Raw genomic sequence first — 56,673 nt, 5'->3', positions numbered from 1 at the left:
CCCTCTCCGCCCGCCGCAAGGCTCTGGAACTGTCCGTGGCCGAGGTCGCCGACCGCGTCGGCGTCCACGTCGCCACCGTCTACGCCTGGGAGGCCGAGGACAAGACCCCGACCCCCGCGCACTACCTCACGTGGTGCAACGCACTCGGCCTGACCTACCGCGACGTGGTCAACCACGAAGCGTGGGAGGACAACCCGGACGCCGAGTTCATGTACCTGTCCGCACTGCTCACCCTGCAACGGACGACGGGCGCGCACTTCATGGGCGGTGACGCGAAGCTGTTCCGGACCCCCGACGGCTACCGCCCGCCGACCGCCGCCGACCTGTTCAACGGCACTCCCGCGGCTTCCGCCGGCTGACCCCCGAACACCCCAACTCCCCATCCCCTGGCCGTAGATGGCCGGGGGTTTCGCGTTCCCGCCACCGTGGCGGAACCCCGAGGAAAGGCGCTACCCCCAATGACCGGCAACACCTTCGAGATAGACGACGTCGTGGCCGTGGGCCTGGCCCTGATGCGCTCGAACTCCGTGCTCGGCGAGTGCGTGATGCGCGACGCCGAAGCGGGATTCACCGGCGGCCGGGGCGACTCGGTGCGGGTGCGCACCCCCAAGCGCCGCACCGCCCAGAACTTCAACGGCACCACCGTCTACACCAAGGTGGAGGAAGGCCACGCGCAGGTGAAGCTGACCGACGAGCCGACCGACGCCGCCGCCTTCACCACCAAGGACATGACGCTCAACATCGAGAGCTTCGGCGAGCAGGTTCTGAAGCCGCAGATGGACGCGGTGTCGACCTACGTCGAGAAGTCCGCCGCCTCCCTGCTCAACGCCGCGAGCAAGGCCGCCACCGCGCGGGTGATCAAGGCAGCCGCGCAGCCCGGCGAGGCCGGTCACGTCGTCAAGATGCTGACCGCCGCAGCCGCCGACTTCACCCGCCGCGAGATCCCCGCCACCGACCGGTTCCTGGCCATCGGCCCGGACGTGCAGAACATCCTCCTGGATGTCGAAGGACTCCAGAAGGTCAACGAGGCCGGAGACTCCCAGGCACTGCGCCACGCGACCATGGGCGAGCTGTTCGGCTTCCGCGCGGTCGTCTCCCCGCACCTGGACGGCGCGGTGGCCTTCCACAAGACCGCCTACGCCCTCGCGGTGCGCGCCCCCAGCGAGGTGCAGGGCGGAGCCCGCTCCATCTCCTCCGCCGACAACGGCTACGCGCTGCGCATAACCCTGGACTTCGACCCGTCCGTGAAGTCCGAGGTGTCCATCGTGGACACCCTGTGCGGCGTGGCCACCATCGACCCGGCCCGCGCCATCGCCTTCAAGGTCACCCCGCCCGCCGCAGCGTGACCCACCGGGCGGGGCCCCTCCGCCGAACGACGGGACTCCCGCCCGGCCGCTCGCCGCCCCCACTCGAAGACCGGAGAGACCCGTGCCCGCCGACCACCCCACCCCCGCCGAGGCCATCCCCGGGGGTGTCGCCCACCCCGACACCCCCACGCCCGCCGACGCCGCGCCGCCCGCCGTGACCGAGGCTGAGCCCGAACGCCGGCCGGAGCCCGAGCCCGACCCGCGAGACGCCCAAATCGCCGAACTGGAGGCCGAGTTGGCCCACGTCCGCGCGGAGCACAGCGGCGCATCCGTCGAGGCGGACGAGCTGCGCGCCCAGGCCGCCGAGGACGCCCGCCGGGCCGAGACTGAGCAGACCATCACCGCCTACTCGCTCCCGCCGTTCGCCGCCGACGCAGCCCGCGCCGCCGCCCCCTTCGTGGACTTGGACGCGCTGTGCGAGAAGCTGGCCAAGGCGACAATCCCGCGCCCGTTGTTCGGCCGTGGCGGACTCGACCCGACCGCCCCCACCAAGCCCGACCACCAGGCCATTGCCGAACGGCTGCTCCGCCGGGCATGGTGACCACGAGGCCACCCTGGGCCCCGTGCGCCTGCCTCACAGCCCCGCAGCACCCGACAGGGGCATGGGACCCCGGGTGCTCCTGCCGGGCCGCGAGGCGGACGCACAGCGCTTTCGTGAGCCCATCAAGGCGAGCGCCGAGGTTCGCACGCCCTCGTAGCCGCGCAGTTCTGTGCGGTTTCCTTGCGAGCAGCCAACGAGTCGGAGTCGAACGGCTTCGCGCTTGCCTGACATGCTCCAAAGTCTCCAACTTCCTTGCATTGCAGCATGGTTGACAAGCGTCGACCACTGGGGCAGTGCACGTCGGCGCATGACGCCGGTCATGGCACCCCGGGGGGTGACTCCCTCGCTCCCCCTCTTCCTCTCCGGGGCGTCATAGCAGCCCAGATCCGATGCGCATAGGCATGAACCAACCCTCATGTGCACAGCGTGACAATCAACCACCATGAGTAGTGAAAGGGGCGCCCACCTGCACAAGATCATCACCGACCTACGGGCCCGACTCGCCGCCCTGGAGATCGAGTTGGACCCCCAGGAAGACGCCGCGCTCCGCCTCGCCGAACACCACCTACGCGACGCCGCGCACTGCGACGAACAAGTCCAGGCAGACGGCCGCCTGATCGCCGGAGGCACCCGCCACGGCGTCATGGTCGCCCATCCCCTGATCGCCGAGGCCCGCCAACTCCGCGCCGAAGCGGGCCGCCTGATCGCCCGCGTACGCCTCCCCGCCGACGAGCCACCGGCGGGCCGCTCCAGCGCCGCCCGCAGCCTCGCCGCCCACCGTTGGGGCAACCGCATCTGACCACCCGAGTGAACCGGCCCCGACTGTCCACCGAGCTTGGGCAGTTGGGGCCTATCGTCGTTTTTGGGCCGGTTACGCTGCGCTCAGCCGGCGGTAGACGCTGCGTGACTCTGGCGACGAGTCAGGTTAGAACGGTCTCGCCGAAGGGCGAGTGTCCCTGGGCACCCTTGACGCGCATCACTCCGAAGGGTGAGGGTCGTGCATACCAGTGCAACTGACTCGACAGGGGCGGGGACCGTGAAGCTAACGTTCATCGGAATTGATCCCAACACGGACACGGACCAGAGCCCTACCGTGTGGGTGGATGAGGAAGCCGAAGACCTGGTGTTTCAGTCGTACGTGGCCGACGAAGAGACCGTGGCCACCTGCGCTGAGACCCACATCCCAGGCCACTCGTCGGGGTGCCCCGAAGGTGAGGGTATCTTCCGTGTCCCGTTCCGCATGGTGCCGATGATCCGAGAGGCTTGTGATGTCGCAGAGCGTGCCCACCGTCGCCGACTTGATGAGGACGGCAAAGACGTCCGCAGTGCATCTTGAGCTGCACGACAGCTACGGGATCGCGCGAGAGACGGAGGCTCTGCGGAGGTGGCGGGAGACAGGCACGCGCAACGTTGACCCAACATCGGACCACTGGCGGACGTGGGTCGAGCTGATCCGCGAGACGACCGGCCGAGGGGTTGCCGTGCGCCGGGCCCGGATCGTCTCGGAGCCCGTCTCCGATTACATCCGCTACGAGCACGCCGGAACGGCCGTCGTAGTAGGCGCAGGAGAGGAAGTCCGTTGGCTGCCGCGCCGGTTGGCATCGCCGCTGGCGCTACCGGGCAATGACTTCTGGCTGTTCGACAACCAGATCGTGCGGTTCAATCACTTCACGGGCGACGGGGCCAGCGCTGCCCCGGAGTACACCGAGGACCCTGCCGTTGCTGCGCTGTGCACGTCGGCGTTCGCGGCAGTCTGGGACCTAGCTACGCCTCACGCTGACTTCAAGGTCTGAGGGGCCCGGACAGCTCGACCATGCCCGCCTCGCCGCTCTCCAGTGCCCAAGAGGCTCGGAAGGCTATCGCCGACGCCTTGGGGGCCATCCGCAAAGACGCTGAGTTGTCCGGCCTTGAGCTGGCCCGGCGCTGCGGGTGGCACCCGTCCAAGTCCTCTCGAATCGAGAACGCACGCACCACGCCCGCCGACGCTGACATCCGGGCGTGGTGCGAGGTGTGCGGTGTGCCGGATCGAGCGCCCGACCTCATCGCCGCGTCCCGGTCGGCTGACTCGATGTACACCGAGTGGAAGCGGCTCCACGGCACCGGCATGCGCCGTACACAGGAAGAGGTAGTGCCGCTCTACGAGCGGACGCGCCTCATGCGGGTCTACTGCTCCACGGTGGTGCCTGGGCTGCTTCAAACCCCCGCCTACGCCACGGGGTTGCTGGAGGCGATCACTGAGTTTCGGGGCATCCCAAACGACGTGCCAGAAGCCGTAGCGGCCCGCATCGCGCGGTCTCACGTCCTCCGTGAGGGCAATCACCGATTCGCTCTGCTGATCGAACAGGGCGTGCTGCACCACCAGATGGCCGACTCGGAGGGGATGGCCGGGCAACTCGGTCATCTGTTGGCCGTGATCGCCCTGCCGAACGTGTCGCTCGGGGTGGTGCCGCATGCTGGCCGCCGGAAGCTGTGGCCCATGGAGACGTTCTCGATCTTCGACGACGCCCGCGTGCAGGTGGAGCTGCTGTCCGCGCGCGTGGTCATCACGACGCCCAGCGAGGTCGCCACCTACGCACGGGCGTTCCAAGAACTGTCCCGGATGGCTGTCTACGGGGCGCAGGCGCGGACGCTCCTCACCGAGGCCATCGCCGCTCTGGGGTGACGTTCTGCAATGCCGTGCAACTTGCTCGCGGCCCGGCCTGCTCGGTCCCTACCGTCCTGCTGACGGGATTGCAGATGCATCCGCAGCAGCGGAAGTAGGGAGCGTGCAAGCGATGACGAACGGTACTCGGCAGCGACGATTCCCCCGGGACGACCGGCGAGCCACCCCGGACGCGATGGCCGCCGTTCTGGAGGAGTACCGGGCGGCGAACGCGACGGGTCGTGCGGTGATCTATCCGCGGGACCCGGAGTGCCCGTGCCCGAAGTGCACGGAGCTGAGGTTGGCCCGCGATGCCGCCGCTTGAGCTGGTGGCGGCGCCCGGGGAGCCGAAGCCGGGCATGGTGATGCGCTATGAGGTGGTGGAGGCTGCGGGGTCTCACGTCCTGCGGGATGTGGTCCTGGCCGAGTTCTGCACCCTGCCGGACGCGTCGGGCCAGCCGTCGTTGCTGGCGTTCCCCGACGCCTACCACGCGCGCCTGTGGCTGATGATGGCCGACACCCGCAAGCAGTACGCGGTGAGTGCGAGCCGCGTCCGCGCGGAGCAGGGCAAGAAGCCGTTGCCGGAGCACGCGGCGTGGCTGCGGTTCGATCTCTACGCCCCCACGCCGGCTGACCCGTTCATCGCCCCGGAAAGGCCCGATCCGGTAGCCGTTGAGGTGGCCCGGCAGGCGGCCCTGCACTCGGAACGCCTGCGACACCGGCACCAGCACTAGCGCACCCCAACTCGTCTGATCATCACCGGATTTGGTGCTGTTGGGGTGGGGTGCGGGATCGTGGGCCGACCGCGCGAGCGGCGCGCGGGAGCGGCCACCAATGAAGGGGCGAGACCCATGAAGAAGATCGCTGCGAAGCTCTGGCGGATCATCCGGGGCCCGATGCAGTGGCGCGTTCTGTGGCTGTGGCACTCGAAGTTCATGGTCGGGGTCACGGGCATCGTCCGCGACGACGAAGGCCGGGTGTTGCTCCTCAAGCACCGGATGTGGCCGGAGGGTCGGCAGTGGGGTCTGCCGACCGGCTACGCGAACGCCAAGGAGGCGTTCGAAGACACGATCGTGCGTGAGGTCCAAGAGGAGACCGGACTCACGGTGAAGGTGCGCGAGCTGGCGCACCTGAAGAGCGGATACAAGCTGCGCGTCGAAGTCGCCTACGAGGCGCTGTACGTCAGTGGACGGATCAAGGTCGCTTCGTTCGAGATCTTGGAGGCCCGATGGTTCTCACCGGACAATCTCCCCGAGGGAGTGCAGGACTCGCACCGGCAGCTGATCAGTCGTCAGCGCTCCTGACGCTGGGTCGCTCGCTCACCCCGTCGTGCCTGGGGCCGAACGAACATCTGGCCGGAGACCCGGCCGAGCGCGCCGAACTGGCGCACCTGCTGGCCGCGCGCCGGGCGACGGCCGCGCTCGACCAGGCGCACCCGCACGTGACGTTCTCCCTGCTGCACTGGGTGCTGGACACCTGGGCGGACGAGTCGGCGCGGGAGGTGTTCCGTCAGGGATCGGCCCTCCTGGCCGACCGCTACCGGGAGCTGGGATTGAACCAGCTCCTGCCGATCGATCGGGTGTGGGTCGGGGTGCGCTCGACTCAACCCGATGCGTTCGGCGGGTTCCACCACCCGAACCAGGGCTACCGACACGTGCAGATGGCGTCCGTGATCACGCGGTACGGGCGGCTGAGTGACCCCCGACTGACCTCGCCCGAACTGGTGGCTCTGGACCTGCTCAGGTCCTACGCGCACGACTGCCTGCACTGGGGATCGTTCCGGGAGTACCGACTCCAGGGCGGGCACGTGGTCCGGAGTCGGTACGGGATCAACCGGCGCGACCCGCAGGGGCACACCTACTCGGCGCGGGACCAGGAGGACGCCGTCTCGACCCGAAATCTCGGGATCGTGATGGAGGGCGCGACCGATTGGGAGGCCCGGACGATCGCCGCCACGGTGGCCGACCGGCTCGACCTGGCCGAGCGGATCGCACTCCCCGATCGGCTGGCCTTCCGCGACACCACGGGCCGTCTGAAGCCCTCCGACTTCGATCACGCCGAGCCCGGGGTTGCCACGCGCTTCCACTTGGCGATGGCCGGATACGAACACGCTGTCGGGGTGCGGTATCAGCGCTTCCTGACCGAGATGGGCGGAGCTGACTCGGGCACGCTGCACGGGCTGATCGTGGCCGCGATGATCGGCGGGGACCTGTCCGGCCTGACCGGGTGGCTCGATCAGCGGCACGGTTCCCGGGCGTTCCCGCGCCTCTTCCGCTCATCGGCCTACACCGGGCCGGACCCCGGCCAGTAGCCGCCCCTGGGCTGCCCGTCCGTGCGCCGTTCCCCCGTGGCGCACGGGCGGGCGTAGGGTTGGGTGCGGCCCGAAAGCTCGGCCGGGCTGAGGCGGTATCCTTCCAGGCGATAAACGAATCTGGCCCCGGCCGGCTTCACCCTGGAGGAGCGGATCACCGCCCTGCGCACCGGCGTCGAGGCTCTGGAGCGCGCCGGACTCGCCTGACCCGGCCCGGGGTCCCGCACCGAGTCCGCCGAGTCCGCCGAGTCCGCCGAGCCCGGTGGCTCCGGCGGGCTTGGCGGATCAGGTGGCTCCGGCGCTGCTACAGCCAGCCGCTGCGCTTGAAGACCCGGTGCAGGACCAGACAGATCGTCACCATCACCCCGACCGCCGCCGGGTAGCCCCAGGGCTGGCGCAGCTCGGGCATGTCCTCGAAGTTCATCCCGTACACGCCCGCGATCATCGTCGGCACGGCGGCCAGCGCCGCCCAGGCCGAGATCTTCCGCATGTCGTTGTTCTGCTGCACGCTGACCTGCGCGAGGTTGGCGTTCAGGATGTCGGAGAGCAACCGGTCGAGCGCGTCCACCTGCTCGTTGACCCGGGTCAGGTGGTCGGCCACGTCGCGGAAGTACGGCCGCAGCTTGGCGGGGACGGACTCCACGGTGCCCGAGGCCAGGCGCAGCAGCGGTTCCTGGAGCGGGACGGTGGCCTTCCGCACGCCGGTCACCTGCCGTTTGAAGGCGTAGATCCGCTCGGCCAGCCCGCGGACCGGGCGGCCGGGCGCGAACACCTCGGCCTCCAGGTCGTCCAGGTCGCCCTGGAGCGCGGTGGTGATCTCCAGGTACTGGTCCACCACCATGTCGGCGACGGCGTAGAGCACGGCGGCCGGGCCCTGTGCGAGCAGCTCGGGCTCCTTCTCCAGCGTGGAGCGCAGGCCGGCGAGCGGGCTGTCCGTGCCGTGCCGGACCGTCATCACGTAGCAGTCGCCGAGGAAGAGCATCACCTCGCCGGTGGAGACGGTGTGCCCGTCCGGGTGGTAGCCGAGGGTCTTGAGCACCATGAAGGCCGAGCCGGGGAACCGCTCCAGCTTGGGGCGCTGATGGGCCGTCACGGCGTCCTCGACGGCGAGCGGGTGGAGGCCGAACTCCTCGCTGACCAGGTCCAGCTCGCCGGTCGTGGGCTCCACCAGGCCGAGCCAGACGAAAGCGTCTCCGGCCTTCCGGGCGGCCGCCAGGGCGTCCGAGAGGTCCTCGGGGCCCGGGGTGCGACGGCCTGCGCGGTATATGGCGCTGTCGACGATCATGCGGTCCATTCTGGTGCCTGCCGCCCCGTTGCGGCCCGAAAAGTGCACCATACCGAGCCTGTGGGCCGCCGGAAGGCCGTACGCTGACGCCATGCCGACCCTGTTGCTCGTCCGCCACGGCCGTTCCACCGCCAACACGGCGGGGGTGCTCGCCGGTTGGACGCCCGACGTGCACCTCGACGAGACCGGCCGGGCCCAGGCCGCCGAGCTGGCCGCGCGGCTGGACGGGATCCCCTTGGTCAAGGCCGTCTCCAGCCCGTTGGAGCGCTGCGCCGAGACCCTCGCCCCGCTGCTCGGGGGCCGCCCCGAGCTCGGCCCGGCCGCCGTGGACGAGCGACTCGGCGAGTGCCACTACGGGGACTGGACCGGGCGGCCGCTGGCCGAGCTGGCCAAGGAGCCGCTCTGGCGCACCGTCCAGGACCACGCGGCGGCGGCGGTGTTCCCCGGCGGCGAGTCGCTGCGGGAGCTGAGCCACCGGACGGTGGACGCCGTGCGGGAGTGGAACGAGAAGATCGAGGCCGAGCACGGGCCGGACGCGGTCTGGGTCGCCTGCTCGCACGGCGACGTGATCAAGGCGGTGGTGGCGGACGCGCTCGGCCTGCACCTGGACCACTTCCAGCGGATCTCGGTCGAACCTTGCTCGGTCACCGCGATCCGCTACACCCCGCAGCGGCCGTTCGTGCTGCGGGTCGGGGACACCGGGAGTCTGGCCTCGCTCGCGCCGCGACCCCCGGCCGAGGGCGGAGGCGGCGGCAACGGGGACGCCGTGGTCGGCGGGGACACCGGAGTCCGCTAGGCGTCGTGACGGCCGGGGGCGGGAACGGCGCGGCGGGAGGCGCGTGGCGGGTGACGGCGGCGGTGGCCCGTCGACGTGACGGCGCACGCCCCTCCATCTGACGCAGCGGCACCCGGCCTGCCCCAACTGGGCTGCGCAGGCCGTAGGGTGGCCGGTGAGACCACGATCCACAGCGCGACACCCGCCACGTCCCAGATGGCCAGTCCCAGATCGCCACGGCGCCACGGCGCCAGATTCCAGAACCCGGAGCGAGCACGTGCCCCGTCAGGTCCACTTCTATGACCAGCCCGAGAGGTTCGTCGCGGGCACCGTCGGCCAGCCCGGGGCCCGGGCCTTCTTCCTCCAGGCCAGCGCGCGGGGTCGGATCACCTCCGTACTGCTGGAGAAGGCCCAGGTGGCCGCGCTCGCGGAACGGGTCGAGCAGGTGCTCGACGAGGCCCTGAGGCGCAGCGGGGGCGACGCGGACATCCCGCAGTCCGCACCGGCCGAGCTGATCGACACGGCGCCGCTCGACCTCCCGCTGGAGCAGGAGTTCCGGGTCGGCACCATGGCGCTGGCCTGGGACAGCGTCGAGGAGTGCCTGGTGGTCGAGGCCCAGGCGGTGGTCGAGACCGAGGAGGACGCCGCCGAGGCGGAGGCCGAGTACTACGACGACGAGGACGACGAGAACGGCCCCGACATGCTCCGGGTCCGGCTCAGCGGTGCGATGGCCCGCGTCTTCGCCAAGCGCGCACTCGACCTGGTCGCGGCCGGCCGCAAGCCCTGCCCGTTCTGCAACCTGCCGCTCGACCCCGAGGGCCACCTCTGCCCCCGGGCGAACGGGTACCGGCGCTGACCGTGGAGCGCACGGGCGGGGCGGGACCGCAGGCGGATCGGACGGCGACGGAGCCGGAGTCGGAGTCGGCGTCGGTCGCGGCTGCCGAGTCGATGGCGGAGTCGGCTGCGGCGGAGGGCCGGGCCGAGGGGCAGATCGAGGAGCAGATCGAGGTACCGGTGGCGGACCCGGCCGTCAGCGCCGCGCTGGCCGCCGACCCGGAGGCCGCACTGGAACTGCTCCGCTCGGGCGAACTGGAGGTGCACGGCCGGGTCACCAGCGCCTCCAACGCCGTGCTCTACTGCACCGTCACCCTGGATGGCCTGACCGTGCCCTGCGCCTACAAGCCGGTCGCGGGGGAGCAGCCGCTGTGGGACTTCCCCGACGGCACGCTGGCCGGGCGGGAAGAGGCCTCCTTCCTGGTCTCGGCCGCCACCGGGTGGGGCCTGGTGCCGCCCACGGTGATGCGGGACGGCCAGGCCGGGCCCGGCACGGTGCAGCTCTGGATCGAACCGGACGACGAGGCCGAGGAACTGATCGACCTTCAGGACCCGGCCGGCCCCGAACCCGGCTGGCTCCCGATCGTCCGCGCGGACGTGGGTGGCGGGCGGACGGCCCTGCTGGTGCACCGCGACGACGAGCGGCTGCGCCGTCTGGCGGTACTCGACGCGGTGCTGAACAACTCCGACCGGAAGGGCGGCCACTGGATCACCGCTCCGGACGGCCGGCTGTACGGCATCGACCACGGCGTGACCTTCGCGGAACCGGCCAAGCTGCGCACCCTGCTCTGGGGCTGGGCCGGCGAGCCGCTGCCGGACGAGGCGTCAGAGGTGCTCGGCCGGTTGGCCGGTGCCCTGGACGGCGCACTCGGGGAGAGCCTGCGCCCGCTGATCACGCCCGTCGAACTGGACGCGACCCGGGCCCGGGTCACCGTGCTGGTGCGTGGCGGACGTCACCCGGAGCCGTCGCCCGACTGGCCGTCCATCCCCTGGCCGCCGGTCTGAGACCGGGGCGAGTCCGGGATACACCCGGTATTTGGTTGGTGTGCCCAGCGCGCCTCCGGTGCGCGCCCGGTGCGTATGCGGCGAGTGTGAGGCCTGCGCTCGGGTCGGCCCGGGGCGCCGGCACGGGGAATGGTACGAGGCTCCCAGGTGGGCGCGGGGCGAACCGGTAGCGAACGCAATCCGGCCGATCTCGCGTACTGGTTAGCCTTTCAAATGATCGCGAGGTTAGAGTCGAGCCATGCATTCCTGGCCCGCCTCCGAGGTTCCCGCCCTGCCTGGTCAGGGGCTTCCCCTCCACATCCACGACACCGCCACGAACAGCGTCCGGGAGGTGGTCCCGCAGGGGCCGACCGCCCGGCTGTACGTCTGCGGCATCACCCCCTACGACGCCACCCACCTCGGCCACGCCGCCACCTACAACACCTTCGACCTGGTGCAGCGGGTCTGGAAGGACGCCGGCCACGACGTCCTGTACGTCCAGAACGTCACCGACGTGGACGACCCGCTGCTGGAGCGGGCGGTGGCGACCGGTCAGGACTGGACGGTGCTGGCCGAGCGTGAGACCGCCCTGTTCCGTGAGGACATGACGGCGCTGCGGATGCTCCCCCCGGCCCACTACATCGGCGCCGTCGAGTCGATCCCGTGGATCGTCCCGCTGGTGAAGAAGCTGCTCGCCTCCGGTGCGGCCTACGAGCTGGACGGCGACATCTACTTCTCGGTCGAGTCCGACCCGCACTTCGGCGAGGTCTCCGGCCTCGACCGGGAGGAGATGGTCCCGGTCTTCGCCGAGCGCGGCGGTGACCCGGAGCGCCCGGGCAAGAAGCACCCGCTGGACGCCCTGCTCTGGCTCTCGGCCCGCCCGAACGAGCCCGCCTGGGACACCGAGCTCGGCCACGGCCGGCCCGGTTGGCACATCGAGTGCGTGGCCATCGCGCTGCAGTACCTGGACATGGGCTTCGACATCCAGGGTGGCGGCAGCGACCTCTCCTTCCCGCACCACGAGATGGGCGCCTCCCACGCCCAGGTCGCCAGCGGTGCGCACCCCTACGCCCGGGCGTACGTGCACGCCGGGATGGTCGGGCTCGACGGGCACAAGATGTCCAAGTCGCGCGGGAACCTGGTCTTCGTCTCGGCCCTGCGCCGGGAGGGTGTCGACCCGGCAGCGATCCGGCTCGCGCTGCTGGCCCACCACTACCGCAGCGACTGGGAGTGGACCCAGGACGACCTGGACCAGGCGCAGGAGCGGCTCGCCCGCTGGCGCGCCGCGGTCTCCCGGCCTGACGGCCCGTCGGCCGAGGAACTGCTGGCCGAGGTCCGCGCCGCGCTCGCCGACGACCTGAACGCTCCGGCGGCACTGGCCGCCGTGGACCGCTGGGCCGACCGGCAGGCCGAGACCGGTGGCACCGACATCGGCGCCCCGGGCCTGGTCTCCCGGACGGTGGACGCCCTGCTGGGCGTGGCGCTCTAGGGATCGGACGGGACAGGGTCCGCACCGCTTCGAGATTCTCGTCGTGGTGCGGACCCTGTCGTTTCGTCAGATGCTCGTCCCGTCAACGCCCGTGCTCGGCGTCGGCGCTCCTACGGGCGTCGGTGCTCCTGCGGTCGCTGTCGGTCGCTGGGCGTCGGCCGGTTGACGACGGCCGGTCGACGACGGCTCACTGGTCCTCGTCCTGCGGGTTCTTCGGCTCGGTGGCGTGGCCGGAGACGGGCTTCTCGCCGGTCGGGCCGAGGTTGTCCCGACGCCTGAGGTACCGCTCGAACTCGCGGGCGATGGCGTCTCCCGACGCCTCCGGCAGTTCGGCGGTGTCCTGAGCCTCCTCCAGCTGCTGGACGTACTCCGCCACCTCGCTGTCCTCCGCGGCCAGCTGGTCCACTCCGAGCTGCCAGGCCCGGGAGTCCTCGGTCAGCTCGCCCGGCGGGATCCGCAGGTCGAGCAGGTCCTCCAGCTTGTTGATGAGGGCCAGGGTGGCCTTCGGGTTCGGCGGCTGCGCCACGTAGTGCGGCACTGCGGCCCAGAGCGTCACGGCCGGGACACCGGCGTGGGCGCAGGCCTCCTGGAGCACGCCGACGATGCCGGTCGGCCCCTCGTAGCGGCTCTCCTCCAGGTCGAGCGAGCGGGCCAGTGCGGCGTCCGAGGTGACCCCGCTCACCGGGACCGGCCGGCTGTGCGGGGCGTCGCCCAGCAGGGCGCCCAGGATCACCACCAGCTCGACGCCCAACTCATGGGCGAAGCCGAGCAGTTCGTTGCAGTACGAGCGCCAGCGCATGCTGGGCTCGATGCCGCGGACCAGCACGAGGTCGCGCGGGCGCGGCTCCGTCACCCGGACCACCGAGAGCCGGGTGGTCGGCCAGGTGATCCGACGCACCCCGCCGTCCAGCCAGATGGTCGGTCGGTTGACCTGGAAGTCGTAGTAGTCCTCGGCGTCCAGTGCCGCGAAGACCTTGCCGCCCCAGGTCGAGTCGAGGTGCCCTACGGCGGCGGAGGCCGCGTCACCTGCGTCGTTCCAGCCTTCGAAGGCGCAGACCATCACCGGGTCGATCAACTCGGGAACATCTTCCAGCTCGATCACCCAGCGTCTCCCTCCGGACGTTCCATGGTCCCTACCTGCCCAGCCTACGAGCTTTGAAGCGTGGGCCAGGAGCGGTCGAGCCTATCCCGGGGAACCCTTGGCGACCCAGTCGGTTTTGGACACTCATGGACAGCTGTCTATAATTGCTGGACAGTCGTCCATGAAAGGGAGCCTGACGTGAACCTCCTCGCGAACGTCCTGGTCGGTCTGGTGGCCGCGTTGCACATGTGGATCCTGGTGCTGGAGATGTTCCTCTGGGAGCGGGCGCCGGGCCGCGGGCTCTCGGGCTTCGACGCCGCGATGGCCAAGGCCACTGCGCCGCTGGCGGCCAATCAGGGGTTGTACAACGGCTTCCTCGCCGCCGGTCTGGTCTGGGGTCTGGTGGCGGCGGACCCGACCGGCTTCCGGGTCCAGGTCTTCTTCCTCAGCTGCGTGGTCGTGGCCGGTCTGTACGGTGCCGCCACCGCCAACCGCCGCATCCTGGTCGCCCAGGCGCTGCCCGGCGCGCTCGCCCTCACTGCGGTGCTGGTCGCGGGATGACCGACCCTCGTCCGCGGTCCGGTGCCCAGCCCGGCCGTCAGCCCGCTCGGCAAGCCGGTCATCAGGCCGGCTCTCGGCCCGATGCCCAGCCCGGGGCGCGGTCCGGCCCTCGCCCGGATCCGCATGCGGAGGGCCGGACCGCGACCGGCGCTGTGGTCGGCCCGGGCGTCGGACCCAGTGGTCGTCCCGACCCCAGGGCCGAGCGGACCAGGGCAAAGCTCCGGGCCGCCCTGCTCGCCGAGTGCGCCGAGCGTCCGCTGGAGGAGCTGGGGGTGGCGGCCCTCGCCCGGCGGGCCGGGGTCGGGCGGGCCACCTTCTACGTGCACTACCCCGACCTGCAGTCGCTGGCGGTGGACTCCTGCGCCGACGTCGTCCGGGACGGCGTGGAAGCGCTGCACGCCTGGCGCGGCGTGCCCGACCCGGCCTCGCCCCCGCCGCCCCTGGCGGACTTCCTGGCCGTGCTGGCCGGGCACGGCCCGCTCTACCGCACCCTGCTCACCCCCGGCGGCGGAGGCCCGCTCGGTGAGCTGATGCACCGTGAGCTGCGTGCCTACAGCCGCCGGGAGCGCGAGCTGGCGGGCGCCCCGCACGCCGCCCTGGTCGCCACCGCCGTCGCGGCGACCTTCACCGGACTGCTCGCCGACTGGGTGCACGGCGAGCTCCCGGGCACCCCCGCCCAACTGGCCGCCCACTGCTGGCGTCTGCTGATCGCGCTCCATCGCACCCCCCTCGATCCGGCCGATCCGGCTGACCCGGCCGATCCGGCCGATCCGGTCTGAAGGGCGGAGGACCCTTCTGACGATCCATCATGGGCCTGCTCGTCGCGTCTGTGACCCTGACGAATGTCAGGTACCGGTGGATTCGTCCCGGTGATTCTCTGATCTCGGCGCGGGAGACCCCGAGCCGAGAGAGCAGAGCAAGGAGAATCCTCATGTTCGGTGCACTCGGAGTACGCAGGCTGGTCATGGCCGGCGCGGCGCTGGCGCTGGGCGCCGCCACCCTCGGGGCGACGACCGTCAGCGCCGAGGCCGCCAGCGGCTGCTACGGCATCGGCGGCGGCAAGTACAACTGCAACGTCTGGAAGACCGCCCCGACGTACTGGGAGAACAACGTCCGCGCCGGCACCCTGAACGCCGGGACGAACTACTTCTACTGCCAGGCCGTCGGCACCCGGATGTCGGACGGGCCGTACTACAACAAGTGGTACGCCAAGACCGACGACGACAGCGGCAACAAGGGCGTCTGGGTCAACGTCATCTACCTCTCCGGCGGCGGCAACGACGAGCCCGTCCCGGGCCTGCCCTACTGCTGACGGCTCGGCCGACGGGCTGACGGCACGTCAACCCCCGTACTGCGCGAGGTAGCGCAGGACGAGGTCGACGTGGGGGCGCACCCGTTCAGGGACGCCCCCGGTGTCGGCCACGGTCTTGTCGCTGGTGCGGTAGCCCGCGGTGACCAGGGCGGGCAGGTCACCGCGGACTCCGCGCCGCTTCAACTGCTGGTCCAGCCAGCACACGTAGTTGCCCATCGTGATGATCGCGTCCGGAGCCGACATGTAGTCCTTCCGGCCGTCACCGTCACCGTCCTGGGCCCAGGCGTTGAAGACCGACGGGGTCCACATCGCGATCCCGTACTCCTCGGTCCGAGGGCGTGAAGCCTGCGCGTCGAAGCCGCTCTCCGCCTTGAGCATGGCGGCGATGAGCGCGGGTGTGATCTCGGGCTCCGGGCAGCGCCGGGCTGCCCGGTCGATGGGCTCGCGCAGGGCGGCGGGCACGTCGGCATCGGAGGGGAGGGCGCCGGCCCTGGCGGACGGGCCGGAAGGGGCGGACGCGGCGGAGGCAGCGGTTCCGCCGGGGGAGGGCCGCGCCGACGGGTCCGAAACCGCACCGGCGGCCGGAGGTGGGGGAGCGGGGCCGGCGGCCCGGTCCGGCAGACCGGCCCAGTGGACAGCCGGCACGGCCGCGATCAGCGCTGCGGCCAGGGGCAGACCGATCCGACGCCACCGTCGGGGAGGAGGGGGAGAATGCAGCAGTCTCAGCCGTGTCACCAGGCGAGCGGCGGTAGGGCGGAGCGCCTGATCGACGGTCAGACAGTCGGCGATCAGTGCCTGCCAGCCGTCGGGCAGCCGCTCGTCGAGCCGCAGTGGTGCACTGCCCCGGGCGTAGGCCTGGGCGGTCAGGGCCCTGGCCCGTGCGGTCGCGCCGAGGAAGGGGTGCAGCCCGCCCGTGAGCACCTGGTGCGCCAGGACGCCGAAGGCCCAGACGTCCGCACTGGGCCGGAGCTGGACGCCGCGTGGTCCGGATCGCTGGGACCACCACTCCGGGGGCACGTGGTCCAGCGAGCCCAGCGGCGGGGCGTAGGCGTGGGTCCCCTCCAGCTCGGTGGTCAGGCCGAAGTCGGCGAGCTTGATGTCGCCGGTGGGCATCAGCAGCACGTTCCCCGGCTTCAGGTCGCCGTGCACCCATCCCCGGCCGTGCATGTGGGCCAGCCCGGCGGCGAGCTCGCCGAGCATCTTCCCGACGCCCGGGAGGGAGCGTCCGGGCACGGCCGCCTGGAGGAGCTGCTGGAGGCTCAGCTCGGCCCGCTCCATCACCAGGGCGACGGCGCCGTCCAGCGCGGGGCAGGTCGGGTCACGCACGGTGGTGACGGCCAGGGTGCGGATCAGATGGGGGTGGTCGGCCCGTCGGCTGAAGCGGACCTCGCGCCGGGTGAGTTCCGCCATCGTCCGCCGCTGACCCGGGGTCAGCCGCCCGGGTGGGAGGAGCTTCACCGCAACGGGCATGCCGTCCGCCTCACAGGTGCCGGCGTACACCCGGCCCCAGGCCCCGGTACCGATCAGGGGCCCGATCCGGCAGCCGGCCACCAGATAGCCCGTCGGCACCTCGAGTTGGCCGGGTTCGGTCGGCATCGGCACTCCGCCCGCTCAGCCGAGCCGGAGGGCCGGTGCGGCGGGAGAGCCGGCCCGAGGCCGGGCCACCGGTGGGTTGAGCAGCACGAGGTGCTCCTCGCGGACCAGATCGAAGCGGAGCGCGAGCGAGACCAGCTCCTCCCGCTTGCGGCCGGTCCGCCCGCCGTCCTCGCAGTCGCGCAGCCGCAGCTTGGTCTCCGCCAGGTAGTCGATGTGGTAGTTGACGGCGGACCGGGTCAGCCCGCGTCCGGCCGGGAGGGCGCGGAGCCGGGCCAGCACGTCGCCCACCCCCGGCACGGCGGCGGCCGAGGGGTCCCGCAGGCGCGGTTCACAGAGGGCCAGCAGTACCAGGAAGTACTTCGCCGTCGGGTCCAGGGCGAAGGGGCTGACGGTGTGCTCGCCGCCTTGGTGGTCGGGTGGCCCGTCCAGGTAGGCGTGCTGCGGGGCGAAGACCTTGAACTCGGTGGAGCCGCCGACGGAGGGCAGCACCACCCGGGCGAACTCGAACGGCACGGGCGCCCCGAGCCGCCCCGGGGCGACCTTCAGGTGCTCGCCGGCGCCCTCCATGTTCTCCACCACGTAGGTCGCCGTGGGGCTGAAGTTGGAGAGCCGCCAGTAGTCCTCCGCCGCGATGATCTCCCCGGCCCGCCGGGAGACCCCCTGGTCGGACAGCTCGATCACGACCGGGCAGTCGGGCGCACCACGACCGAAGTCCGCCTGTTCGCCCGGCCCCATCCGGAGCAGCGGGGGCCGCTCCGAGGGCGCCGCCCCCGGGCGGCCGGGCAGTTGGACGATCACCGTGTCCATCGGGACTCCTCCCCGGGCCGACGGTCGTGCGCGAATCATGCTAGACGCTCCGCTGTTACGCGGTCACCATCCGTTCGGGTGGGTCTGGTTGACCCGATGTCAGCACACCGGCCCCGCCCGCCGCTCGCCGCCCCGGTCCTGGCTGGTCCTCGGTCCTCAGCACCACCCCGACCGGTAGGCCGCCCAGTGCTCCGGCGTGGCGGTGAAGTCCACGTACAGCGCCAGCCCGAAGGCCTGCCGTCCCGGTGCTTCCCGGCCCAGTGCCAAGCGGGCGCCCCGCACGGCGGCCGCCACCGTCTCCGCCGAGCCCCGGTGGCCGAAGGTGTCGTCCCAGTAGGCGGGCAGCCCCATCAGCAGGTCGACCTGAGGGGGCGTCACCTCCAGTGCGAGCTCGGTCTGCTGCGCCACGTAGCCGCCGTACAGCGACTCCGTCGGCATCGCGGTGTCGTAGGACATCACCGCGATCTGGTCCACCCGCCCGGCGACGTCCGCGAAGTACGCCTGGGACCACCACTTGCCGTGGTCGAAGGCGGCCGTGCTCAGCCGGTGCAGCCCGGGCAGCGGGTCGATCTGCGGGGAGGCCACCGAGAGGGGCACACCCCGGGCGGAGGTCAGCGCCCGGGTCCGGTCCAGCAGGTCCAGGAAGCCGGCCGAGTCGGAGCGCACCGGCTCCAGGTCGTAGTGCACCCCGTCGAAGCCGAGGTCCAGCACCTGCCCGGCCGCCCCGGCGATCCGGCCGCGCACCGTCGGATCGTCCAGATCGAGCCCCTCCTTCTCCGGCCGCACGACATCGCCCAGCCAGGACTGGACGCGCAGCCGGGGTAGCAAGCGGTGCACCTCGTCGACGAACTGACGCGCCCTCGGATACCGCTCGGCCGGGAGCGAGCCGTCGTGCTCCAGCGGCCCGGTGTGCACGTACAGGTCGCGCACTCCTGTCCCGGCGAGCAGCCGCGTCAACTCGGTGACGTCGGCTTCCCCCTTGCGCCCGTCCACCCAGGCGTGCCCGAGCCAGACCGCGTCCCGTCCCCTGGTCAGGGCCTGCGCCGAGGGCTCGCCGGTGTACTCCAACCGCAGCGCGGCGGCCGCCGTCGCGAGCGGAAGCAGCGTCAGGACCGAGCCCAGCAGCAGTGCCAGCAGGGCGCAGTACGCGGCCCTCCGCCACCGCGTCGAACCTGACCACGTCCGCCGGAATTTCTTGATCATCCGTCCTCCTCGTGGAAGGCGGACGCTCAGGATGCGGAACGGGTTCCCGACCTTGGCCGTGGTCCGGCTACCCTGACCGCGTGCCTCCCGTACACGGACGGGTCGCATAGCCGACAGCCGTCGCACCCAGGGAGTAGCCCCATGGCCACCGCCGTCCCCTTTTCCGCCCCGCAGGACCGCGCGAAGGAGCAGGACCGCGCGAACGAACTGCGCGAAGCCCTCGCCACCCGCGTGGTGGTGGCCGACGGTGCGATGGGCACCATGCTCCAGGCCCAGGAGCCGAGCCTCGAGGACTTCCAGCAGCTCGAGGGCTGCAACGAGATCCTCAACGTGACCCGCCCCGACATCGTGCGCTCGGTCCACGACGCCTACTTCGAGGTCGGTGTCGACTGCGTCGAGACCAACACCTTCGGCACCAACTACTCGGCGCTGGGCGAGTACGAGATCTCCGACCGGATCTTCGAGCTCTCCGAGGCCGGTGCCCGGATCGCCCGCGAGGCGGCGGACGACTTCACCGCCCGGGACGGCCGCACCCGTTGGGTGCTCGGTTCGATCGGCCCCGGCACCAAGCTGCCGACCCTGGGCCACGCCCCGTACGAGACGCTCCGGGACGGCTTCCAGCAGAACGCGGCGGGCCTGATCGCCGGCGGCGCCGACGCGCTGCTGGTGGAGACCAGCCAGGACCTGCTGCAGACCAAGGCGGCCATCCTCGGCTGCAAGGCCGCGCTGGCCGAGGCCGGCCTCGACCTGCCGATCCTGGCCCAGGTCACCGTCGAGACCACCGGCACCATGCTGCTGGGCTCCGAGATCGGCGCCGCGCTCACCGCGCTGGAGCCGCTCGGCATCGACTACATCGGGATGAACTGCGCCACCGGCCCGGCCGAGATGAGCGAGCACCTGCGCTACCTGGCGAAGAACGCCAGGGTCGGCCTCTCCTGCATGCCGAACGCGGGGCTCCCGGTGCTCGGCAAGGACGGCGCCCACTACCCGCTGAGCCCGGTCGAGCTGGCCGACGCGCACGACACCTTCACCACCGAGTACGGCCTCTCGCTGGTCGGCGGCTGCTGCGGCACCACCCCCGAGCACCTGCGCGCCGTGGTGGAGCGGGTCCAGGGCCGCCCGGTGGTGGCCCGCGACCCGCAGCCCGAGCCCTCCGCCTCCTCGCTCTACCAGCCGGTGCCGTTCCGTCAGGACATCTCCTACCTGGCGATCGGCGAGCGCACCAACGCCAACGGGTCCAAGAAGTTCCGCGACGCGATGCTCGCCCAGGACTGGCAGGCCTGCGTCGAGATCGCCCGCGAGCAGATCCGGGACGGCTCGCACATGCTCGACCTCTGCGTCGACTACGTCGGCCGGGACGGCGTGGCCGACATGAAGGAGATCGCCGGCCGCCTGGCCACCGCCTCCACCCTGCCGATCGTCCTGGACTCCACCGAGCCGCAGGTGCTGCGGGCCGGCCTGGAGGCGCTCGGCGGCCGCGCGGTGCTCAACTCGGTGAACTACGAGGACGGCGACGGCCCGGAGACCCGGTTCGGCCGGATCGCCTCGCTGGCCCGGGAGCACGGGGCCGGCCTGATCGCGCTGACCATCGACGAGGAGGGCCAGGCCCGCACCGCCGAGACCAAGGTGGCCATCGCCGAGCGCCTGATCACCCAGCTCACCACCGAGTACGGCATCGACGAGGGCTCGATCCTGGTCGACTGCCTGGCCTTCACCCTGGGCACCGGCCAGGAGGAGTCCCGCCGCGACGGCATCGAGACCATCGAGGCGATCCGCGAGCTGAAGCGCCGTCACCCGGCTGTCCAGACCACCCTCGGCCTCTCCAACATCTCCTTCGGCCTCAGCCCGGCCGCCCGCCAGGTGGTCAACTCGGTCTTCCTCAACGAGTGCGTCGAGGCGGGCCTCGACTCGGCGATCGTGCATGCCTCCAAGATCCTGCCGATGGCCCGGATCCCCGAGGACCGGCGCGAGGTCGCGCTCGACCTGGTCTACGACCGCCGGGCCGAGGGCTACGACCCGCTGCAGAAGCTGCTGGAGCTCTTCGAGGGCGTCAGCGCCGCCTCCAACGCGGCCTCCAAGGCCGAGGAGCTGGCCGCCCTCCCGCTGGACGAGCGCCTCCAGCGCCGGATCATCGACGGTGAGCGCAAGGGCCTGGAGGCCGACCTGGACGAGGCCCTGACGGAGCGTCCGGCCCTCGACATCGTCAACACCACCCTGCTCGCGGGCATGAAGGTGGTCGGCGAGCTGTTCGGCTCCGGCCAGATGCAGCTGCCCTTCGTGCTCCAGTCCGCCGAGGTGATGAAGACCGCGGTGGCCTACCTGGAGCCGCACATGGAGAAGTCCGACGACGAGGGCAAGGGCACCATCGTGCTCGCCACCGTCAAGGGCGACGTCCACGACATCGGCAAGAACCTGGTCGACATCATCCTGTCCAACAACGGCTACACCGTGGTCAACCTGGGCATCAAGCAGCCCGTCTCGGCGATCCTGGACGCCGCCCAGGAGCACCGCGCCGACGTGATCGGGATGTCCGGCCTGCTGGTGAAGTCCACCGTCATCATGAAGGAGAACCTGGAGGAGCTGAACCAGCGTCAGCTGGCCGCCCAGTTCCCGGTGATCCTCGGCGGTGCCGCGCTCACCCGCGCCTACGTCGAGCAGGACCTGCACGAGATCTACGAGGGCGAGGTCCGCTACGCCCGGGACGCCTTCGAGGGCCTGCGCCTGATGGACGCGCTGATCGCGGTCAAGCGCGGCGTCCCCGGTGCCGCGCTGCCGGAGCTGCGCCAGCGCCGGCACGCCCGGGTCGAGGTCCAGGAGCCGGAGGAGGTGAACCTCGGTCAGATCCGCTCGGACGTGGCGGTGGACAACCGCATCCCCGCCCCGCCGTTCTGGGGCGACCGGATCGTCAAGGGCGTCCCGTTCGCGGACTACTCCTCCTGGCTGGACGAGGACGCGCTCTTCAAGGGTCAGTGGGGCCTCAAGGCCGCCCGGGCCGGCGAGGGCCCGTCCTACGAGGAGCTGGTGGAGACCGAGGGCCGCCCCCGCCTGCGGATGTGGCTGGACCGGCTGCAGACCGAGGGCTGGCTGGAGGCCGCCGTGGTCTACGGCTACTTCCCGGCCGCCTCCAAGGGCGACGACCTGCTGGTCTACAACGCGGACGGCACCGAGCGCACCCGCTTCACCTTCCCGCGTCAGCGCCGCGGTCGCCGCCTCTGCCTGGCCGACTTCTTCCGCCCGGAGGAGAGCGGCGAGAAGGACGTGCTCGGCCTCCAGGTGGTCACCATGGGGAACCGGATCTCCGAGGCGGCCAACGAGCTCTTCGCCGCCAACGCCTACCGGGACTACCTGGAGCTGCACGGCCTCTCGGTCCAACTGGCCGAGGCCCTGGCCGAGTTCTGGCACGCTCGGGTCCGCTTCGAGCTGGGCTTCGGCGACGAGGACCCGCAGGACGTCAAGGACATGTTCCAGCTCAAGTACCGCGGCGCGCGGTTCTCGCTCGGCTACGGGGCCTGCCCCGAGCTGGAGGACCGGGCCAAGATCGCCGACCTGCTGAAGCCGGAGCGGATCGGGGTCGTGCTCTCCGAGGAGTTCCAGCTCCACCCGGAGCAGTCGACGGACGCGATCGTGATCCACCACCCCGAGGCGAAGTACTTCAACGCGCGCTAGCTGTATTGACCCGCGGGGAACGTCTGGAGGGGCAGCGCGCGCCGGCCGTGTCGACCCGCGGGGAACGGCGAGCGCTTCAACGGGAGGTAACGAGGTAGCCGCGTTCCGTTCGTGTCGTTCCGGCGCACGGGGCGTATCCTGGATCACCCTGAACGGGCCGGTCCGCTCACCGCGGACCGGCCTGCGTCATCTCCGGGGACGCCCGCCGACGGGAAGGACGCCCACCATGACCACGATCTCCACCGCCACCCAGCTGCCGGGCCGGGGCGACGGGCTCGACCCGCAGGCCGTCCTGTTGGACATGGACGGCACCCTGGTCGACACCGAGCACTTCTGGTGGCAGGCGGAGGCCACGCTCTTCGCCGAGCTCGGCCACGAGCTGAACGAGGCGGACCGCGAGCACGTGGTCGGAGGTCCGATGAGCCGCGTCCTCGACTACCTGATCTCGACCACCGGGGTGACGCTGTCCCCGGCCGAGCTCACGGTACTGGTCAACCAGCGCTTCGTGGACCTGCTGGCCGGCGGCGTCCCGCTGATGCCGGGGGCCGAGCGGCTGCTCAACACCCTGGCCGCGCACGGCATCCCGGCCGCCCTGGTCTCCGCCTCGCACCGGCACGTGATCGACATCGTGCTGGAGAGCCTGGGCCGCCACCACTTCGCCTTCACGCTGGCCGGCGACGAGGTGGCCCGCACCAAGCCCCACCCCGACCCGTACCTGGCCGCAGTGGCCCGTCTGGGTGCGGACCCGGCCCGCTGCGTGGTGGTGGAGGACGCCCCGACCGGGGTCCGCTCCGCCGAGGCGGCCGGCTGCCCGGTGATCGCGGTGCCCTCGGTGGCGCCGATCGAGCCGGCCCCGGGCCGGACGGTGATCGGTTCGCTGGAGCAGCTCGACCTCGATCTGCTGCGCTCGGTGGTGGCCGCCCGGGTGTGACCTCGGGCGTGAGCTCGGTGTGGGCCCTGGCATGAGCTGGGCGTAAGGGGCATGGCGACCGATGTGACTTTGCCCACCCTCAGCGATGGCGAGGTCCCGCCAGTGCGGGACGAATCGGGCATTGTCTGACAAGACGTCAAGGTTTCGGCTCGGACGGGCCGTTTAGTGATCACTGCCGGTGATATTCGTACAAGTTCGATGTGGCACGCTTCATCGGGTTCAGTGACCCACGCCCGACCGCCGTGCGCCCTCACCCGGGCGGCGGCATTCGGCAGCCACCGGCTCACCGTCGGTCCGTCCGAGAAGGAACGTTCCCGCATGACTTCTGCCAACCGTCTGGCCGTACTGGCGTGTGCCACCCTGGTCGTCACTTCGGCCGCGGGCTGCGCCTCGGCCAAGAAGGTGGTCTCCGGCGGCGGCGACGACAAGGGCGCCATCACGATGGGGACGACCAACGTCACCAAGGTGCTCGACCCGGCCGGTGCCTACGACAACGGGGCCTGGCTGGTGCTCAACAACACCTTCCAGTCGCTGCTGAAGTTCCCGGCGGGCGCCTCCGTCCCGCAGCCCGACGCGGCGCAGTCCTGCGGCTTCGTCGGCAGCGGTGCCACCACCTACAAGTGCACCCTGCAGAGCGGTCTGAAGTTCTCCAACGGGCACCCGCTGACCGCCCAGGACGTGGTCTTCTCCGTCGAGCGGATGAAGAAGATCGCGGACGAGAACGGCCCGTCCAGCCTGCTCGCCACCGTCGAGAAGGTGACCGCCAAGGGCGACCTCGAGGTGGAGTTCCAGCTGAACACCCCGGACGCGGTGCTCCCGGCCAAGCTGGCCACGGCGGCCGGTTCGATCGTCGACCACCAGGTCTTCCCGGCCGACAAGCTGCTCCCCAACGACAAGCTGGTCGGTTCCGGTCCCTACAAGATCGACTCGATCGAGACCGGTGAGGGCGGCGGCCCGGCGAAGGTCACGCTGACCGCCAACGGCGACTACCGGGGCGAGGCCAAGCTCCAGAACAACAAGTTCGTCGTCCGCTACGTCGCCGAGGCCGAGCAGCTGAAGAGCGCCCTGGACTCCGGCGAGATCGACCTGGCCGACAACAGCCTCGACCCGGCCACCTCCGCCAAGCTGAAGGACGAGCAGCTGACCGGCGCGGGCAAGCTCAAGGTGGCCGAGGGCGACAGCGGCGAGACCCGCTTCATGGCCTTCAACACCAAGGACGCCGTCACCGGCAACGTGGCCGTCCGCCAGGCCGTCGCCCAGCTGCTGGACCGCAAGGTGCTGGCCCGCGACGTGTACGCGCGCACCGTTCAGCCGCTCTACTCGGTGGTCCCGGCCGGCATCACCGGCCACAACACCGCCTTCTTCGAGCGCTACGGCGAGCCGGACGTGAACAAGGCCAAGAAGCTGCTCGCCAACGCCAAGGTGCAGACCCCGGTGAAGTTCACCCTCACCTGGTCCCGCTCCCGCGCGGGCGACGCCGAGGCCAAGGAGATCAAGAAGCAGCTGGACGCCAGTGGCCTGTTCCAGGTGAACGTCCAGCAGGAGGCGGACTGGACGGCCTTCCAGAAGGGCTGGACGGACGGCACCTACCAGGCCTACACCGTCGGCTGGACCCCGGACTACGCGGACGCCGACAACTTCGTCGGCCCGCTGCTGGTCGACGGCGGCTCCTTCCACACCGGGTGGGACGACCCGAAGATCAGCCAGAAGCTGCTGCCGGAGAGCATCAAGCAGACCGACCGCAGCGCCGGCGGCGCCTACGGCCAGGTCCAGAACCTGGTGGCCGAGTCCGTCCCGATGCTCCCGATCTTCCAGAACAAGGCCTTCTACGCCTCGCGGACCGACATCACCGGGGTGGACAGCACGGTGGACACCACCGGCGTGTTCCGCTTCTGGGAGATCGGCCGCACCAAGAAGTGACGCCGCGGAGGTGACGGTCCGTCACCCCTGACACGACGAAGCCCGCCCGCTCCCGACGAGGAGCGGGCGGGCTTCGCCGTGTCGCGAGAGGCCGCTACTTCGAGAGGCCTCTGCTTCGAGAGGCCGCTACTGGGCGCCAGGCCGGACCAGGCCGCTCTCGTAGGCGTAGACCGCGGCCTGCACCCGGTCCCGGAGTTGGAGCTTGGTCAGCACGTGGCCGACGTGGGTCTTCACGGTGGTCTCGCTGACGTACAGCTCGCCGGCGATCTCCGCGTTGGAGAGGCCGCGGGCGACGAGCTTGAGCACCTCCAGCTCACGCTCCGTCAGGGCGGTGAGCGCCTGCGGCGGGGCCTCGTCGCCGGACGGCAGCCGGGTGGCGTACATGTCCAGCAGCCGCCGGGTGATCGAGGGCGCCAGCATGGCCGCGCCGTCGGCCACCACCCGGATCGCCTGCACCAGTTCCTCGGCCGGCACGTCCTTGAGCAGGAAGCCGCTGGCCCCCGCCCGGAGCGCCTCGACCACGTACTCGTCCAGGTCGAAGGTGGTCAGCACCAGCACCTTGGCCGGACCGTCCCGGCCGGGGCCGGCGATCCGGCGGGTGGCCTCGACCCCGTCCATCCGGGGCATCCGGATGTCCATCAGCACCACGTCCGGCTGGAGCGCGCGCACCTGGTCGAGCGCCTGCTGCCCGTCCCCGGCCTCGCCCACCACCACCAGGTCGGACTCGGCCTCCAGGATCATCCGGAAACCGGTTCGCAGCAGCGGCTGGTCGTCGACCAGCAGCACTCGGATCGTCACTCGGACTCCTTGCTCGTCTCTTCGCTCGTCCGCCCCGCGGTCGGAGGCAGCTCCGGCCCGGGGCCCTCGTCGGTCCGCCCCGCGGTCGGAAGCACGTCCGCCGCGGGGGTCTCGTCCTCGTTCGGCCGCCGCTGGAGCGGCAGCGGGTAGGGCGGGGGAGTGCCGCCGAACTCCGGGCAGCTGGCCTTGTGGTCGCACCAGTCGCAGAGCCGGTTCCGGGTGGCCGGGAAGTCCCCCGTGGCCACCGCCCGGTTGATGGTCTCCCAGAGCGCGGTGAGCTTGCGCTCCACCGCCAGCAGGTCGCCCTCGTCGGGGTCGTAGGTGACCACGTCGCCCCCGCCGCCCAGGTAGACCAGCTGGAGGCGCTTGGGCAGGACGCCCTTCCACCGCCAGACCACCAGGGCGTAGAACTTCATCTGGAACATCGCCTTGCCCTCGAAGTCCCGCGAGGGTGCGCGGCCGGTCTTGTAGTCCACCAGCCGGACCTCGCCGGTCGGGGCCACGTCCACCCGGTCGATGTAGCCGCGCAGCAGCAGGCCGGAGCCCAGCACCGTCTCCACGTAGAGCTCGCGCTCCACCGGGTGCAGCCGGGTCGGGTCCTCCAGCCGGAACCAACGGTCGATCAGCTTCTCGGCGTCGCCCAGCCAGCGGGTCAGCGCCGCGCCGTCCGGGTCGTCCGGGAACAGCCCGGCCAGCTCCGGCCGCTCGCCGAGCAGCCGCTCCCACTGCGGCCGGAGCAGACCGAGGGCCCGCTCCGGGGTCCGGTCGGCCGCCGGGCTGTCGAACAGCCGCTCCAGCACCGCGTGCACCACCGTGCCCCGGGTGGCCGCCGAGCTGGGCGGTTCCGGGAGCTTGTCGATCACCCGCAGCCGGTAGAGCAGCGGGCAGGTCATGAAGTCCCCGGCCCGGGAGGGCGAGAGCCCGGTCGGCGCCAGGGCCGGCCGGGGTACGGCGGTCGCTGCGGGCGCCTCGGCGGGGCGGTCGGTCTCGTGCTGCATACCCATGACCCTATTGCCCCCGGCTGCCATCCCGCCGTCACCCCACTGTCACGGCCGCTCCCGGACGTCCCGACCCGCCGGGGCCCGTCCACCGGGCGACGGTACGGACACGGGTCGGCAACGACGGGGGCACTCCGTGCGTTGACCGGGTACAGGACCGGCACGGCGCGCCACGGCGCAGCGCAACACAGCACGGCACCGCACAGCACGGCACGGCGCCGCACGGGCCGGACGGCCGGAACCGGCCGGAGATCACGTAGCGTGGCGCGATGGGGCCCGGACGGCGGGCACCGCAGGACGACGAGGACGAAGGGACCGCGGTGAGCGAGAGCAGGGGTCAGCAGGAGCGGCCGAGCGGCATCCTGATGGGCCGTCCGTTCGGCGTGCCGGTCTACGTCACCCCCTCCTGGTTCGTGATCGCCGGACTGATCACCTGGATCTTCGGCGGCCAGCTGACCGAGGTGCTCCCGGAGCTGGGCGGTACCCGCTACCTGGTCTCCTTCTCCTTCGCGGTGGCCTTCTACGCCTCCGTCCTGGTGCACGAGCTGGCGCACACCGTGGTCGCGCTGCGGCAGAAGCTCAACCCGCGCCGGATCCAGCTCCAGTTCTTCGGCGGGGTCTCGGAGATCGAGAAGGAGGCCCCCACCCCGGCCCGGGAGTTCTGGCTGGCCTTCGTCGGCCCGCTGCTCTCGCTGGTCCTCGGCGGCCTGTTCTACCTGGCCTTCCTGGCGGTGCGCCCGGCCAGCGTGCCCGGCGTGCTGCTGGCCGGACTGTTCGTCAGCAACCTGGTGGTGGCAGCCTTCAACCTGCTGCCCGGCCTGCCGCTGGACGGCGGCCGCATCCTGCGGGCGCTGGTCTGGGGCCTGACGGGCCGTCCGATGACCGGCACGGTGGCCGCCGTGTGGGCCGGCCGGGTGCTGGCCCTGGTGGTGCTGATCGGGCTGCCGGTGCTGGCCGGGGCCCGCGGCGGCGTCGAGCGTTCGACCGCCGACAGCCTGATCGACAGCGTGCTGGCCGCGATCCTCGCGGTGATCATCTGGAACGGCGCCGGCGGCGCCCTGCGCAACGCCCGCCTCAAGCAGGCCCTGCCCGGCCTGCGGCCCGTCGGGCTGGCCCGCCGGGCGGTGCAGGTCACCGCCGACACCCCGCTCGGCGAGGCCATCCGGCGGGCCCGGGAGGCCGAGGCCGGGGCGATGGTGGTGGTGGACGGCCGGGGCGAGCCGACCGGCCTGGTCAAGGAGGCGGCGGTGAACGCCGTCCCGGAGCACCGCCGCCCGTGGGTCCAGGTCGGCGCGCTGGCCCGCGACCTCGAACCGGGCCTGCGGCTGGGCACCGACCTGTCGGGGGAGGAGCTGCTGGCCGCGCTGCGGAGCACCCCCGCCACCGAGTACCTGGTGGTCCGCCCGGACGGCGCCGTCTACGGGGTGCTCACCCTGACCGACCTGGAGCGCTACCTCAGCACCGCGATGAACCGTCGCTGAGCCGTCGCCGATCCACTGCCGAGCCGTCGCTGAACCGCCGCTGATCCACTGCCGAGCCGCTGCCGAGCCGCCCCCGCAGGCCCGCTGGTCGGAGGCGCTCCCCGGGTCCCTTAGGATTGCCGTCATGTCCGAACCGACCGGTGCCACCCGCCGACGCGGGCCCTTCCAGGTCGGGGACCAGGTCCAGCTGACCGACCCCAAGGGCCGCCACTACACGTTCACGCTCCAGGCCGGGAACCAGTTCCACACCCACAAGGGTGCGTTCCCCCACGACGAGCTGATCGGCGCCCCCGAGGGCACTGTCGTGCGCACCACGGGGAACGTCCCGTACCTCGCGCTGCGCCCCCTGCTCCCCGACTACGTCCTCTCCATGCCCCGCGGCGCCGCCGTGATCTACCCCAAGGACGCGGGGCAGATCCTGGCCATGGCCGACATCTTCGCGGGCGCCCGCGTGGTCGAGGCGGGCGTCGGCTCCGGCGCGCTCTCCACGTACCTGCTGCGCGCCGTCGGCGACACCGGCATGCTCGCCTCGTACGAGCGCCGCCAGGACTTCGCCGACATCGCGCAGAGCAACGTCGAGCGCTACTTCGGCGGATCGCACCCGGCCTGGAAGCTGACGGTGGGTGACCTCCAGGACAACCTGGTGGAGACCGACGTCGACCGCGTCATCCTCGACATGCTCGCCCCGTGGGAGTGCCTGGACGTCGCGTCCAAGGCGCTCGTCCCCGGCGGCCTGATCTGCTGCTACGTGGCCACCACCACGCAGATGTCGAAGACCGTCGAGGCGCTCCGGGAGCACGGCACCTTCACCGAGCCGCAGGCCTGGGAGACCATGGTCCGCACCTGGCACCTGGAGGGCCTCGCGGTCCGCCCGGACCACCGGATGATCGGCCACACCGGCTTCCTGCTCACCGCCCGCCGCCTGGCCGACGGGGTCGAGCCGCCGCTGCGCCGCCGCCGCCCCGCCAAGGGCGCGTACGGCGAGGACTACGACAACGGCACTCCGGAGCCGAGCCTCGCCGAGCGCGCGGCCGCCCGTGCCGCCGCGAAGGCCGAGACCGAGTAACCGCCGACCGAACGACCGGAGGGCGTACCCCGCACGCGGGGTACGCCCTCCGTCGGTTCCGGGACGGGGAGTGCCGGGTCCTGACACCCGCCCGGGCGTGGGATGATGCTGCCTCACATGCCACCCCGCCCTGGAGGGGACTGCCTGGTGGAACGCGCGGCCGAGACGGTGCAGATGACGACGGTTCAGACGGATCCGAGCGGGACGGAATCCGAACGGAAGTCCGGCCGGAGCCGGATACGCCACTGGGTGCTGGTCGCGGCGGCCACCGCCGCCCTGGTCGCCGCAGGCCTGGCCGCGGCCCCGGCCGGCGGCGTGGTGCGGCCCGCCGCACGCCCCGGCGCGGCACCGACCGCCGCCAAGGCCCCGGCCGCGCTGCCGAAGGAGGCCGCGCCGGACCCGGCCAAAGCGGTCCTGCCGCTCGACTGCGGCCCGTTCCCGGTGAAGGTCTCGCTCAGCTTCGCGGCCCTGCTGGACGGCCGCCCCAGCACCGTCCTGGCCGCCCACTGCGACGCCGGCAACGGCACCCCGCCGGACGGGGTCTACCTGCTGACCAACGGTCAGGACGGCCGCCCGCAGGTCGCCGCGACCCTCCTGGAGGAATCGGCGGGCCGCACCGTCACCGAGCTCAAGCTGCGCAGCGACGGCACCCTGACCGCCCGCGCCAAGGGCTACTCCAGCGACGAGGTGCCGCGCTACGCGCCGGACCTGCTGGTCTCGCTCTCCTGGCGGCAGAAGGCCGGCGGCGGCTGGCTCCGCACCGAGAACTCGGAACCCGCCGCCACCGCCTGAGCCGACGTCAGGCCACTGCCTGAGCCGACCTCAGGCCACTGCCCGGGCCGGCGTCTCCGACGTCAGTCCGCGTCCGGCCCGTACACCTCGACCCGGTCGCTCACCCGGCGCACGTGGATGCAGTCGCCGGGGCACTCCTTGGCCGAGTCCACGACGTCCTGAAGCAGCGTCAGCGGCACGGGCGCGGTCTCGCCCGGCTGCTGGCGCAGCTCGTCGTCGTAGCCCTTCACGTAGGCCAGGCCGTCGATGTCCAACTCGAAGACCTCCGGGGCGTACTGGACGCAGATGCCGTCCCCGGTGCAGAGATCCTGATCGATCCAGACTTCCAGTGCTTCCTGGGTCTCCGACATGTCCCCTACCGCTCCTTCTGGCGAACTCCACGTACCGCGCCGGACACCGCCCGGTCACGATCGGACACCGAGCCTACCCGTCGGCCGCATTAGCGGGCCGACGGTGGGTATCCACTCAGCACGGGGGGCAGCATCCGAGCGCGAAGATCGGACACGCCCGGCCTTCTTTCTGATCTACGGGTTTACCCGGCAGGAATGAAGGTAGGTTTGGGTCGTCCAGCTCCCCCAGGAGGAGGTGAGGACCGTGGCATCCCACGATGACGACTACAACCGCAGCGCCGGCCGGCCCGCACGGGGTTCCGACGACCCGGCGGCTCAGGTCTCGTACCTCGAGCAGGAGATCGCCGTCCTGCGCCGCAAGCTCGCCGACTCACCGCGCAATTCGAGGATCCTCGAAGACCGCATCGTCGAGCTCCAGAGCAACCTGGCCGGTGTGACCGCCCAGAACGAACGGCTCGTCTCCACGCTCCGGGAGGCCCGCGACCAGATCGTGGCCCTCAAGGAGGAGGTCGACCGGCTGGCCCAGCCGCCCGCCGGGTTCGGCACCTTCCTCAGCCGGAACGAGGACGGCACGGCCGACATCTTCACCGGCGGCCGCAAGCTGCGGGTGAACGTCAGCCCCAGCGTCGACCTCGACGAGCTCCGCCGCGGCCAGGAGGTGATGCTCAACGAGGCGCTGAACGTCGTGGACGCGCTCGCCTTCGAGAGCATCGGCGACATCGTCACCCTCAAGGAGGTGCTGGAGGACGGCGAGCGAGCGCTGGTCACCGGGCACACCGACGAGGAGCGGGTGGTCCGGCTCGCCGAGCCGCTGCGCGAGCTGACGCTGCGTCCGGGCGACGCGCTCCTGCTGGAGCCGCGTTCCGGCTACGTGTACGAGGTGGTCCCGAAGGCCGAGGTCGAGGAGCTGGTCCTCGAGGAGGTCCCGGACATCGACTACCGCCAGATCGGCGGTCTGGGCAACCAGATCGAGCAGATCCGGGACGCGGTCGAGCTGCCGTACCTGCACGCGGACCTGTTCAAGGAGTACGAGCTCCGGCCGCCGAAGGGCGTCCTGCTCTACGGCCCGCCCGGCTGCGGCAAGACGCTGATCGCCAAGGCGGTGGCCAACTCGCTGGCCAAGAAGGTCGCCGAGGTGACCGGCCGGCCGCAGGGCAAGAGCTACTTCCTGAACATCAAGGGCCCCGAGCTGCTCAACAAGTACGTCGGCGAGACCGAGCGGCAGATCCGCCTGGTCTTCCAGCGGGCCCGGGAGAAGGCCAGCGAGGGCACGCCCGTCATCGTCTTCTTCGACGAGATGGAGTCCCTCTTCCGCACCCGTGGATCGGGCGTCAGCTCGGACGTGGAGAACACCATCGTCCCGCAGCTGCTCGCCGAGATCGACGGCGTGGAGGGCCTGGAGAACGTCATCGTGATCGGCGCCTCGAACCGCGAGGACATGATCGACCCGGCGATCCTGCGGCCCGGCCGCCTGGACGTCAAGATCAAGATCGAGCGCCCGGACGCCGAGGCCGCGAAGGACATCTTCTCCAAGTACCTCAAGGACTCGCTGCCGTTCCACCCGGACGACCTCAAGGAGCACGAGGGCTCCGTCGAGGCGACCGTCGGCGGCATGATCCAGGCCGTGGTCGAGCGGATGTACACCGAGACCGAGGAGAACCGCTTCCTGGAGGTCACCTACGCCAACGGTGACAAGGAGGTCCTGTACTTCAAGGACTTCAACTCCGGCGCGATGATCCAGAACATCGTCGACCGGGCGAAGAAGATGGCCATCAAGGCCTTCCTCGACACCGGCCAGCACGGCCTGCGGGTGGCGCACCTGCTCGCCGCCTGCGTGGACGAGTTCAAGGAGAACGAGGACCTGCCCAACACCACCAACCCGGACGACTGGGCCCGGATCTCCGGCAAGAAGGGCGAGCGCATCGTCTTCATCCGGACCCTGGTCACCGGCAAGCAGGGTGCCGAGTCCGGCCGCTCCATCGACACCGTGGCCAACACGGGTCAGTACCTGTAAGACGCCCGTCCCACCGTCCGGCTGCGGGCCCCTCACCCGGGGTCCGCAGCCGGACGGCGCGTCTTGGGACACCACCGGAACCCGGGCAAGGAGGGCCGCATGACCGTACGGCGCGTGATGGGGATCGAGACCGAGTACGGCATCTCGGTGCCGGGCCACCCGAACGCCAACGCGATGCTCACCTCGTCCCAGATCGTCAACGCCTACGCGGCCGCGATGCACCGGGCGCGACGGGCCCGCTGGGACTTCGAGGAGGAGAACCCGCTGCGCGACGCGCGCGGCTTCGACCTCGCGCGTGACGTGGCGGACGCCAGCCAGCTGACCGACGAGGACATCGGCCTGGCCAACGTCATCCTCACCAACGGCGCCCGGTTCTACGTGGACCACGCGCACCCCGAGTACAGCTCCCCGGAGATCACCAACCCGCGCGACGCGGTGCTCTGGGACAAGGCCGGCGAGCGGATCATGGCCGAGGCCGCGGCCCGCGCCCTGGAGCTGCCGAACGGCCAGCGGATCAACCTCTACAAGAACAACACGGACAACAAGGGCGCCTCCTACGGCACCCACGAGAACTACCTGATGCAGCGGTCGACGCCGTTCGCCGACATCGTCCGCCACCTCACCCCCTTCTTCGTCTCCCGGCAGGTGGTCACCGGCGCCGGCCGGGTGGGCCTGGGCCAGGAGGGCGGCGCGGACGGCTTCCAGATCAGCCAGCGGGCGGACTACTTCGAGGTCGAGGTCGGCCTGGAGACCACCCTCAAGCGCCCGATCATCAACACCCGGGACGAGCCGCACGCGGACGCCGAGAAGTACCGCCGGCTGCACGTGATCATCGGTGACGCCAACCTCTCGGAGATCTCCACCTACCTCAAGCTGGGCACCACCGCGCTGGTCCTGACGATGATCGAGGACGGCTTCATCACCGCCGACCTGGCCGTCGACCAGCCGGTCCGGACCCTGCACCGGGTCTCCCACGACCCGACCCTGCAGTACCTCGTCCAGCTGCGCAGCGGACGGAAGCTCACGGCCGTCCAGCTCCAGATGGAGTACTTCGAGCTGGCCCGCAAGTACGTCGAGGACCGCTACGGCCAGGACGCCGACGAGCAGACCGTGGACGTGCTGCTGCGCTGGGAGGACGTGCTCAACCGGCTGGAGAACGACCCCATGAGCCTGTCCAAGCAGCTGGACTGGGTCGCCAAGAAGGAGATCCTGGAGGGCTACCGCCAGCGCGACGGCCTGGACTGGGACAACCCCCGGCTGCACCTGGTCGACCTCCAGTACAGCGACGTGCGGCCCGACAAGGGCCTCTACAACCGCCTGGTGGCCCGCGGCCGGTTCGACCGGCTGCTGACCGAGGAGCAGGTCACCCGGGCGGTCTCCAAGCCCCCGGAGGACACCCGGGCGTACTTCCGCGGCCGCTGTCTGGAGCAGTACGCCGACCACGTGGCGGCCGCCTCCTGGGACTCCGTCATCTTCGACCTGCCGGGGCGGGACTCGCTCCAGCGGGTGCCGACCCTGGAGCCGCTGCGCGGCACCCGCAGCCACGTGAAGGACCTGCTGGACCGCTGCCGGACGGCGGAGGACCTGCTCCGGGTGCTGTCCGGCGGGTAACGTCTCGATCACCAGGGGTGAAATTTCCCCGAAAAGGGAATCATCCTGACGAGGCACGGACGTTGTACGGAAACCGGAAGCGGATGTCGTGGCCGGTGGATAGTGTCTGACCAACCGAGCGAGCGGGGTGAGGGAAATGGCCAGCAAGGACACCGACGGCGGTCAGCAGCGGGCGAGCCGTTCCTCCGAGGAGGTCGAGGAGCAGGCGGTCGACGCGCAGGCGTCCGACGACCTCAAGGAGCGCCAGGAGAAGCTCAGCGACGACGTCGACGCGGTGCTCGACGAAATCGACGACGTCCTCGAGTCGAACGCGGAGGACTTCGTCCGTCAGTTCGTGCAGAAGGGCGGCCAGTAGCCGTCCTCCGTCAACTCAGCCGCGCGCGGCAATCCCGTGGGAATTCCCCCGGGGTTGCCGCGCGCGGACTATCGGACGGCCGTTTCGACGCCCAGGGAGAACCGGCCGCCGCCGAGGTGGTTGAGGGGCGAAGAAGAACGGGTAGTGTCCGGTTCACACAGCGCCAGTTGATCTACCTGGAAGGAATCGAGTGGAAGCCAACACTGGTGGCACCGGGCGTCTACCGGCTGCCTTCCTGACCCCGGGTTCGTCGTCGTTCATCGACTTCCTCGGCCAGCACTCGCCGGAGCTGCTGCCCGGCCGCCGCACCCTGCCGGAGGGCCTCACCATCGAGGCGCCGCACGGCACCACCATCGTCTCGGCGGTCTTCGACGGCGGCGTGGTGCTCGCCGGCGACCGCCGCGCCACCATGGGGAACGTGATCGCCCAGCGGGACATCGAGAAGGTGTTCCCGGCCGACGAGTACAGCGCGGTGGGCATCGCGGGCACCGCCGGCCTGGCGGTCGAGATGGTCCGGCTGTTCCAGCTGGAGCTGGAGCACTACGAGAAGATCGAGGGCACCGTGCTCTCCCTGGAGGGCAAGGCCAACCGGCTCACCACGATGATCCGGGGCAACCTCGGGATGGCCATGCAGGGCCTGGCCGTGGTCCCGATGTTCGCCGGCTACGACCTCAACCTCGGCCGCGGCCGGATCTTCACCTACGACGTCACCGGCGGCCGCTCCGAGGAGCGGGGCTTCGCCGCCACCGGCTCCGGCTCGGTCTTCGCCCGGGGCTCGATGAAGAAGCTCTACCGCGAGGACCTGACCGCCGAGCAGGCCTCCACCCTGGTGGTCCAGGCGCTCTACGACGCGGCCGACGACGACTCCGCCACCGGCGGTCCGGACCTGGCCCGCAAGATCTTCCCGATCGTCTCGCTGATCACCGAGGACGGCTTCCGCCGCCTCTCCGAGGCCGAGGTCTCCGGGATCGCGCACTCCATCACCGACCAGCGCCTCGAGCACCCCAACGGCCCGCAGGCCCCGCTCCTCTAAGTCCGCCACGAACCTCCCAGGAAGGGGACGGCCAAGGTGTCCACACCGTTCTACGTCTCGCCCCAGCAGGCCATGGCGGACCGCGCCGAGTACGCCCGCAAGGGCATCGCCCGCGGCCGCAGCGTGGTCGTGCTGACCTACGCCGAGGGCATCGTCTTCGTCGCGGAGAACACCTCGCGGGCGCTGCACAAGGTCTCCGAGATCTACGACCAGATCGCCTTCGCCGCGGTCGGCCGCTACAACGAGTTCGAGAACCTGCGGATCGGCGGCGTGCGCTACGCCGACCTGCGCGGCTACTCCTACGACCGGGCCGACGTGACCGCCCGCGGGCTGGCCAACGTCTACGCCCAGACCCTGGGCACCATCTTCTCCTCGGTCGGCGAGAAGCCGTACGAGGTGGAGCTGATCGTGGCCGAGGTCGGCCGCACCCCCGAGGACGACCAGATCTACCGGCTCACCCCCGACGGCTCGGTGGTGGACGAGAAGAACGCCGTGGTGGTCGGCGGGAACGCGGACTCGATCGGCAACTACCTCGGCCAGAAGCACCAGCCCGGGCTCAGCCTGGCCGGTGCGCTCAAGCTGGCCGTCGACGGCCTGGCCCGGGACCCGAACGGCGGCACGCCGCGGGCCCTGACGCCGGATCAGCTGGAGGTCGCGGTCCTGGACCGCACCCGCTTCCAGAAGCGGAAGTTCAAGCGGGTGCTGGGCGGGCAGCTGAGCCGCCTGCTGGCGGGCGACGAGTCGGCCGCCGCCGAGGAGAGCACCGAGGAGTAGGGAGCGGCGGGAGCCCCCGGCGGGGGCTCCCGCTCCACCGAGGCGATTTGACGGACCGTCGGCCGCCCCGGGGTTTCGGAAGGCCCTCGAACAGAGAAGAGATGCCTCATGGACCGTCGAATCTTCGGGATCGAGAACGAGTACGGCGTCACCTGCACCTTCCGGGGGCAGCGCCGCCTGTCGCCGGACGAGGTGGCCCGGTACCTCTTCCGCCGCGTTGTCTCCTGGGGCCGCAGCAGCAACGTCTTCCTGCGCAACGGCGCCCGCCTCTACCTGGACGTGGGCTCCCACCCCGAGTACGCCACCCCCGAGTGCGACGACGTCACCGAGCTGGTGACGCACGACAAGGCCGGCGAGCGGATCCTCGAGGGCCTGCTGGTGGACGCCGAGCGGCGCCTGCACGAGGAGGGCATCGCCGGGGACGTCTACCTCTTCAAGAACAACACCGACTCGGCCGGGAACTCCTACGGCTGCCACGAGAACTACCTGGTGGCCCGGCACGGCGAGTTCTCCCGGCTGGCCGACGTGTTGATCCCCTTCCTGGTCACCCGGCAGCTGATCTGCGGCGCGGGCAAGGTGCTGCAGACCCCGCGCGGCGCGGTCTACTGCGTCAGCCAGCGGGCCGAGCACATCTGGGAGGGCGTCAGCTCCGCCACCACCCGCTCGCGCCCGATCATCAACACCCGGGACGAGCCGCACGCGGACGCCGAGCGGTACCGCCGGCTGCACGTGATCGTCGGCGACTCCAACATGTCCGAGACCACCACCCTGCTCAAGGTGGGCTCCACCGACCTGGTGCTGCGCCTGATCGAGGCCGGTGTGGTGATGCGCGACCTGACGCTGGAGAACCCGATCCGGGCCATCCGCGAGGTCAGCCACGACCTCACCGGGACCCACCAGGTCCGGCTCGCCAACGGCCGGGAGGCCAGCGCGCTGGACATCCAGGAGGAGTACTACACCAAGGCGCTGGAGTTCGCCGACCGCAAGGGCATCAACACCGGCACCATCGCCAAGGTGCTGGAGCTCTGGGGCCGCACCCTGGAGGCCGTCCGCAGCGGGAACTTCGACAGCGTCTCCACCGAGATCGACTGGATCATGAAGCACCAGCTGATCGAGCGGTACCGGGCCAAGCACAACATGGGGATGTCCAACCCCCGGGTGGCCCAGATCGACCTGGCGTACCACGACATCCACCGCCGCCGCGGCCTGTTCTACCTGCTCCAGAACAAGGGCCAGGCCGAGCGGATCACCACCGACCTGAAGACCTTCGAGGCCAAGTCGGTGCCCCCGCAGACCACCCGGGCCCGGCTGCGCGGCGACTTCATCCGCAAGGCGCAGGAGCAGCGCCGCGACTTCACCGTCGACTGGGTGCACCTGAAGCTGAACGACCAGGCGCAGCGCACCGTGCTCTGCAAGGACCCGTTCCGCTCGGTGGACGAGCGGGTGGAGAAGCTGATCGCGGGGATGTAGGCGGGTGCCGAGCGGGGTGCCTGCGGAGCGGCGGGCGGATCGGGCAATACGCTGCGGGCAGGCACCGCTCCGTACTTGACCGACAGTTAGGAACACCGTGCGCCGCACCGCCGGTCCGCTCGCCGTCCTGCCGCTCCTCCTGATCGCCGCCTGCGGCAGTGACGGCACGCCGTCCCAGGGGGCCACCGGCACCGCCTCGGCCTCCGCCACGGCGGTGCCGAGCCCGGTGGCCTCGGCCTCCCCGATGCCCACGGTCTCCGGGAGCTTCGGCAGCAAGGCGACCGTCACGCTGCCCGCCGGCCAGCCCAGCGGCCAGTTCGTGGTGAACACGGTGATCGAGGGGGAGGGCGCCACGGTCGCCAAGAACGACTGGGTGACCGTCAACTACACGGCCAAGGACTGGACCACCGGCAAGGACCTGACCAGCTCCTACGACTCCGGTCAGAAGCCGCAGCTCTACCAGGCGGGCAGCGGGCAGCTGGTGCCCGCCTTCGACCAGACCGTGCTGGGCAAGAAGGTCGGCACCCGGCTGCTGGTGGTGGCCCCGCCGACGGCCGGCTTCGGCTCCACCGGCAGCGCCAACCTGGGCATCGGCGGCGGCGATACGGTGGTCTTCGTCCTGGACGTGGTGGAGGACCTGCCGCAGGACTCGACCATCGGCGGCACCATGACCCAGCCGCCCGCCGACCTGCCGCAGGTGAAGGACAACGGCAAGGCCGCCCCGACCATCACCATCCCGCCGGGGCCGCCGGCCCCGCCGACCGAGCTGAAGACCTCGGTGCTGGTGAAGGGCGACGGCAAGCCGGTGCAGTCCGGCCAGACCCTGGTGGTGCAGTACACCGGGGTGCTCTGGGCCAACGGCCAGCAGTTCGACTCCTCCTGGAGCCACGGCGGGGCGCAGGCGCTCCAGGTCGGCACCGGCAGCCTGATCAAGGGCTGGGACCAGGGCCTGGTCGGCCAGACGGTGGGCAGCCGGGTCGAGCTGGTGGTGCCGCCCGCGCTCGGCTACGGGGACAAGGCGCAGTCCTCGGTCCCGGCGAACTCCACCCTGGTCTTCGTGATCGACATCCTCGAAGCGGTCTGAAACCCCTGACACCGAATCGAAGCTCGCGGCTCTTACCGCGCCCTCATGTCCACCTGACATACTGTCGCGCACTGTGGCAGGTGTCCGTCAGGACCCGGTGAGGGCGCGGCCCGCGAGATGGATGGGGAGTCATGACTGAGAAGAGCGTCGGGGACCCGACGGCTGCACGGCCCGGCGGGCCGCTGCCGGGTGACGGCGAGTCGATCGTCGTCCCCCCGGCCATCCTGAAGCAGCAGGCCGGCTGGGGCGGCGACGAGGCCCGCCCGGCCGCCGGGGAGAAGAGGGACGAGGAGCCCCAGGTCTTCGCCTCCACGGTGCGCCGCAAGGACATGGACGAGTCGGGCTACGACGAGAACCCCGGCTCGGCCGGCAAGCTCGGCGTCATCCTGGGCACCGTGCTCGCGGTGCTGCTGGTCGGCAGCGGGATCACCCTCTACATGGTGAACAAGCCGGACTCGGGCAAGAAGGCCGCCGCCGACTCGGCGCCGTCCGCCCCGGCCCAGCCGACCCCGACCCAGGCCCCGGTGCCGCCGATCAAGAACGACGCCAAGGTGCTGCCGGTCGTCACCGGCGACTTCGGCACCAAGGCCGCCATCGAGCTCCCCAAGGACGCTCCCGACGGCAGCTTCGTGGTCAAGACGCTGACCGAGGGCACCGGCCCCGAGGTCAAGAAGAGCGACTGGGTGACGGTCGACTTCACCAGCAAGGACTGGGCCACCGGCAAGGACCTGGCCAACTCCTTCGACAACAAGAAGCCGCAGCTCTTCCAGGCCGGCGCGGGCAAGCTGATCCCCGCCCTGGACGACGCGGTGACCGGCCACAAGGCCGGCAGCCGCCTGCTGGTGGTGGCCCCGCCGGCCGCCGCCTTCGGCGACCAGGGCAACACCCAGATGGGCGTCGGCCCGAAGGACAACCTGGTCTTCGTGATCGACATCAAGCAGGGCACCTCGCCGGACGCGGTGCTCAGCGGCGAGATGGCCGCCCCGGCCGAGGGCATGCCCAAGGTCAAGGACAACGGCAAGAAGCCGGCCACCATCACCCCCGTCCCGGGCGTGGCCGCGCCGACCGAACTGAAGACCTCGGTGCTGATCGAGGGCAAGGGCCGCAAGATCGAGTCGGGCGAGAAGGTCGTCGTCCAGTACACCGGCGTGACCTACGCCGACGGCAAGCAGTTCGACTCCTCGCTCGACCGCGGCCAGGCCTTCGGCTTCGTCACCGGTGGCGGCGGCGTCATCGAGGGCTGGGACAAGGCCGTCACCGGCCAGACCATCGGCAGCCGGATCGAGGTCGTGATCCCGCCGGCCATGGGCTACGGCGACAAGGCCTCGGAGAAGATCCCGGCCAACTCCACGCTGGTGTTCGTGATCGACATCCTGGACGCGGGTGTCGGCGGCGCCGACTAGTCGTCGCGTAACGTATCCCTGTTACATCACCGAACGAGAAGAGCTGTGCTGTGAGCCTTACCAAGCCGGAGATCGACTTCCCGATCGGCGACGCGCCGGCCGACCTGGTCATCGAGGACATCGTCGAGGGCACCGGCGCCGAGGCCAAGGCCGGCGCGATGGTCGAGGTCCACTACGTGGGCGTCACCTTCGAGACCGGCGAGGAGTTCGACGCCTCCTGGAACCGCGGCCAGACCTTCCGCTTCCCGCTGGGCGGCGGCCGGGTCATCAAGGGCTGGGACGAGGGCGTCCAGGGCATGAAGGTCGGCGGTCGGCGCAAGCTGACCATCCCGGCCCACAAGGCGTACGGGAACCAGTCCCCGAGCCCGCTCATCCCGGCCGGTTCGACCCTGATCTTCGTGGTCGACCTGCTCGGCGTCTGACGGTCCGTCCGACACCGCGTCACCCCGAGGCCCCACCCCGCAGCGAGCGGGGTGGGGCCTCGGCTTTCCCCCCGGGCGCCCCACCCGGTACGGTCAGCGACAGCTGACGAACCACCAGCACGAAGCACCCCGTTACCGGAAAGGTCCGCGATGGCGATCGCCAAGGCAGAGCGGCTGATGAACCTCGCCCTGTGCCTGATGAACACCAGACGTCCGCTCTCCAAGAAGGAGCTCCGGGAGTCCGTCGAGGCGTACCGGGAGGCCTGGCAGTCCGGCAGCGAAGAGGCCTTCAACCGGATGTTCGAGCGGGACAAGGACGACCTGCGCGAGCTCGGCCTGATCATCGACGTGGACGAGAACGGCCTCGACGGCGAGATGGGCTACCTGGCCCGCAAGGACCGCAACCGGCTGCCCGAGATCGCCCTGGACGCGGAGGAGGCGGCCGCGCTCACGCTGGCCGCCCGGGTCTGGCAGCAGGCCAAGATGTCCGGCGCGGCCAGCGGTGCGCTGCAGAAGCTGCGCGCCGCCGGCGTGCCGTTCACCGAGGAGCGCGAGCACTCCGCGCTGGAGCCGCGGATCCCGGCCCGGGAGGCGGCCTTCGAGCCGCTGCTCACCGCGGCCCGGGACCGACGGCCCGTCACCTTCGAGTACCGCAAGGCCGGTGCGGCCGCCGTCGAGCTGCGCTCGGTGGAGCCCTGGGCGCTGGAGTGCTGGCGCGGCCACTGGTACCTGGCCGGCTGGGACCGGGACCGCGAGGCGGCCCGGGTGTTCCGGCTGAGCCGGATCACCGGCAAGGTGAAGTCCCGGGCCGGCCGGTTCGCCGGCACCGTGCCCGAGCACGTGGACGTGCGCGCGGTGGTGGCCCGGTTCGGCGGCGAGGGCGCGACCGCCTCGGCCACCGTCCGGCTGCGGCAGGGCAAGGGCTTCCCGCTGCGCACCAAGGCGCTGGAGGTCCGCGAGGGCGCCGACGGCTGGGACGAGCTGGAGATCCCGTACGGCCCGGGGCTCGGGGCCGAGGTGGCCGAGTTCGGCCCCGACCTGGTGGTGCTGGCGCCCGAGGAGCTGCGGGCGGACGTCGTCGACCGGCTGCGAGCGGTGGCCGGTCTCCTTGAGGGGCAGAGTTGAGCAACGCGATCGACCAGACCCGGCGGATGCTGTCGCTGGTCACCTACCTGCGCGAGCGGCCGGGCGCCGAGGTGGCCGAGGTGGCCCGGGCGTTCGGCATCACCGAGCGCGAGCTGATCAACGACCTGAACGTGCTGCCGATGTGCGGCACCAGCTTCCGCGGCGGCGACCTGCTCGACATCGACACCGACGGCGAGCGCATCTGGTGGCACAACGTCGACGACGTGGCCCAGCCGCTGCGCCTCGCCGCCGACGAGGCCACCGCGCTCCTGGTGGCCGCCCGCGCGGTGGCCGGCCTGCCCGGCCTGCGCGAGCGGGACCGGCAGGCGCTGACCCGCGCCGTCGCCAAGATCGAGGACGCGGCCGGCGAGAGCGCCGAGTCCTCGGCCCGGGTCGGCGTGACCTTCGAGGCCGAGGGCCAGGTCTTCGCCGACATCGACCGCGCGCTGAGCGAGGGCCGGCTGATCTGGCTGCGCTACTGGTCGCACGGGCGCGGCGGCATGACGGAGCGTCTGGTCGACCCGATCCGGCTGGTCACCGAGGGGCACACCTACCTCGAGGGCTGGTGCCGCACCTCGGAGGACCGCCGGGTGTTCCGGCTGGACCGGGTGGCCGAGATCAAGGTGCTGGACGAGCCGGCCGACCCGCCGCGGCTGGAGCCGCGCGACCTGTCGGCCGGGCTGGTCACCCCCGCTGCCTCCGACCCGGAGGTGGTGGTCGAGGTCGGCCCCGGCGGCCGCTGGGTGGCCGAGTACTACACCCACGACTCGGCCGAGGAGCTGCCCGACGGCGGTCTGCGGATCACCCTGCGCAGCGCGGACCCGGCGGGCCTGCGCCCGCTGGCCCTGCGGCTGGGCCGGGAGGGCCGGATCGTCTCCCCGCCGGAGCTCGCCGAGTCGGCACGGGCCGCCGCGCTCGAGGCGCTCCAGGGCTACGAGGGCTGAGCCGGTGACCGCGGAGGGCACCAGATTCAAGGTCTACTGCTCTCACTGCCGGGAGAAGGTGGAGCTGCCGGCCGAGGCCTTCCGGCTGGCGCTGGGCGCCACCCGGGAGCGCACCTTCTACAGCTTCGGCTGCCCGGCGTGCGGCCAGACGGTCCGCAAGAGCGCGGGGGAGTCCATCGTCGAGGCGCTGACCAGGGCCGGGGTCAGCACCATGCGCCTGCTGCCGGTCGACTGAGAACCACCTAGCGAGGAGTTGCAGTGCCCTGGACCGTCGTCGCCGCCGTCCTGCTGTCCACCGCCGGACTGCTGGTGCTGGGGGTGCTGGCCGGACGGCTCTGGCTGGACGTCAGGGCGCTGGCCCGGGAGGTCGGTACGGCCTCCCGGGCGGTGACCGAGGCGGCCGAGCGCCTGACGGGGTGACAGCGGGTCGTTCTCCGAGGCCAGGTAGCATCCGGTCGTTGTCGCAGCTTCACCCGCAGGGGCTACCATCGCCGGGAGCGGGGGAGTGCTGCCCCTGGGAGAAAGGTGGTCGCACATGCGGATCGGCACGATCCTCATCATCGTCGTCCTCGCCCTACTGCTGTTCGGCGCGAAGCGGCTGCCCGACCTCGCCCGGTCGCTCGGCAAGTCGGCGCGGATCCTGAAGGCCGAGGGCAAGGCGCTCAAGGAGGAGGGCAAGTCCCTCAAGGACCGGACGGTGGCCGCCGCCAAGGAGGGCGCCGCCGAGCCGATCGATCCGGTGGAGCCGGCCCGCGTCGTCAAGTCCGCCCCGGGTGACCCGGCCCGAGTCGAGGACCGAGCTTGAGCAAGAGCGAGAAGGCCGTCAAGCCGGCCAAGGACCCCGAGGGCCGGATGGCCCTGGCGGAGCACCTGCGGGAGCTGCGCAACCGGCTGGTGAAGTCGATCCTGGCGATCCTGCTCTTCACGATCGTGATCGCGATCTTCTACCGCCCGGTGATCGACTTCCTGATCGCCCCGCTGCCCGCCTGCGGTCCTGACAACAAGCCGCCGCCGGGCGAGAACAAGTGCGCCCTGGTGGCGAACATCGGCCTGATGACCGCCTTCACCGTGGTGCTGAAGGTCGCGCTGACCGGTGGCGTGGTCGCGGCGACCCCGGTCTGGCTCTTCCAGCTCTGGCGCTTCGTCGCGCCCGGTCTGCACAAGAGCGAGCGCCGCTACACGGTGGCCTTCATGGGCTTCGGCATCCCGCTCTTCCTGACCGGCGCCGCCTTCGCCTACCTCATCATGCCGATGACGGCGGCGATGCTGATCCACTTCGCCGGCACCGACGTCACCTCGATCCTCACCGTCGAGGACTACCTCGACGTGGTGACCAGGATGGTGCTGGTCTTCGGTCTGGGCTTCGAGTTCCCGCTGTTGCTGGTGATGCTGAACTTCGTCGGCGTCCTCACCGGCAAGCGGCTGCTCGGCTGGTGGCGCGGCATGGTGATGGCCATCACGGTCTTCGCCGCCTTCGCGACCCCCTCGGCCGACCCGGTGAGCATGATCCTGCTGGCCCTGCCGATCATCGCGCTGTACTTCGTCGCCGTCGGCGTGGCGCTGATGAACGACAGGCGCAAGCTGCGCAACAACCCGGACGCGGGCCTGGACGACGAGGAGGCCTCGCACCTGGACCTCTCGGTCGAGGACGTCGCCGGAGCCGAGGCGATCGGCGCCTCCTCCGCACCGGAGCTGCCGTCCGCCGTCCCGGCCGCCCGTCGGGAGCAGCTGGACGACATCACCTGACACTGTCGCGGCTGACCCGTCGTCAGTTCGCCCGAACGGCCCCGGCCTGCTGGTTCTTCCAGTGGACCGGGGCCGTTCGTCATGTCCACGGCCTTGGCAGAGCAGAAGCCATGTGACATATTACTGCCGTGTCCACGAGATCCCCCCACGATGTCCTGGTGGTCGGCGCCGGTGTGGTCGGCGCCGCCTGCGCCTACTACGCGGCCCGAGCCGGCCTGAGCGTCACCGTCGTCGACCGCGGCCCGGTCGCCGGCGGCACCACCGGTGCCGGCGAGGGGAACCTCCTGGTCTCCGACAAGGAGCCCGGCCCCGAGCTCGACCTCGCCCTGTACTCCACCGGCCTGTGGCGCACCCTGGCCGCGGAGCTGGGGGAGGCGGTCGAGTACGAGCCCAAGGGCGGCCTGGTGGTCGCCTCCACCGAGGCCGGGATGACCGCGCTGCGCGGCTTCGCCGCCGAGCAGACCAAGGCCGGGGTGGAGTCCTCCGAGATCTCCGGTGACCGGCTCGCCGAACTGGAACCGCACCTGGCCGCCGGGCTGGGCGGCGGCTTCCTCTACCCGCAGGACGCCCAGGTCCAGCCCGCGCTGGCCGCCGCTCACCTGCTGCGGGCCTCCGGGGCGCGCCTGCGGCTCGGCGAGACGGTCACCGGCATCCGCACCGCGCCCTCCGGCGAGGTGCTCGGGGTGACGACCGGTCAGGGCCGGATCGACGCCCCGGTGGTGATCAACGCGGCCGGGACCTGGGGCGGCGAGCTGGCCGCGATGGCCGGCGTCGAGCTCCCGGTGCTGCCCCGGCGCGGCTTCGTGCTGGTCACCGAGCCGCTGCCGAGGATCGTGCGGCACAAGGTCTACGCCGCCGACTACGTGGCCGACGTGGCCAGCGGCTCGGCGGCGCTGCAGACCTCCGCCGTGGTCGAGGGCACCCCGGCCGGGCCGGTGCTGATCGGTGCCAGCCGGGAGCGGGTCGGCTTCGACCGCACCCTCTCGGTCGAGGTGCTCCGGCGCCTGGCGGCCAACGCGGCCCGGCTCTTCCCGGTGCTGCGCACCGTCCAGGTGCAGCGCGCCTACCGGGGCTTCCGCCCGTACCTGCCGGACCACCTGCCGGCCATCGGGGCCGACCCGCGGGTGCCCGGGCTCTACCACGCCTGCGGCCACGAGGGCGCGGGCATCGGCCTGGCCCCCGCCACCGGCGAGCTGATCGCCCGTCAGCTCACCGGCCAGGCCCCCGGGCTCGACCTCACCCCGTTCCGAGCCGACCGCTTCCCGCACCCTGGAGGAGCCGCGTGAGCGCCCGCACCCCCGCCGAGCTGGTCGGCGCCCGGCCCCAGCCGGGGCACACCATCGACTTCGACGGCCGCCCGATCCCGGTGCTGCCCGGCCAGACCATCGCGGCCGCGCTCTGGGCCAACGGCATCCTGGCCTGGCGCACCACCCGGGTGAACGGGCGCCCGCGCGGCGCGTTCTGCGGCATCGGCGCCTGCTACGACTGCCTGGCCACCGTGGACGGCGCGCCCAACCAGCGCACCTGCCTGATCCCCGCCGAGCCCGGCACCACCGTCACCACCCAGGAGGGCCACGGCCGTGCCGACCTCGCCGTCTGACCCCCGGGGCCTCCAGGACCCGTACGACCTCGCGGTGATCGGGGCCGGCCCGGCCGGGCTGGCGGCCGCCGTCACCGCCGCCTCCTCCGGCCTGCGCTGCGTCCTGCTGGACGCCGGACCGCGCCCGGGCGGCCAGTACTACCGCCACCCCGCGCCGGAGCTGGGCGCGGCCCGCCCGGAGAAGCTGCACCACGGCTGGCCCGCCTTCGCCAAGCTGCGCGACCGGCTGGCCGCGAGCACCGTCACCCACCTGACGGAGCACCAGGTCTGGACGGCCGAGCAGGGCACCGGCGGGCGGCCCTGGCGGCTGCACGCGCTGCACGGCGGCGAGGCGGTGACGGTCGAGGCGGCCGCGGTGCTGCTGGCCACCGGCGCCTACGAGCGCCAACTGCCCTTCCCCGGCTGGACGCTGCCCGGCGTGGTGACGGCCGGCGGCGCGCAGGCCATGCTCAAGGCCGGCCTGGTGCTGCCGGGCCGGCGGATCGTGGTGGCGGGCAGCGGCCCGCTGCTGCTGGCCGCCGCCTCCTCGCTGGTCTCTGCCGGGGCCACCGTGCCCGCGGTGGTGGAGGCCTCGAACTACCTCGGCTACGCCCGCGGCCTGACCACGCTGGCCGCCAACCCGGCCAAGCTGGTCGAGGGAGCCGAGCACGGCACCAGGCTGCTGCGCGGACGGGTCCGGCTGCGCCGCTCCAGCGCCGTCGTCGAGGCGCACGGCACCGACCGGGTGACCGCCGTGACGGTGGCGAGGCTGGACGCCGAGTGGCGACCGGTGCCCGGCACCGAGCGGCGGATCGAGTGCGACGCGCTGGCGGTCGGGCACGGCCTGCTGCCGCAGATCGAGCTGGCCACCGAGTTGGGCGCCGAGACCTTCACCACCGCGGACGACACCGTGGCGCTCAAGGTCGACGACGAGCTGCGCACCTCGCTGCCGGGCCTGTGGGCGGCGGGGGAGACCTGCGGCGTCGGCGGCGCCGACCTGGCGATCGCGGAGGGCGCACTGGCCGCCCGGGTGATCGCCGGGGCGCCGGTGCCGGCCTCGCTGCGCGCCCGCCGGGAGCGCCGCCGGGCCTTCGCCGGCCTGATGGCCGCCGCGCACCGGCCCGGCCCGGGCTGGACGGAGTGGCTGCGCGAGGACACCGACGTCTGCCGCTGCGAGGAGGTCCCGGCCGGGGCGATCCGCACCGCGGTGGAGGAGCTCGGCGCGGCCGACCCGCGGACGGTCAAGCTGCTCACCCGGGCCGGGATGGGGTGGTGCCAGGGCCGGATGTGCGGCCCGGCGGTGGCCTGCCTCTCCGGTGCCGGCGGGCTGAAGCCCGACTCCCGCCCGCTCGCCTGCCCCGTCCCGCTGGCCCAGCTCGCCGACGGCGAACCGAGCTGAACGGCCCCGCGCGCGGCGCACTCGTCCGTGGAGTGCGCCGGCCCGCGCCCCTGACATCCCCTCAGGTGGTCCACACCCTTGTGGTCCTCCGCCCGCTCTAATAAAATGTCACACCTCACCACTCAAGGAGACCCCCAAGTGTCCGCAACGCACGAGCCCACCCGTCCCTGGCGCGGCATCATGGTCGCCACCACGCTCCCGCTGCGTGACGACCTGTCCGTCGACTACGACGCCTACGGCGAGCACGTCCAGTGGCTGATCGCCAACGGCTGCGACGGCGTGGTCCCCAACGGCTCGCTCGGCGAGTACCAGGTCCTCACCGCCGAGGAGCGGGCCCGCGTGGTCACCACCGCCGTCGAGGCGGCCGGTGACGGCTCCCGCGTCATGCCGGGCGTCGCCGCCTACGGCTCCGCCGAGTCCCGCCGCTGGGCCGAGCAGGCCGCCGAGGCCGGCGCCGGCTCCGTCCTGCTGCTGCCGCCGAACGCCTACCGCGCCGACGCCGCGGCGGTCCGCGCGCACTACGCCGAGGTGGCCAAGGCCGGCCTGCCGATCGTGGCCTACAACAACCCGATCGACACCAAGGTGGACCTGGTCCCCTCGCTGCTCGCCGACATCCACAAGGACGGCAACATCGTCGCCGTCAAGGAGTTCAGCGGCGACGTCCGCCGGGCGTACGAGATCGCCGAGCTCGCCCCGGGCCTGGACCTGCTGATCGGCGCCGACGACGTGCTGCTGGAGCTGGCCGTGGCCGGCGCCGTCGGCTGGATCGCCGGCTACCCGAACGCCCTGCCGGAGGCCAGCGCCAAGCTGTTCCACGCCGCCGTCTCGGGTGACCTGGAGACCGCCGTCCCGCTGTACCGCTCGCTGCACTCGCTGCTGCGCTGGGACTCCAAGACCGAGTTCGTCCAGGCCATCAAGCTCTCCATGGACATCGCCGGCCGCCCGGGCGGTCCGGTCCGTCCGCCGCGCTTCCCGCTCTCCCCGGAGATCGAGGCGGCCGTCCGTGCCGCCACCGAGCAGGCCATCGCGGCCGGCCTGGTCTGACACAGCGTCAAGCCCGAGTAGTGACCAGAGGCCGGCTGCGGCGGCAGCCGGCCCTCTCTCTCCCCGAGGAGATCCCCCCATGCGCAGCCGTCACGTGTTCCACGCCGTGGACTCCCACACCGAGGGCATGCCGACCCGGGTCATCACCGGCGGCTTCGGCACCATCCCCGGGGCCACCATGGCCGAGCGCCGGGTGCACTTCCAGCAGAACCTGGACGACTTCCGCACCCTGCTGATGTACGAGCCCCGCGGCCACGCGGCGATGAGCGGCGCGATCCTCCAGCCGCCCACCCGGCCGGACGCCGACTTCGGCGTGCTCTACATCGAGGTCTCCGGCCTGCTGCCGATGTGCGGGCACGGCACCATCGGCGTGGCCACCGTGCTGGTCGAGACCGGCATGGTCCCGGTGGTCGAGCCGGTCACCACCGTCCGCCTGGACACCCCGGCCGGTCTGGTGATCGCCGACGTGCACGTCGAGGACGGCGCGGCCAAGGCCGTGACCATCCGCAACGTGCCCTCCTACTCCGTCGCCCTGGACCAGAAGATCGAGGTCCCCGGCTACGGCACCGTCACCTACGACCTGGCCTACGGCGGCAACTTCTACGCGATCCTGCCGCTGGCCGAGTTCGGCATCCCCTTCGAGCGCGAGCGCAAGCAGGAGATCCTGGACGCCGGCCTGGCCATGATGGACGCCATCAACGCGGCCGACCGCCCGGTGCACCCGGAGGACCCGTCCATCCACAGCTGCCACCACGTGCAGCTGCTGGCGCCCGGCTCCACCGCCGAGCACTCGCAGCACGCCATGGCCATCCACCCGGGCTGGTTCGACCGCTCGCCCTGCGGGACCGGCACCTCGGCCCGGATGGCCCAGCTGCACGCCCGCGGCGAGCTCCCGCTGGAGCAGGACTTCCGCAACGACTCCTTCATCGGCACCACCTTCACCGGCCGTCTGGTGGAGGAGACCACGGTGGCCGGACGGCCGGCCGTGGTCCCGACCGTCACCGGCCGGGCCTGGGTCACCGGCACCGCGCAGTACTTCCTCGACCCGAGCGACCCGTTCCCCGCGGGCTTCCTGCTCTGACCGCGCCGGGGCGGTCGCGCTGCCCGTCCGCAGCCGCCGCCCCGCCTGCGGCCGCCGCCCCGCCCGCGGCCCCTGAACGACCGTCAGACCCGGCCCCACCGCCCGACCGCCGTCCGAAAGGCATCCCGTGATCACCTCGTACAACCCCGCAGACCCGTCCGACCTGGTGGTCGAGGTCGAGAGCCCCGGCGCGGCCGGGGTGGCTGCGGCCATCGAGCGGGCCCGGGCCGCCCAGGCCGGCTGGCGGGCGCTCGGCGCGGCGGGCCGCTCGGCCGCCCTCACCCAGGCCGCCGCCGCGATCGAGGCGCACGCCGACGAGCTGACCGAGCTGATCGTCCGTGAGGTCGGCAAGCCCGCCGTCGAGGCGCGCGGCGAGGTCGGCCGCACGGTGGCGATCTGGCGCTACTACGCCCAGGCCCCGTTCGCCCCGGCCGGCGAGGTGCACGAGCCCGCCGCCGGCGAGGGCCTGCTGCTCACCCGCCGCCGCCCGTACGGCGTGGCCGGTCTGGTCACCCCCTGGAACTTCCCGCTCGCCATCCCGACCTGGAAGGCCGCCCCGGCGCTCGCGGTCGGCAACGCGGTGGTGCTCAAGCCCGCCCCCGAGGCCACCGCCTGCGCGCTGCGCCTGGCCGAGCTGGCGGGCCTGCCAGAGGGCGTGCTGACCGTCGTCCCCGGCGGGGCCGAGGAGGGCGCCGCCCTGGTGGCCGGCGCCGACGTGATCTCCTTCACCGGCTCCACCGGCGTCGGCCGGGCCGTGGTCGCCGCCGCCACCGAGCGCGGCGTCCCGGTGCAGGCCGAGATGGGCGGTCTGAACGCCGCCATCGTGCTGCCCGACGCCGACATCGCCCAGGCCGCCGCCCACCTGGCCGCCGCCATCGCCGGCTACGCGGGCCAGAAGTGCACCGCCACCAGCCGGGTGATCGCGGTCGGCGACGCCTACGAGCCGCTGGCCGAGGCGCTGGCCAAGGCGCTGACCGCGATCGCCGCGCCCGGTGCCCTCACCGAGGTCTGCGGCCCGGTCATCAACGAGCCCGCGCTGGAGCGCCTCACCACCGCCGTCGACTCCGCGGTCGGCGCCGGTGCCGTCGCGCTGGCCGGTGGCCACCGGATCGACCGGGACGGCTGGTTCATCGAGCCCACCCTGCTGGAGCAGGTCCCGGCCGGACACCCGCTGCGCACCGAGGAGTTCTTCGGCCCGGTCGCCGTGCTGCTGCCCGCCGCCGACCTGGACGAGGCGATCGCGGTGGCCAACGACACCGCCCAGAGCCTCTCCACCTCGGTGCACAGCCGGGACCTGGACACCGCGCTGGCCGCCGCCGACCGGCTGGACGCCGGCATGGTCCGGGTCAACGCCCCCTCCAGCGGCGTGGACTTCCACCTCCCGTTCAGCGGCGCCAAGGGCGCCGGCTACGGCGCGCGCGAGCAGGGCCAGGCCGTGCTCGACTTCTTCACCGCCCAGCGCACCGTCACCCTGCTCCCCGCCGGGAGCCCGCGATGAGCCCGCGCGTGGAGACGGTCGACTACCACACCGCCGGCGAGCCCTTCCGGATCGTCACGGCCGGCCTGCCGCCGATCCCGGGCGACTCGGTCGCCGAGCGCCGGGCCATCGCGCTCGGCGCCGGCGGCACCGCCACCAACCCCCGGCCGAGCGCCCTGGACACCGTCCGGCAGCTGCTCACCCGGGAGCCGCGCGGCCACGCCGGGATGTACGGCGGCTTCGTGGTGCCGGCCGACGACAGCGAGGCCCACTTCGGCGTGCTGTTCTGGCACAAGGACGGCTACTCCACCGCCTGCGGCCACGGCACCATCGCGCTCGGCGCCTGGGCCGTCGACTCCGGCCTGGTGGACGCCCCCGCCGACGGCGACGCCCGGGTGCGGATCGACGTCCCGTCCGGCCGGGTGACCGCCACCGTGCACCGCTCCGGCGGCGCCACCACCGGCATCACCTTCCGCAACGTGCCCACCGCCGTCTCCGCCCGGGGCGTCAAGGTGGAGACCTCGCGCGGCCCGGTCTCCGTCGACCTCGCGCACTCCGGAGCCTGCTACGCCTCGGTCCGGGCCACCGACCTCGGCCTGACGGTCACCACCGACCGGCTGCCCGAACTCACCGCCGTCGGCCGGGAGATCCGGGCCGCCCTGGCGGACCACCCGGCCACCCGGCACGCCTCGGACCCGCTGCTCTCCGGCGTCTACGGCGTGATCCTGCACGAGGACCTGCCCGCGATCGCGTCGGGCCCCAACCAGCGCAACGTCACCGTCTTCGCCGACGGCCAGATCGACCGCTCCCCGTGCGGCTCCGGCACCTCCGCCCGGCTCGCCCTGCTGGCCGCCGAGGGCCGTCTGACCCCCGGTCAGGAGCTGCGGCACGAGTCGATCATCGGTACCGTCTTCACCGGACGGCTGGCCGGCGAGCACCCCGACGGGGTGATCACCGAGGTCGCCGGTACCGCCCACCGCACCGGCGAGCACCGCTTCCTGCTCGACCCGGCCGACACCCTCGGGACGGGGTTCCTGCTCTGATGACCGCTCAGCTCCCCTTCGTCCCGCTCACCCTGGGCCCCGCCGAGGCGGTCGACGCCCTCGCGGCCGTCCTGCTCGACGGCCTCGACGTCGAGGACGCCCCGGCCCGCAGCAACATCCCCGTCCCGGCGGGCGAGCTGCTGCTGATGCCGGCCGCCTCGGCGCGGTACACCGGCGTCAAGATCGCGGGGGTGGTCCCGGGCAACGCCGCCCGGGGCCTGCCCCGGATCACCGGCAGCTACCTGCTGCTGGACGGCCCGACCCTCCAGCCGCTCGCCCTGCTGGACGGCGTCGCGCTCACCTCGCTGCGCACCCCCGCCGTCACCGCCCTGGCGCTGCGTCAGCTGGCCGAGCCGGACGCCTCCCACCTGGTGCTCTTCGGCACCGGCCCGCAGGCCTTCGCCCACCTGGACGCGCTGCTGGCGATCCGCCCGCTGACCAGGGTGACGGTGGTCGGGCGCTCGCCCGAGCCGACCGCCGCGCTGGTCGCGTACGCCGCCTCGCTCGGGCTGTCGGCCGCCCTCGGCACCCCTGACGCGGTGTCGGAGGCCGATCTGGTGGTCTGCTGCACCACGGCGCGCGAGCCGCTCTTCGACGGCGCGAGCGTCCCCGACCACGCCGCGGTGGCGGCGGTCGGCTCGCACGAGCCGGCGGCCCGGGAGGTCGACTCGGTGCTGGTGGAGCGCTCCGCGCTGTACGTGGAGTCGCGGGCGGTGGCATTGCGGGAGGCCGGGGACCTGCTGATCCCTTCTGTGCCCGGGGACCGCCTTGCTAACCTGTCAGAACTGGTGAACGGCAAGGCAGTTGTCCCGACGGACCGGCCGCGCTTCTTCAAGAGCGTGGGCATGGCCTGGGAGGACCTGGCGGTCGCCTCCGCACAATTCGCCGCTGCCGGACAGAAGTAATTCACAAATCAACGTATTCAACGTAACGTGACATTGTACAATGGTGTCCTGCTCAGCCCCCACCGGAGGAACACCATGGCGGACCTCAAGCCCCGCGCCCTCATCTCCGTCCAGGAGCGCCTGCGCGACCAGGTCGCCCACGCCCTGCGCGCTGCCCTGATCTCCGGCGAACTCCGCCCGGGCGTCGTCTACTCGGCCCCCGCGCTCGCCGCCGACTTCGGCGTCTCCGCCACCCCCGTCCGGGAGGCGATGCTCGACCTGGCCCGCGAGGGCCTGGTCGAGGCGGTCCGGAACAAGGGTTTCCGGGTCACCGAGCTGACGGAGCGCGACCTCGACGACTACACCGAGATCCGCGCCCTGATCGAGGTCCCCACCGTCGGCCGGGTCACCCGCACCGCCACCCGCGAGCAGCTGGAGGCCCTGCGCCCCGAGGCCGAGGCCATCGTGGTCGCCGCCCGCAAGCACGACCTCATCGGCTACCTCGAGGCGGACCGCCAGTTCCACCTCTCCGTCCTCGGCCTGGCCGGCAACGCCCGCCTGGTCGAGGTCGTCGGCGACCTCCGCAAGCGCTCCCGCCTCTACGGCCTCACCCGCCTCGACCAGCGCGGCGAGCTCGTCTCCTCGGCCGAGGAGCACCTGACCCTCCTCGACCTGATGATCTCCGGCGACGCCCCGGCCGCCGAGCGCTGCATGGTCGAGCACCTCGGCCACGTCCGCTCCCTCTGGGCCGCGGACGAGGAGACCATCGACGAGCGCCCGGCCCTCCGCCTCGGCGCCCGCTGAGGTCGCAGGTCCTCACTCGTTCCGGTGGTCGGCGGCAGTAACGCTTGCCGCCGGAGCGGCGGGCCTACGATGGTGTTCTCGACACCGGCCAGCCGGGAGGAACGCCCATGTCCGCAGTAGCAGCTGAGCAGCCGCATCCGACGCTGCTCGAAGCCGCCGACATGATCTCCGACCAACTGGTCGGCCACCGAGTCGAGATCATCGGGGGCCAGATCACCGTGACACCACCCGCTGACGGTCCGCACGGCGAGGTGCTCACCGACCTCGTCTTCGCGCTCGCGCCACTCCACGGCGAGGAGTGCCGGCTCATCCAGGCCATGGGCATCTGGCTGCCCGCAGGTCCGTCGGACTACGCGATTCCCGACCTGTCCGTGGTGGACGCCGACTATCGCGACCACGAGGTCGCCCACAAGTGCTATGACCCTGCCGTCTTCCGGATGGTCGTCGAGGTCACCTCGAGCAACCTAGGTGACGACCTCAAGAAGAAGCCCGCCGCCTACGCCGGTGCGGGTGTTCCCGTCTACGTGATCGTCGACCGGACGAACGAGAAGGTCCTGGTGCTCACCGACCCAGCCGATGGCGAGTACCGGGTCCATGCGGTCCGCCATCGAGGCCAGTCCTTCACTCTTCCCGAGTCGGTCGGTGCACCGGTGACGCTCTCCGTGGATGCGATGCTCGGGCCGGTTCAGTAGTCCGTCCTCCATCGCCCTTACCCCGGTAGCGTCTTGGGCGCAGTCGGCGGTCGGGCGGAGGAGCAGGGATGGAGCGGCGTCGGTTCTGGTGGTGGGGGCGGCGGCCGGGCTCGGAGGTGCGGGTCGACGTCGGCGGTGCCGGCGCGGTCGGGGTGGGCCGGGACGTGGTCCACGGTGCGATCGGCGAGAACGCGACGGTGGTGCACAACGAGATCACGGTGCACGTCGGACCGCCGGGCGCGGATGCCGCGCCGACGGACCGTGAGGTGGAGCAGGCGCTCGCCGGGTACCTGGCCCGGGTGAGGGAGAGCCAGCGGCGGCTGAACCTGGACGTGCTCGGGCCGGGGGACGCGGCCGGAGAGCTGCCGCAGATCGAGCTGCGCCAGGTGTTCGTCCCTCAGCTGACCCGACCGTTCGAGACCCGGCTCCCGGATGACCTGCGCCGACTCCTCACCGAGGCTGGTGAGTTGGTGGACGGTCCGCTACCGCCCGGCCTCGACTCCACGGCGGCCCAGCAGTTGTCCGACACGCAGCGGTCGGTCCTGCCCAGGCCGGTGCTGGAAGTGCTGGCGGAAGGTGCGGTGTCCCGGCTGGTGGTGCTCGGTGACCCGGGGGCGGGCAAGTCGACACTGGCCAAGTACCTCGCCCTGGCACTGGCCGGCGCGCTCGACCGACTCCCGGACGAGCTGGCCCCGCTTGAGGGCTGCGTTCCGCTGATCGTGGAGCTGCGGCAGTACGCGCAGGAGCGCTGGCGCGAGCGGAGTTTCGAGGACTTCCTGGATCACGTGCACGAGCAGGGCCGGATGGAGCTGCCGCGCCCGGTGCTCGAACACATCCTGGCGCGGGGCCGGGTGGTGATGGTCTTCGACGGCCTGGACGAGGTCTTCGACCCGGAGGTCCGCGCCGAGACGGCCCGGCGGATCGCCGCCTTCGCCATCAGCCGGCCAGGTGTCCGCATTGTCGTCACCTCGCGTGAGTACGGCTACCGTTCGCACGAGTTCAGCTCGGCGGGCTTCACGCAGGTGATGTTGCAGAACCTCGAACGGCGTCAGGTCACCGAGTTCGTCGGCCTCTGGTACACGGCGGCGCACCCCGGTGAGCCCGGGCAGGCCCGTAGGCTCGCCCGGCGGCTGCTGGACTCGGTCAGGGAGGTTCGGGCCGTCGGTGAACTGGCCGCCAATCCGCTCCTGTTGACGATCCTGGCCTCGATCGGTCTGGGCCGGACCATCCCCCGGGAGCGGCGGAAGGTGTACGAGCACGCGATCGAGGTGCTGATCGGTCGCTGGGACCGGGACGCGAAGTTCCTCAACGCGCCGGGGCCGGCGGATGCCGAGGCGGCCCGGGCCGTGGAGTGGCTGACGACAAGTCGGCGCCTGCGGCTCCTGGAGCGCATTGCCCGGCGGATGCAGGACAGCGCTGACCGGCCGTCGGGCACCTACATCCGTCATGACGAACTGATCGAGATCGTGGCCGACTACCTCACCGGTCACCACATCGACCGGACCGCGGCCGACATCGCGGCCCACCACCTGGTGGACCAGCTGCGCACCCGGAACTTCCTCCTGGCCCACTTCGGCGGTGGCGTCTACGGTTTCGTTCACCGCACCTTCCTGGAGTACCTGACGGCCAACGACATCCTGTACCGGCGCAACGAGGAGGAGTGGAGCAGGGAGGAACTGCTCGATCACCTCGGCCGGCACACGGCCGATCCGGCGTGGCACGAGGTCATCCTGCTCACGGTCGGTGGCCTGCGGCAGCGCGACGCGGCCGCCTTCATCCACTACCTCCTGCAGCGGTTGAAGGGACGGGAAGTCAGGGAGGCGGGCCTGCAACTCGCGCTCCGTGCCCTGGCCGAGCGCGATGACTTCGAGACTGCGCCGGCTCCAGGTTCGCCGAGCCG

General features: G+C 71.8%; 56 protein-coding genes (1 of these 56 only partly in view). 48 read left to right on the top strand and 8 right to left on the bottom strand.

Annotated elements, in window-relative coordinates; all coding sequences use genetic code 11:
• The 9 genes from ABD946_RS35460 to ABD946_RS35420 all read left to right on the top strand — a co-directional run.
• Nucleotides 1–359, top strand: partial view of a helix-turn-helix transcriptional regulator gene (locus tag ABD946_RS35460; RefSeq protein ID WP_345289817.1) — the 3' portion only. It extends 16 nt beyond the left edge of the window; only the last 359 of its 375 coding nucleotides appear in the window; its start codon lies off the left edge, out of view; it ends in the stop codon at nt 357–359.
• 99 nt (nt 360–458) lie between these two features.
• The gene (locus ABD946_RS35455) at nt 459–1,346 is read left to right on the top strand and encodes a major capsid protein (RefSeq protein ID WP_345289816.1); all 888 of its coding nucleotides are present in this window, start codon (nt 459–461) and stop codon (nt 1,344–1,346) included.
• 82 nt (nt 1,347–1,428) lie between these two features.
• On the top strand, nt 1,429–1,908 hold the full coding sequence (locus ABD946_RS35450) for a hypothetical protein (protein WP_345289815.1): 480 nt from the start codon (nt 1,429–1,431) through the stop codon (nt 1,906–1,908).
• 442 nt (nt 1,909–2,350) lie between these two features.
• The gene (locus ABD946_RS35445) at nt 2,351–2,707 is read left to right on the top strand and encodes a hypothetical protein (protein WP_345289814.1); all 357 of its coding nucleotides are present in this window, start codon (nt 2,351–2,353) and stop codon (nt 2,705–2,707) included.
• Between the two features lie 469 nt (nt 2,708–3,176).
• Entirely contained in the window at nt 3,177–3,701 is a 525-nt protein-coding gene (locus ABD946_RS35440) for a DUF6879 family protein (protein ID WP_345289812.1), read from the top strand.
• Between the two features lie 20 nt (nt 3,702–3,721).
• Entirely contained in the window at nt 3,722–4,570 is an 849-nt protein-coding gene (locus ABD946_RS35435; RefSeq protein WP_345289811.1) for a helix-turn-helix domain-containing protein, read from the top strand.
• A gap of 290 nt (nt 4,571–4,860) precedes the next feature.
• Complete coding sequence (locus tag ABD946_RS35430; protein WP_345289810.1) at nt 4,861–5,283, top strand: hypothetical protein; 423 nt, start codon at nt 4,861–4,863, stop codon at nt 5,281–5,283.
• A gap of 117 nt (nt 5,284–5,400) precedes the next feature.
• Complete coding sequence (locus ABD946_RS35425) at nt 5,401–5,853, top strand: NUDIX domain-containing protein (protein WP_345289809.1); 453 nt, start codon at nt 5,401–5,403, stop codon at nt 5,851–5,853.
• A complete protein-coding gene (locus ABD946_RS35420) occupies nt 5,778–6,860 on the top strand; it encodes a hypothetical protein (protein WP_345289808.1) in 1,083 nt (360 codons plus the stop codon). The genes ABD946_RS35425 and ABD946_RS35420 overlap by 76 nt, the downstream gene beginning before the upstream one ends.
• A gap of 304 nt (nt 6,861–7,164) precedes the next feature.
• Here the strand turns inward: ABD946_RS35420 and ABD946_RS35415 are convergent, their stop codons facing one another.
• Nucleotides 7,165–8,145, bottom strand: a complete 981-nt coding sequence (locus ABD946_RS35415) for a magnesium and cobalt transport protein CorA (protein WP_345289807.1) — start codon at nt 8,143–8,145, stop codon at nt 7,165–7,167.
• Between the two features lie 91 nt (nt 8,146–8,236).
• Between ABD946_RS35415 and ABD946_RS35410 the strand changes: the two genes are divergently transcribed.
• The 4 genes from ABD946_RS35410 (at nt 8,237) to mshC (ending at nt 12,227) form a co-directional block, all read left to right on the top strand.
• On the top strand, nt 8,237–8,941 hold the full coding sequence (locus tag ABD946_RS35410) for a histidine phosphatase family protein (RefSeq protein WP_345289806.1): 705 nt from the start codon (nt 8,237–8,239) through the stop codon (nt 8,939–8,941).
• 256 nt (nt 8,942–9,197) lie between these two features.
• A complete protein-coding gene (locus ABD946_RS35405; protein WP_345289804.1) occupies nt 9,198–9,776 on the top strand; it encodes a DUF3090 family protein in 579 nt (192 codons plus the stop codon).
• A gap of 185 nt (nt 9,777–9,961) precedes the next feature.
• On the top strand, nt 9,962–10,759 hold the full coding sequence (locus tag ABD946_RS35400) for an SCO1664 family protein (RefSeq protein WP_345289827.1): 798 nt from the start codon (nt 9,962–9,964) through the stop codon (nt 10,757–10,759).
• A gap of 238 nt (nt 10,760–10,997) precedes the next feature.
• Nucleotides 10,998–12,227, top strand: a complete 1,230-nt coding sequence (gene mshC, locus ABD946_RS35395) for a cysteine--1-D-myo-inosityl 2-amino-2-deoxy-alpha-D-glucopyranoside ligase (RefSeq protein WP_345289803.1) — start codon at nt 10,998–11,000, stop codon at nt 12,225–12,227.
• 187 nt (nt 12,228–12,414) lie between these two features.
• Here the strand turns inward: mshC and ABD946_RS35390 are convergent, their stop codons facing one another.
• Nucleotides 12,415–13,329 carry a PAC2 family protein gene (locus tag ABD946_RS35390; RefSeq protein ID WP_345289802.1) on the bottom strand — a complete coding sequence of 305 codons (915 nt, stop codon included), beginning with the start codon at nt 13,327–13,329 and terminating at the stop codon, nt 12,415–12,417.
• 177 nt (nt 13,330–13,506) lie between these two features.
• Between ABD946_RS35390 and ABD946_RS35385 the strand changes: the two genes are divergently transcribed.
• The 3 genes from ABD946_RS35385 (at nt 13,507) to ABD946_RS35375 (ending at nt 15,181) form a co-directional block, all read left to right on the top strand.
• Nucleotides 13,507–13,869 (top strand): DUF1304 domain-containing protein, encoded by a 363-nt coding sequence (locus ABD946_RS35385; RefSeq protein ID WP_345289801.1) that lies wholly within the window; start codon nt 13,507–13,509, stop codon nt 13,867–13,869.
• 152 nt (nt 13,870–14,021) lie between these two features.
• Nucleotides 14,022–14,648: a TetR/AcrR family transcriptional regulator gene (locus tag ABD946_RS35380; RefSeq protein ID WP_345289799.1), complete on the top strand. Its 627-nt coding sequence runs from the start codon at nt 14,022–14,024 to the stop codon at nt 14,646–14,648.
• Nucleotides 14,649–14,800: 152 nt separating this feature from the next.
• The gene (locus ABD946_RS35375; protein ID WP_345289798.1) at nt 14,801–15,181 is read left to right on the top strand and encodes a hypothetical protein; all 381 of its coding nucleotides are present in this window, start codon (nt 14,801–14,803) and stop codon (nt 15,179–15,181) included.
• Between the two features lie 27 nt (nt 15,182–15,208).
• Here the strand turns inward: ABD946_RS35375 and ABD946_RS35370 are convergent, their stop codons facing one another.
• From ABD946_RS35370 to ABD946_RS35360, 3 genes are all read right to left on the bottom strand, one after another.
• Nucleotides 15,209–16,777 carry a serine/threonine-protein kinase gene (locus ABD946_RS35370; RefSeq protein ID WP_345289797.1) on the bottom strand — a complete coding sequence of 523 codons (1,569 nt, stop codon included), beginning with the start codon at nt 16,775–16,777 and terminating at the stop codon, nt 15,209–15,211.
• Nucleotides 16,778–16,792: 15 nt separating this feature from the next.
• Nucleotides 16,793–17,584 carry a serine/threonine protein kinase gene (locus tag ABD946_RS35365; protein WP_345289796.1) on the bottom strand — a complete coding sequence of 264 codons (792 nt, stop codon included), beginning with the start codon at nt 17,582–17,584 and terminating at the stop codon, nt 16,793–16,795.
• A 156-nt stretch (nt 17,585–17,740) separates the two neighbouring features.
• Nucleotides 17,741–18,787: a glycoside hydrolase family 18 protein gene (locus ABD946_RS35360; RefSeq protein WP_345289795.1), complete on the bottom strand. Its 1,047-nt coding sequence runs from the start codon at nt 18,785–18,787 to the stop codon at nt 17,741–17,743.
• 141 nt (nt 18,788–18,928) lie between these two features.
• Here ABD946_RS35360 and metH point away from each other — a divergent pair, with 141 nt between their 5' ends.
• From metH to ABD946_RS35345, 3 genes are all read left to right on the top strand, one after another.
• Nucleotides 18,929–22,453, top strand: a complete 3,525-nt coding sequence (gene metH / locus ABD946_RS35355; protein ID WP_345289794.1) for a methionine synthase — start codon at nt 18,929–18,931, stop codon at nt 22,451–22,453.
• 226 nt (nt 22,454–22,679) lie between these two features.
• Complete coding sequence (locus ABD946_RS35350; protein ID WP_345289793.1) at nt 22,680–23,384, top strand: HAD family hydrolase; 705 nt, start codon at nt 22,680–22,682, stop codon at nt 23,382–23,384.
• A 318-nt stretch (nt 23,385–23,702) separates the two neighbouring features.
• Complete coding sequence (locus tag ABD946_RS35345; RefSeq protein ID WP_345289792.1) at nt 23,703–25,304, top strand: ABC transporter substrate-binding protein; 1,602 nt, start codon at nt 23,703–23,705, stop codon at nt 25,302–25,304.
• A gap of 126 nt (nt 25,305–25,430) precedes the next feature.
• On the opposite strand, the gene ABD946_RS35340 is transcribed toward ABD946_RS35345, so the two are convergent.
• Together ABD946_RS35340 and ABD946_RS35335 are read right to left on the bottom strand one after the other, a co-directional pair.
• The gene (locus tag ABD946_RS35340; RefSeq protein WP_345289791.1) at nt 25,431–26,102 is read right to left on the bottom strand and encodes a response regulator; all 672 of its coding nucleotides are present in this window, start codon (nt 26,100–26,102) and stop codon (nt 25,431–25,433) included.
• Complete coding sequence (locus ABD946_RS35335) at nt 26,099–27,100, bottom strand: RecB family exonuclease (protein WP_345289790.1); 1,002 nt, start codon at nt 27,098–27,100, stop codon at nt 26,099–26,101. The genes ABD946_RS35340 and ABD946_RS35335 overlap by 4 nt, the downstream gene beginning before the upstream one ends.
• 320 nt (nt 27,101–27,420) lie before the next feature.
• Between ABD946_RS35335 and ABD946_RS35330 the strand changes: the two genes are divergently transcribed.
• From ABD946_RS35330 to ABD946_RS35320, 3 genes are all read left to right on the top strand, one after another.
• A complete protein-coding gene (locus ABD946_RS35330; RefSeq protein ID WP_345289789.1) occupies nt 27,421–28,581 on the top strand; it encodes a site-2 protease family protein in 1,161 nt (386 codons plus the stop codon).
• Nucleotides 28,582–28,705: 124 nt separating this feature from the next.
• Nucleotides 28,706–29,647, top strand: a complete 942-nt coding sequence (locus ABD946_RS35325) for a tRNA (adenine-N1)-methyltransferase (RefSeq protein ID WP_345289788.1) — start codon at nt 28,706–28,708, stop codon at nt 29,645–29,647.
• A gap of 174 nt (nt 29,648–29,821) precedes the next feature.
• Nucleotides 29,822–30,439 carry a hypothetical protein gene (locus tag ABD946_RS35320; RefSeq protein WP_345289787.1) on the top strand — a complete coding sequence of 206 codons (618 nt, stop codon included), beginning with the start codon at nt 29,822–29,824 and terminating at the stop codon, nt 30,437–30,439.
• A gap of 62 nt (nt 30,440–30,501) precedes the next feature.
• Here the strand turns inward: ABD946_RS35320 and ABD946_RS35315 are convergent, their stop codons facing one another.
• A complete protein-coding gene (locus tag ABD946_RS35315) occupies nt 30,502–30,789 on the bottom strand; it encodes a ferredoxin (protein ID WP_345289786.1) in 288 nt (95 codons plus the stop codon).
• Nucleotides 30,790–31,033: 244 nt separating this feature from the next.
• Between ABD946_RS35315 and arc the strand changes: the two genes are divergently transcribed.
• The 26 genes from arc to ABD946_RS35185 form a co-directional block, all read left to right on the top strand.
• Nucleotides 31,034–32,803, top strand: a complete 1,770-nt coding sequence (gene arc, locus ABD946_RS35310) for a proteasome ATPase (protein WP_345289784.1) — start codon at nt 31,034–31,036, stop codon at nt 32,801–32,803.
• A gap of 99 nt (nt 32,804–32,902) precedes the next feature.
• Nucleotides 32,903–34,414: a depupylase/deamidase Dop gene (gene dop / locus ABD946_RS35305; RefSeq protein WP_345289783.1), complete on the top strand. Its 1,512-nt coding sequence runs from the start codon at nt 32,903–32,905 to the stop codon at nt 34,412–34,414.
• Between the two features lie 136 nt (nt 34,415–34,550).
• Nucleotides 34,551–34,769, top strand: coding sequence for a ubiquitin-like protein Pup (locus ABD946_RS35300; RefSeq protein ID WP_345289782.1), 219 nt, complete (start codon nt 34,551–34,553; stop codon nt 34,767–34,769).
• Nucleotides 34,770–34,959: 190 nt separating this feature from the next.
• Entirely contained in the window at nt 34,960–35,802 is an 843-nt protein-coding gene (prcB, locus tag ABD946_RS35295; RefSeq protein WP_345289780.1) for a proteasome subunit beta, read from the top strand.
• 36 nt (nt 35,803–35,838) lie between these two features.
• Nucleotides 35,839–36,576, top strand: a complete 738-nt coding sequence (gene prcA / locus ABD946_RS35290) for a proteasome subunit alpha (protein WP_345289779.1) — start codon at nt 35,839–35,841, stop codon at nt 36,574–36,576.
• 108 nt (nt 36,577–36,684) lie between these two features.
• Nucleotides 36,685–38,046, top strand: a complete 1,362-nt coding sequence (pafA, locus tag ABD946_RS35285) for a Pup--protein ligase (RefSeq protein ID WP_345289778.1) — start codon at nt 36,685–36,687, stop codon at nt 38,044–38,046.
• A 97-nt stretch (nt 38,047–38,143) separates the two neighbouring features.
• Complete coding sequence (locus ABD946_RS35280; protein WP_345289776.1) at nt 38,144–39,130, top strand: FKBP-type peptidyl-prolyl cis-trans isomerase; 987 nt, start codon at nt 38,144–38,146, stop codon at nt 39,128–39,130.
• Nucleotides 39,131–39,261: 131 nt separating this feature from the next.
• On the top strand, nt 39,262–40,533 hold the full coding sequence (locus tag ABD946_RS35275) for an FKBP-type peptidyl-prolyl cis-trans isomerase (RefSeq protein ID WP_345289775.1): 1,272 nt from the start codon (nt 39,262–39,264) through the stop codon (nt 40,531–40,533).
• A gap of 50 nt (nt 40,534–40,583) precedes the next feature.
• Entirely contained in the window at nt 40,584–40,955 is a 372-nt protein-coding gene (locus ABD946_RS35270; protein WP_345289774.1) for an FKBP-type peptidyl-prolyl cis-trans isomerase, read from the top strand.
• Between the two features lie 150 nt (nt 40,956–41,105).
• Nucleotides 41,106–42,080, top strand: a complete 975-nt coding sequence (locus tag ABD946_RS35265; protein WP_345289772.1) for a helix-turn-helix transcriptional regulator — start codon at nt 41,106–41,108, stop codon at nt 42,078–42,080.
• Between the two features lie 26 nt (nt 42,081–42,106).
• Nucleotides 42,107–43,024, top strand: a complete 918-nt coding sequence (locus tag ABD946_RS35260) for a helix-turn-helix transcriptional regulator (RefSeq protein WP_345289826.1) — start codon at nt 42,107–42,109, stop codon at nt 43,022–43,024.
• 4 nt (nt 43,025–43,028) lie between these two features.
• Nucleotides 43,029–43,259, top strand: coding sequence for a hypothetical protein (locus ABD946_RS35255; RefSeq protein WP_345289771.1), 231 nt, complete (start codon nt 43,029–43,031; stop codon nt 43,257–43,259).
• Nucleotides 43,260–43,282: 23 nt separating this feature from the next.
• Complete coding sequence (locus ABD946_RS35250) at nt 43,283–43,444, top strand: hypothetical protein (RefSeq protein ID WP_345289769.1); 162 nt, start codon at nt 43,283–43,285, stop codon at nt 43,442–43,444.
• A 115-nt stretch (nt 43,445–43,559) separates the two neighbouring features.
• Complete coding sequence (tatA, locus tag ABD946_RS35245) at nt 43,560–43,829, top strand: Sec-independent protein translocase subunit TatA (protein ID WP_345289768.1); 270 nt, start codon at nt 43,560–43,562, stop codon at nt 43,827–43,829.
• Entirely contained in the window at nt 43,826–44,770 is a 945-nt protein-coding gene (gene tatC / locus ABD946_RS35240) for a twin-arginine translocase subunit TatC (protein WP_345289767.1), read from the top strand. The genes tatA and tatC overlap by 4 nt, the downstream gene beginning before the upstream one ends.
• A gap of 128 nt (nt 44,771–44,898) precedes the next feature.
• Complete coding sequence (locus ABD946_RS35235; RefSeq protein ID WP_345289765.1) at nt 44,899–46,056, top strand: NAD(P)/FAD-dependent oxidoreductase; 1,158 nt, start codon at nt 44,899–44,901, stop codon at nt 46,054–46,056.
• The gene (locus ABD946_RS35230) at nt 46,053–46,370 is read left to right on the top strand and encodes a (2Fe-2S)-binding protein (RefSeq protein WP_345289764.1); all 318 of its coding nucleotides are present in this window, start codon (nt 46,053–46,055) and stop codon (nt 46,368–46,370) included. The genes ABD946_RS35235 and ABD946_RS35230 overlap by 4 nt, the downstream gene beginning before the upstream one ends.
• Nucleotides 46,351–47,748: an FAD/NAD(P)-dependent oxidoreductase gene (locus ABD946_RS35225; RefSeq protein WP_345289763.1), complete on the top strand. Its 1,398-nt coding sequence runs from the start codon at nt 46,351–46,353 to the stop codon at nt 47,746–47,748. The genes ABD946_RS35230 and ABD946_RS35225 overlap by 20 nt, the downstream gene beginning before the upstream one ends.
• 180 nt (nt 47,749–47,928) lie before the next feature.
• The gene (locus tag ABD946_RS35220; protein WP_345289825.1) at nt 47,929–48,792 is read left to right on the top strand and encodes a dihydrodipicolinate synthase family protein; all 864 of its coding nucleotides are present in this window, start codon (nt 47,929–47,931) and stop codon (nt 48,790–48,792) included.
• A 79-nt stretch (nt 48,793–48,871) separates the two neighbouring features.
• Nucleotides 48,872–49,873, top strand: coding sequence for a proline racemase family protein (locus ABD946_RS35215; RefSeq protein WP_345289761.1), 1,002 nt, complete (start codon nt 48,872–48,874; stop codon nt 49,871–49,873).
• Nucleotides 49,874–50,000: 127 nt separating this feature from the next.
• Nucleotides 50,001–51,371, top strand: a complete 1,371-nt coding sequence (locus ABD946_RS35210) for an aldehyde dehydrogenase family protein (RefSeq protein WP_345289760.1) — start codon at nt 50,001–50,003, stop codon at nt 51,369–51,371.
• A complete protein-coding gene (locus tag ABD946_RS35205; RefSeq protein WP_345289759.1) occupies nt 51,368–52,393 on the top strand; it encodes a proline racemase family protein in 1,026 nt (341 codons plus the stop codon). The genes ABD946_RS35210 and ABD946_RS35205 overlap by 4 nt, the downstream gene beginning before the upstream one ends.
• The gene (locus ABD946_RS35200; protein ID WP_345289758.1) at nt 52,393–53,298 is read left to right on the top strand and encodes an ornithine cyclodeaminase family protein; all 906 of its coding nucleotides are present in this window, start codon (nt 52,393–52,395) and stop codon (nt 53,296–53,298) included. Before ABD946_RS35205 ends, ABD946_RS35200 begins: the two co-directional genes overlap by 1 nt.
• A 75-nt stretch (nt 53,299–53,373) precedes the next feature.
• Nucleotides 53,374–54,081: a GntR family transcriptional regulator gene (locus ABD946_RS35195; protein ID WP_345289756.1), complete on the top strand. Its 708-nt coding sequence runs from the start codon at nt 53,374–53,376 to the stop codon at nt 54,079–54,081.
• A 107-nt stretch (nt 54,082–54,188) separates the two neighbouring features.
• Entirely contained in the window at nt 54,189–54,773 is a 585-nt protein-coding gene (locus ABD946_RS35190; RefSeq protein WP_345289755.1) for a Uma2 family endonuclease, read from the top strand.
• A 68-nt stretch (nt 54,774–54,841) separates the two neighbouring features.
• On the top strand, nt 54,842–56,673 hold a 1,832-nt coding region (locus ABD946_RS35185), incomplete at its 3' end, for an NACHT domain-containing protein (RefSeq protein ID WP_345289754.1).

The organism is Kitasatospora albolonga (genome assembly GCF_039535905.1).
GTDB lineage: Bacteria > Actinomycetota > Actinomycetes > Streptomycetales > Streptomycetaceae > Kitasatospora > Kitasatospora albolonga.
This window is presented reverse-complemented; position numbering and strand designations above follow the sequence as displayed.

Excerpts from the sequence above, each read along its gene's own strand:
- ABD946_RS35345 (WP_345289792.1), top strand. The coding sequence starts at position 23,703 with ATGACTTCTGCCAACCGTCTGGCCGTACTGGCGTGTGCCACCCTGGTC.
- dop (WP_345289783.1), top strand. The coding sequence starts at position 32,903 with ATGACCGTACGGCGCGTGATGGGGATCGAGACCGAGTACGGCATCTCG.
- pafA (WP_345289778.1), top strand. The coding sequence starts at position 36,685 with ATGGACCGTCGAATCTTCGGGATCGAGAACGAGTACGGCGTCACCTGC.
- ABD946_RS35455 (WP_345289816.1), top strand. The coding sequence starts at position 459 with ATGACCGGCAACACCTTCGAGATAGACGACGTCGTGGCCGTGGGCCTG.
- ABD946_RS35420 (WP_345289808.1), top strand. The coding sequence starts at position 5,778 with ATGGTTCTCACCGGACAATCTCCCCGAGGGAGTGCAGGACTCGCACCG.
- ABD946_RS35360 (WP_345289795.1), bottom strand. The coding sequence starts at position 18,787 with ATGATCAAGAAATTCCGGCGGACGTGGTCAGGTTCGACGCGGTGGCGG.
- ABD946_RS35220 (WP_345289825.1), top strand. The coding sequence starts at position 47,929 with ATGGTCGCCACCACGCTCCCGCTGCGTGACGACCTGTCCGTCGACTAC.
- ABD946_RS35440 (WP_345289812.1), top strand. The coding sequence starts at position 3,177 with ATGTCGCAGAGCGTGCCCACCGTCGCCGACTTGATGAGGACGGCAAAG.
- mshC (WP_345289803.1), top strand. The coding sequence starts at position 10,998 with ATGCATTCCTGGCCCGCCTCCGAGGTTCCCGCCCTGCCTGGTCAGGGG.
- ABD946_RS35275 (WP_345289775.1), top strand. The coding sequence starts at position 39,262 with ATGACTGAGAAGAGCGTCGGGGACCCGACGGCTGCACGGCCCGGCGGG.
- ABD946_RS35315 (WP_345289786.1), bottom strand. The coding sequence starts at position 30,789 with ATGTCGGAGACCCAGGAAGCACTGGAAGTCTGGATCGATCAGGATCTC.
- ABD946_RS35300 (WP_345289782.1), top strand. The coding sequence starts at position 34,551 with ATGGCCAGCAAGGACACCGACGGCGGTCAGCAGCGGGCGAGCCGTTCC.
- ABD946_RS35325 (WP_345289788.1), top strand. The coding sequence starts at position 28,706 with ATGTCCGAACCGACCGGTGCCACCCGCCGACGCGGGCCCTTCCAGGTC.
- ABD946_RS35435 (WP_345289811.1), top strand. The coding sequence starts at position 3,722 with ATGCCCGCCTCGCCGCTCTCCAGTGCCCAAGAGGCTCGGAAGGCTATC.
- ABD946_RS35375 (WP_345289798.1), top strand. The coding sequence starts at position 14,801 with ATGTTCGGTGCACTCGGAGTACGCAGGCTGGTCATGGCCGGCGCGGCG.
- ABD946_RS35320 (WP_345289787.1), top strand. The coding sequence starts at position 29,822 with ATGACGACGGTTCAGACGGATCCGAGCGGGACGGAATCCGAACGGAAG.
- ABD946_RS35205 (WP_345289759.1), top strand. The coding sequence starts at position 51,368 with ATGAGCCCGCGCGTGGAGACGGTCGACTACCACACCGCCGGCGAGCCC.
- ABD946_RS35365 (WP_345289796.1), bottom strand. The coding sequence starts at position 17,584 with ATGGACACGGTGATCGTCCAACTGCCCGGCCGCCCGGGGGCGGCGCCC.
- ABD946_RS35260 (WP_345289826.1), top strand. The coding sequence starts at position 42,107 with ATGCTGTCGCTGGTCACCTACCTGCGCGAGCGGCCGGGCGCCGAGGTG.
- ABD946_RS35350 (WP_345289793.1), top strand. The coding sequence starts at position 22,680 with ATGACCACGATCTCCACCGCCACCCAGCTGCCGGGCCGGGGCGACGGG.
- ABD946_RS35410 (WP_345289806.1), top strand. The coding sequence starts at position 8,237 with ATGCCGACCCTGTTGCTCGTCCGCCACGGCCGTTCCACCGCCAACACG.
- ABD946_RS35370 (WP_345289797.1), bottom strand. The coding sequence starts at position 16,777 with ATGCCGACCGAACCCGGCCAACTCGAGGTGCCGACGGGCTATCTGGTG.
- tatA (WP_345289768.1), top strand. The coding sequence starts at position 43,560 with ATGCGGATCGGCACGATCCTCATCATCGTCGTCCTCGCCCTACTGCTG.
- ABD946_RS35430 (WP_345289810.1), top strand. The coding sequence starts at position 4,861 with ATGCCGCCGCTTGAGCTGGTGGCGGCGCCCGGGGAGCCGAAGCCGGGC.
- metH (WP_345289794.1), top strand. The coding sequence starts at position 18,929 with ATGGCCACCGCCGTCCCCTTTTCCGCCCCGCAGGACCGCGCGAAGGAG.
- ABD946_RS35215 (WP_345289761.1), top strand. The coding sequence starts at position 48,872 with ATGCGCAGCCGTCACGTGTTCCACGCCGTGGACTCCCACACCGAGGGC.
- ABD946_RS35190 (WP_345289755.1), top strand. The coding sequence starts at position 54,189 with ATGTCCGCAGTAGCAGCTGAGCAGCCGCATCCGACGCTGCTCGAAGCC.
- ABD946_RS35195 (WP_345289756.1), top strand. The coding sequence starts at position 53,374 with ATGGCGGACCTCAAGCCCCGCGCCCTCATCTCCGTCCAGGAGCGCCTG.
- ABD946_RS35415 (WP_345289807.1), bottom strand. The coding sequence starts at position 8,145 with ATGATCGTCGACAGCGCCATATACCGCGCAGGCCGTCGCACCCCGGGC.
- ABD946_RS35335 (WP_345289790.1), bottom strand. The coding sequence starts at position 27,100 with ATGCAGCACGAGACCGACCGCCCCGCCGAGGCGCCCGCAGCGACCGCC.
- ABD946_RS35445 (WP_345289814.1), top strand. The coding sequence starts at position 2,351 with ATGAGTAGTGAAAGGGGCGCCCACCTGCACAAGATCATCACCGACCTA.
- ABD946_RS35425 (WP_345289809.1), top strand. The coding sequence starts at position 5,401 with ATGAAGAAGATCGCTGCGAAGCTCTGGCGGATCATCCGGGGCCCGATG.
- ABD946_RS35265 (WP_345289772.1), top strand. The coding sequence starts at position 41,106 with ATGGCGATCGCCAAGGCAGAGCGGCTGATGAACCTCGCCCTGTGCCTG.
- ABD946_RS35200 (WP_345289758.1), top strand. The coding sequence starts at position 52,393 with ATGACCGCTCAGCTCCCCTTCGTCCCGCTCACCCTGGGCCCCGCCGAG.